The sequence below is a fragment of the Ruegeria sp. AM4 genome (assembly GCF_056540665.1).
Map to the genome: position 1 here is coordinate 1 of NZ_JBQFXD010000011.1, position 56,114 is coordinate 56,114.

The 56,114-nt window shown below is 59.7% G+C and carries 56 protein-coding genes; 28 read left to right on the plus strand and 28 right to left on the minus strand.

All coding sequences use genetic code 11. From position 1 onward, the window contains the following. Positions 1-335: 335 nt before the first annotated feature. A complete protein-coding gene (locus ACR0JA_RS17615) occupies positions 336-1,523 on the minus strand; it encodes a Zn-dependent hydrolase (RefSeq protein WP_480577844.1) in 1,188 nt (395 codons plus the stop codon). A 135-nt stretch (positions 1,524-1,658) separates the two neighbouring features. On the opposite strand from ACR0JA_RS17615, the gene ACR0JA_RS17620 reads away from it, so the two are divergent. Genes ACR0JA_RS17620 through ACR0JA_RS17635 form a run of 4 tightly spaced genes read left to right on the plus strand, consistent with a single transcriptional unit; the run spans position 1,659 to position 5,158 of the window. Further along, the gene (locus ACR0JA_RS17620) at positions 1,659-2,309 is read left to right on the plus strand and encodes a histidine phosphatase family protein (protein ID WP_480577847.1); all 651 of its coding nucleotides are present in this window, start codon (positions 1,659-1,661) and stop codon (positions 2,307-2,309) included. Between the two features lie 18 nt (positions 2,310-2,327). Next, positions 2,328-2,942, plus strand: a complete 615-nt coding sequence (locus ACR0JA_RS17625) for a glutathione S-transferase family protein (RefSeq protein ID WP_480577850.1) — start codon at positions 2,328-2,330, stop codon at positions 2,940-2,942. Between the two features lie 14 nt (positions 2,943-2,956). Next, positions 2,957-4,012 carry a saccharopine dehydrogenase gene (locus tag ACR0JA_RS17630; protein WP_480577853.1) on the plus strand — a complete coding sequence of 352 codons (1,056 nt, stop codon included), beginning with the start codon at positions 2,957-2,959 and terminating at the stop codon, positions 4,010-4,012. Between the two features lie 3 nt (positions 4,013-4,015). After that, entirely contained in the window at positions 4,016-5,158 is a 1,143-nt protein-coding gene (locus ACR0JA_RS17635; RefSeq protein ID WP_480577856.1) for a saccharopine dehydrogenase family protein, read from the plus strand. Between the two features lie 36 nt (positions 5,159-5,194). Here ACR0JA_RS17635 and ACR0JA_RS17640 read toward each other — a convergent pair whose 3' ends face one another. From ACR0JA_RS17640 to ACR0JA_RS17660, 5 genes are all read right to left on the minus strand, one after another. Further along, positions 5,195-6,319 (minus strand): tetratricopeptide repeat protein, encoded by a 1,125-nt coding sequence (locus tag ACR0JA_RS17640; RefSeq protein ID WP_480577859.1) that lies wholly within the window; start codon positions 6,317-6,319, stop codon positions 5,195-5,197. Positions 6,320-6,481: 162 nt separating this feature from the next. Further along, positions 6,482-6,682, minus strand: coding sequence for a hypothetical protein (locus ACR0JA_RS17645; RefSeq protein ID WP_480577862.1), 201 nt, complete (start codon positions 6,680-6,682; stop codon positions 6,482-6,484). Between the two features lie 46 nt (positions 6,683-6,728). Then, positions 6,729-6,956, minus strand: a complete 228-nt coding sequence (locus ACR0JA_RS17650) for a YjiS-like domain-containing protein (RefSeq protein WP_480577865.1) — start codon at positions 6,954-6,956, stop codon at positions 6,729-6,731. 122 nt (positions 6,957-7,078) lie between these two features. Continuing rightward, positions 7,079-7,396 (minus strand): DUF3775 domain-containing protein, encoded by a 318-nt coding sequence (locus ACR0JA_RS17655; RefSeq protein ID WP_480577868.1) that lies wholly within the window; start codon positions 7,394-7,396, stop codon positions 7,079-7,081. Positions 7,397-7,481: 85 nt separating this feature from the next. Continuing rightward, positions 7,482-8,255 (minus strand): DUF1365 domain-containing protein, encoded by a 774-nt coding sequence (locus ACR0JA_RS17660; protein WP_480577872.1) that lies wholly within the window; start codon positions 8,253-8,255, stop codon positions 7,482-7,484. 142 nt (positions 8,256-8,397) lie between these two features. On the opposite strand from ACR0JA_RS17660, the gene ACR0JA_RS17665 reads away from it, so the two are divergent. From ACR0JA_RS17665 to ACR0JA_RS17675, 3 genes are read left to right on the plus strand one after another with little or no spacing between them, the layout of a single operon-like run. Further along, a complete protein-coding gene (locus tag ACR0JA_RS17665) occupies positions 8,398-9,051 on the plus strand; it encodes a sigma-70 family RNA polymerase sigma factor (protein ID WP_480578270.1) in 654 nt (217 codons plus the stop codon). A 10-nt stretch (positions 9,052-9,061) separates the two neighbouring features. Beyond that, complete coding sequence (locus ACR0JA_RS17670; RefSeq protein WP_480577875.1) at positions 9,062-9,706, plus strand: ChrR family anti-sigma-E factor; 645 nt, start codon at positions 9,062-9,064, stop codon at positions 9,704-9,706. Positions 9,707-9,759: 53 nt separating this feature from the next. Further along, a complete protein-coding gene (locus ACR0JA_RS17675; RefSeq protein WP_480577878.1) occupies positions 9,760-10,164 on the plus strand; it encodes a hypothetical protein in 405 nt (134 codons plus the stop codon). A gap of 3 nt (positions 10,165-10,167) precedes the next feature. Here the strand turns inward: ACR0JA_RS17675 and ACR0JA_RS17680 are convergent, their stop codons facing one another. The 6 genes from ACR0JA_RS17680 to ACR0JA_RS17705 all read right to left on the minus strand — a co-directional run bounded on the left by ACR0JA_RS17680 (position 10,168) and on the right by ACR0JA_RS17705 (position 17,478). Continuing rightward, positions 10,168-11,397, minus strand: a complete 1,230-nt coding sequence (locus ACR0JA_RS17680; RefSeq protein WP_480577881.1) for a DNA recombination protein RmuC — start codon at positions 11,395-11,397, stop codon at positions 10,168-10,170. A gap of 52 nt (positions 11,398-11,449) precedes the next feature. After that, the gene (gene mutL / locus ACR0JA_RS17685; protein WP_480577884.1) at positions 11,450-13,300 is read right to left on the minus strand and encodes a DNA mismatch repair endonuclease MutL; all 1,851 of its coding nucleotides are present in this window, start codon (positions 13,298-13,300) and stop codon (positions 11,450-11,452) included. A 282-nt stretch (positions 13,301-13,582) separates the two neighbouring features. Continuing rightward, a complete protein-coding gene (locus ACR0JA_RS17690) occupies positions 13,583-14,512 on the minus strand; it encodes a metal ABC transporter permease (protein WP_480577887.1) in 930 nt (309 codons plus the stop codon). Further along, positions 14,509-15,714 carry a metal ABC transporter permease gene (locus tag ACR0JA_RS17695; protein ID WP_480577890.1) on the minus strand — a complete coding sequence of 402 codons (1,206 nt, stop codon included), beginning with the start codon at positions 15,712-15,714 and terminating at the stop codon, positions 14,509-14,511. The genes ACR0JA_RS17690 and ACR0JA_RS17695 overlap by 4 nt, the downstream gene beginning before the upstream one ends. Positions 15,715-15,717: 3 nt before the next feature. Beyond that, positions 15,718-16,521 carry a metal ABC transporter ATP-binding protein gene (locus tag ACR0JA_RS17700; RefSeq protein WP_480577893.1) on the minus strand — a complete coding sequence of 268 codons (804 nt, stop codon included), beginning with the start codon at positions 16,519-16,521 and terminating at the stop codon, positions 15,718-15,720. Between the two features lie 3 nt (positions 16,522-16,524). Then, positions 16,525-17,478, minus strand: coding sequence for a metal ABC transporter solute-binding protein, Zn/Mn family (locus ACR0JA_RS17705; protein WP_480577896.1), 954 nt, complete (start codon positions 17,476-17,478; stop codon positions 16,525-16,527). A gap of 201 nt (positions 17,479-17,679) precedes the next feature. On the opposite strand from ACR0JA_RS17705, the gene deoC reads away from it, so the two are divergent. From deoC to ACR0JA_RS17720, 3 genes are read left to right on the plus strand one after another with little or no spacing between them, the layout of a single operon-like run. Then, a complete protein-coding gene (gene deoC / locus ACR0JA_RS17710) occupies positions 17,680-18,678 on the plus strand; it encodes a deoxyribose-phosphate aldolase (RefSeq protein WP_480577899.1) in 999 nt (332 codons plus the stop codon). A gap of 47 nt (positions 18,679-18,725) precedes the next feature. Further along, complete coding sequence (locus ACR0JA_RS17715) at positions 18,726-21,059, plus strand: aldehyde dehydrogenase family protein (protein WP_480577902.1); 2,334 nt, start codon at positions 18,726-18,728, stop codon at positions 21,057-21,059. A 24-nt stretch (positions 21,060-21,083) separates the two neighbouring features. Then, complete coding sequence (locus ACR0JA_RS17720; protein WP_480577905.1) at positions 21,084-21,899, plus strand: SDR family oxidoreductase; 816 nt, start codon at positions 21,084-21,086, stop codon at positions 21,897-21,899. A 538-nt stretch (positions 21,900-22,437) separates the two neighbouring features. Here ACR0JA_RS17720 and ACR0JA_RS17725 read toward each other — a convergent pair. The 7 genes from ACR0JA_RS17725 to ACR0JA_RS17755 all read right to left on the minus strand — a co-directional run bounded on the left by ACR0JA_RS17725 (position 22,438) and on the right by ACR0JA_RS17755 (position 30,895). Next, a complete protein-coding gene (locus tag ACR0JA_RS17725) occupies positions 22,438-23,742 on the minus strand; it encodes a M16 family metallopeptidase (protein ID WP_480577908.1) in 1,305 nt (434 codons plus the stop codon). After that, on the minus strand, positions 23,739-25,076 hold the full coding sequence (locus ACR0JA_RS17730; protein WP_480577910.1) for a M16 family metallopeptidase: 1,338 nt from the start codon (positions 25,074-25,076) through the stop codon (positions 23,739-23,741). The genes ACR0JA_RS17725 and ACR0JA_RS17730 overlap by 4 nt, the downstream gene beginning before the upstream one ends. A gap of 80 nt (positions 25,077-25,156) precedes the next feature. After that, the gene (locus ACR0JA_RS17735) at positions 25,157-25,675 is read right to left on the minus strand and encodes a DUF3035 domain-containing protein (RefSeq protein ID WP_480577912.1); all 519 of its coding nucleotides are present in this window, start codon (positions 25,673-25,675) and stop codon (positions 25,157-25,159) included. Positions 25,676-25,725: 50 nt separating this feature from the next. Beyond that, the gene (gene lspA, locus ACR0JA_RS17740; protein ID WP_480577915.1) at positions 25,726-26,196 is read right to left on the minus strand and encodes a signal peptidase II; all 471 of its coding nucleotides are present in this window, start codon (positions 26,194-26,196) and stop codon (positions 25,726-25,728) included. Then, positions 26,196-27,785, minus strand: a complete 1,590-nt coding sequence (gene purH / locus ACR0JA_RS17745; protein ID WP_480577917.1) for a bifunctional phosphoribosylaminoimidazolecarboxamide formyltransferase/IMP cyclohydrolase — start codon at positions 27,783-27,785, stop codon at positions 26,196-26,198. Before purH ends, lspA begins: the two co-directional genes overlap by 1 nt. A gap of 22 nt (positions 27,786-27,807) precedes the next feature. Beyond that, positions 27,808-29,547, minus strand: a complete 1,740-nt coding sequence (locus ACR0JA_RS17750; protein ID WP_480577920.1) for a heparinase II/III family protein — start codon at positions 29,545-29,547, stop codon at positions 27,808-27,810. A gap of 88 nt (positions 29,548-29,635) precedes the next feature. After that, a complete protein-coding gene (locus ACR0JA_RS17755) occupies positions 29,636-30,895 on the minus strand; it encodes an RsmB/NOP family class I SAM-dependent RNA methyltransferase (protein ID WP_480577922.1) in 1,260 nt (419 codons plus the stop codon). Between the two features lie 90 nt (positions 30,896-30,985). Here ACR0JA_RS17755 and ACR0JA_RS17760 point away from each other — a divergent pair, with 90 nt between their 5' ends. Then, positions 30,986-31,168, plus strand: coding sequence for a DUF1674 domain-containing protein (locus ACR0JA_RS17760; RefSeq protein ID WP_480577925.1), 183 nt, complete (start codon positions 30,986-30,988; stop codon positions 31,166-31,168). Between the two features lie 3 nt (positions 31,169-31,171). Here the strand turns inward: ACR0JA_RS17760 and ACR0JA_RS17765 are convergent, their stop codons facing one another. Beyond that, positions 31,172-32,026 (minus strand): LysR family transcriptional regulator, encoded by an 855-nt coding sequence (locus ACR0JA_RS17765; RefSeq protein WP_480577928.1) that lies wholly within the window; start codon positions 32,024-32,026, stop codon positions 31,172-31,174. Between the two features lie 98 nt (positions 32,027-32,124). Here ACR0JA_RS17765 and tmpA point away from each other — a divergent pair, with 98 nt between their 5' ends. The 4 genes from tmpA (at position 32,125) to ACR0JA_RS17785 (ending at position 35,478) form a co-directional block, all read left to right on the plus strand. After that, entirely contained in the window at positions 32,125-33,261 is a 1,137-nt protein-coding gene (gene tmpA / locus ACR0JA_RS17770; RefSeq protein ID WP_480577931.1) for a 2-trimethylaminoethylphosphonate dioxygenase, read from the plus strand. Further along, positions 33,258-33,848 (plus strand): (R)-1-hydroxy-2-trimethylaminoethylphosphonate oxygenase, encoded by a 591-nt coding sequence (tmpB, locus tag ACR0JA_RS17775; protein ID WP_480577934.1) that lies wholly within the window; start codon positions 33,258-33,260, stop codon positions 33,846-33,848. Before tmpA ends, tmpB begins: the two co-directional genes overlap by 4 nt. Continuing rightward, positions 33,845-34,513, plus strand: a complete 669-nt coding sequence (locus ACR0JA_RS17780) for an ureidoglycolate lyase (RefSeq protein WP_480577937.1) — start codon at positions 33,845-33,847, stop codon at positions 34,511-34,513. Before tmpB ends, ACR0JA_RS17780 begins: the two co-directional genes overlap by 4 nt. A 107-nt stretch (positions 34,514-34,620) precedes the next feature. Continuing rightward, the gene (locus ACR0JA_RS17785; protein ID WP_480577940.1) at positions 34,621-35,478 is read left to right on the plus strand and encodes a hypothetical protein; all 858 of its coding nucleotides are present in this window, start codon (positions 34,621-34,623) and stop codon (positions 35,476-35,478) included. A 4-nt stretch (positions 35,479-35,482) separates the two neighbouring features. Here the strand turns inward: ACR0JA_RS17785 and dapB are convergent, their stop codons facing one another. Further along, the gene (gene dapB, locus ACR0JA_RS17790) at positions 35,483-36,292 is read right to left on the minus strand and encodes a 4-hydroxy-tetrahydrodipicolinate reductase (RefSeq protein WP_480577943.1); all 810 of its coding nucleotides are present in this window, start codon (positions 36,290-36,292) and stop codon (positions 35,483-35,485) included. A gap of 91 nt (positions 36,293-36,383) precedes the next feature. On the opposite strand from dapB, the gene rbfA reads away from it, so the two are divergent. The 6 genes from rbfA (at position 36,384) to rpsO (ending at position 40,552) form a co-directional block, all read left to right on the plus strand. Continuing rightward, positions 36,384-36,779, plus strand: a complete 396-nt coding sequence (rbfA, locus tag ACR0JA_RS17795; protein WP_480577946.1) for a 30S ribosome-binding factor RbfA — start codon at positions 36,384-36,386, stop codon at positions 36,777-36,779. After that, positions 36,776-37,519: a phosphodiester glycosidase family protein gene (locus ACR0JA_RS17800; protein ID WP_480577948.1), complete on the plus strand. Its 744-nt coding sequence runs from the start codon at positions 36,776-36,778 to the stop codon at positions 37,517-37,519. Before rbfA ends, ACR0JA_RS17800 begins: the two co-directional genes overlap by 4 nt. 54 nt (positions 37,520-37,573) lie before the next feature. Beyond that, positions 37,574-38,479, plus strand: a complete 906-nt coding sequence (truB, locus tag ACR0JA_RS17805) for a tRNA pseudouridine(55) synthase TruB (RefSeq protein ID WP_480577951.1) — start codon at positions 37,574-37,576, stop codon at positions 38,477-38,479. Positions 38,480-38,500: 21 nt separating this feature from the next. Continuing rightward, positions 38,501-39,004, plus strand: a complete 504-nt coding sequence (locus ACR0JA_RS17810) for a DUF1643 domain-containing protein (protein ID WP_480577954.1) — start codon at positions 38,501-38,503, stop codon at positions 39,002-39,004. Positions 39,005-39,099: 95 nt separating this feature from the next. Continuing rightward, positions 39,100-40,140 carry a calcium-binding protein gene (locus ACR0JA_RS17815; protein WP_480577957.1) on the plus strand — a complete coding sequence of 347 codons (1,041 nt, stop codon included), beginning with the start codon at positions 39,100-39,102 and terminating at the stop codon, positions 40,138-40,140. Positions 40,141-40,282: 142 nt separating this feature from the next. Beyond that, positions 40,283-40,552 carry a 30S ribosomal protein S15 gene (rpsO, locus tag ACR0JA_RS17820; protein ID WP_008757925.1) on the plus strand — a complete coding sequence of 90 codons (270 nt, stop codon included), beginning with the start codon at positions 40,283-40,285 and terminating at the stop codon, positions 40,550-40,552. A gap of 219 nt (positions 40,553-40,771) precedes the next feature. Here rpsO and ACR0JA_RS17825 read toward each other — a convergent pair whose 3' ends face one another. Continuing rightward, positions 40,772-41,851, minus strand: coding sequence for an NAD(P)H-dependent flavin oxidoreductase (locus tag ACR0JA_RS17825; RefSeq protein ID WP_480577960.1), 1,080 nt, complete (start codon positions 41,849-41,851; stop codon positions 40,772-40,774). A 290-nt stretch (positions 41,852-42,141) separates the two neighbouring features. Next, positions 42,142-43,743 (minus strand): BCCT family transporter, encoded by a 1,602-nt coding sequence (locus tag ACR0JA_RS17830; RefSeq protein ID WP_480577963.1) that lies wholly within the window; start codon positions 43,741-43,743, stop codon positions 42,142-42,144. A 279-nt stretch (positions 43,744-44,022) separates the two neighbouring features. Here ACR0JA_RS17830 and ACR0JA_RS17835 point away from each other — a divergent pair, with 279 nt between their 5' ends. From ACR0JA_RS17835 to pnp, 4 genes are all read left to right on the plus strand, one after another. Further along, positions 44,023-44,376, plus strand: coding sequence for an ArsR/SmtB family transcription factor (locus tag ACR0JA_RS17835; RefSeq protein ID WP_480577966.1), 354 nt, complete (start codon positions 44,023-44,025; stop codon positions 44,374-44,376). Beyond that, positions 44,357-44,779, plus strand: coding sequence for an SRPBCC family protein (locus ACR0JA_RS17840; protein WP_480577969.1), 423 nt, complete (start codon positions 44,357-44,359; stop codon positions 44,777-44,779). Before ACR0JA_RS17835 ends, ACR0JA_RS17840 begins: the two co-directional genes overlap by 20 nt. Further along, positions 44,779-45,144 carry a DUF1761 family protein gene (locus tag ACR0JA_RS17845; RefSeq protein WP_480577972.1) on the plus strand — a complete coding sequence of 122 codons (366 nt, stop codon included), beginning with the start codon at positions 44,779-44,781 and terminating at the stop codon, positions 45,142-45,144. Before ACR0JA_RS17840 ends, ACR0JA_RS17845 begins: the two co-directional genes overlap by 1 nt. 231 nt (positions 45,145-45,375) lie before the next feature. Further along, the gene (gene pnp, locus ACR0JA_RS17850; protein ID WP_480577975.1) at positions 45,376-47,526 is read left to right on the plus strand and encodes a polyribonucleotide nucleotidyltransferase; all 2,151 of its coding nucleotides are present in this window, start codon (positions 45,376-45,378) and stop codon (positions 47,524-47,526) included. Between the two features lie 81 nt (positions 47,527-47,607). Here the strand turns inward: pnp and ACR0JA_RS17855 are convergent, their stop codons facing one another. After that, entirely contained in the window at positions 47,608-49,092 is a 1,485-nt protein-coding gene (locus tag ACR0JA_RS17855) for a pyridoxal phosphate-dependent decarboxylase family protein (RefSeq protein ID WP_480577978.1), read from the minus strand. Positions 49,093-49,282: 190 nt separating this feature from the next. Continuing rightward, positions 49,283-49,933, minus strand: coding sequence for a peroxiredoxin (locus ACR0JA_RS17860; protein WP_170521286.1), 651 nt, complete (start codon positions 49,931-49,933; stop codon positions 49,283-49,285). Between the two features lie 218 nt (positions 49,934-50,151). Between ACR0JA_RS17860 and ACR0JA_RS17865 the strand changes: the two genes are divergently transcribed. Continuing rightward, positions 50,152-51,591 carry an aldehyde dehydrogenase family protein gene (locus ACR0JA_RS17865; protein ID WP_480577981.1) on the plus strand — a complete coding sequence of 480 codons (1,440 nt, stop codon included), beginning with the start codon at positions 50,152-50,154 and terminating at the stop codon, positions 51,589-51,591. A 58-nt stretch (positions 51,592-51,649) separates the two neighbouring features. On the opposite strand, the gene ACR0JA_RS17870 is transcribed toward ACR0JA_RS17865, so the two are convergent. The 3 genes from ACR0JA_RS17870 to ACR0JA_RS17880 all read right to left on the minus strand — a co-directional run bounded on the left by ACR0JA_RS17870 (position 51,650) and on the right by ACR0JA_RS17880 (position 54,225). Continuing rightward, the gene (locus ACR0JA_RS17870) at positions 51,650-52,084 is read right to left on the minus strand and encodes a glyoxalase superfamily protein (RefSeq protein ID WP_480577984.1); all 435 of its coding nucleotides are present in this window, start codon (positions 52,082-52,084) and stop codon (positions 51,650-51,652) included. Between the two features lie 177 nt (positions 52,085-52,261). Continuing rightward, entirely contained in the window at positions 52,262-53,113 is an 852-nt protein-coding gene (locus tag ACR0JA_RS17875; RefSeq protein WP_480577987.1) for a bifunctional helix-turn-helix domain-containing protein/methylated-DNA--[protein]-cysteine S-methyltransferase, read from the minus strand. Between the two features lie 68 nt (positions 53,114-53,181). Further along, positions 53,182-54,225, minus strand: coding sequence for a heme-binding protein (locus ACR0JA_RS17880; protein ID WP_480577990.1), 1,044 nt, complete (start codon positions 54,223-54,225; stop codon positions 53,182-53,184). A gap of 215 nt (positions 54,226-54,440) precedes the next feature. On the opposite strand from ACR0JA_RS17880, the gene nth reads away from it, so the two are divergent. Both nth and ACR0JA_RS17890 read left to right on the plus strand, forming a co-directional pair. Beyond that, complete coding sequence (gene nth / locus ACR0JA_RS17885) at positions 54,441-55,085, plus strand: endonuclease III (protein ID WP_480577993.1); 645 nt, start codon at positions 54,441-54,443, stop codon at positions 55,083-55,085. Continuing rightward, complete coding sequence (locus ACR0JA_RS17890) at positions 55,082-56,071, plus strand: adenosine kinase (RefSeq protein ID WP_480577995.1); 990 nt, start codon at positions 55,082-55,084, stop codon at positions 56,069-56,071. The genes nth and ACR0JA_RS17890 overlap by 4 nt, the downstream gene beginning before the upstream one ends. The last annotated feature ends 43 nt before the right edge of the window (positions 56,072-56,114 follow it).

The following is a 56,114-nucleotide window of genomic DNA, read 5'->3' on the forward strand; positions in this document are numbered from 1 at the left end:
CCAACGGATACTGAACAGGCATCTCCCAACCCGCAAAATCAACCAACTTACCCCCCAACTCAACGTGTAGCGCATAAAGAGGAGTGCGTTTTAATGTATCGGTCATGGCAAGTTCCGTTTCTTTCCAATTTGTCCGCGCTTATGCCGTCAGTCTGACGCAACCGGTTCATTTTGCAACGTTCGAATGCGTCGGCTTCAGCAGCGAGGCCGCGCCCGCATTTGAAGTTTCTTTTTGTGGCGAACGCCAGCGGCGCGCGACTGGATGTATGCGGGTGTATGCTTCAATATTTCCTTTAGGAAACTTTTTTCCGTTACGCAACACAAGATACCTGTCGTTACGCGTTCAAAGTGCGAACCGCCTGTTCCAGCACATGCAGGCCGGCGACCAGATCGCCTTCTGCAGTGTCTTCGGCGAAATCATGGCTGATCCCGTTTATTGACGGAACAAACAGCATCGCGACAGGCATCAATCGCGAGACATTGGTGGCATCGTGCAGCGCGCCGGACGGCATGTCCCGCCATTTCCCCGGCGCGACCTCTTCGGCCCCGACCTGCAAGGCGCGGCGCAGAGTGCCATCCATGGCAACAGGCTCGAGCCCGAGCATCGGGCCATAATCCAGGTTCAGGCCCAGTTCCTCTGATACCTCTTGCGCAGTGTTGCGAATGATCGCTTCCATGCGTGCGAGTCGATCCGCGTCGCCATCCCGCCATTGCATGGAAAACCGCGCTCGGCCGGGCACAATGGAAGAGGCGTTGGGGTGCAGGTCCACCCGACCGATGGTCCAGACCGTTTGCGGCGTGACCACGTTGCGGAACCGGTCGTTGATCCGGTGGTTGAACAGCGCAACGGCCTGAAACGCATCCCGACGCAGATGCATGGGCGTGGTTCCGGCATGGTTCTGCTGGCCCTCAAAGGTGATGACCATATCGCGAATGCCGACGATATCCGTCACGACGCCGATCTGTTCGTTATGGGTGTCCAAAGTTGGCCCTTGTTCGATATGCATCTCGATAAAGCCGGAAAACCGTGCGGGATCGACAAACTCGGCAGTCAAGTCAGCCATTGAGGATCGCGCATCGCCAAAGCTTGTCCCCGACGCGTCCGTCAGGGTGTCGGCCCGTTCCAGCGGCAACCCGCCGGACCAGACAGCGGACCCGGTCGTCACGCCGAACCGGCCCTCTTCGTCCTGAAAGCTCACGACCGAGATGGGCACGTCGCTGGCCCGCGCGACCTCGAGCGCTGCGATCACGCCCAGCGCGCCGTCCAGCCACCCCCCTTCCGGTTGGCTGTCGGAATGCGATCCCATCAGTAGGGACGTGCCCGGGGCCAAACCGAACAGATTGCCGACCGGATCGAAATGCGGTGTCAAACCAGCCTCGGCCATGCGTTCGGCAAGCCATTTGCGCGCGGCAATGTCCGCTTGGGAATAGGCCGGGCGAATGACGCCCTTGCCGACCCCAGACGCCCCAAAGGAACGCAGTTTGTGAAGATCAGTCAGAAAGCGCGCAGGATCGACAGCCATAGGGGTCTCCGGAATTTTGTCCGCCCAACCATAGTCATATACCTGCCCCGCGCGAGGAATTTTTATGATGCCGGTCAAACCCCTCTGGTCCCTGCCCTGAACCTGCCCTAAGACTTCGGCGCAAGAGGGACCGACATGTCGCATATCACATTGGTGCGTCACGGGCAGGCCAACACGGCGGCGCGGGACGAGATTAACTACGACAAGCTCAGCGATCTGGGCCACCAGCAGGCGCGCTGGCTGGGTACGCATCTGCGGGATACACGCTGCCACTATCCAAGGGTCTATTGCGGCACCCTGACCCGCCACGCCGAGACCGCCGCCAGCATGGGGTTGAGTGACCCGATCCGCGACGCGCGGCTGAACGAGATCGAATATTTCACCATCGCGCAATTGTTTCAGGAACAGCACGGCGTCGCCGTACCCACGGACCGCGAGGGGTTTGTCGAGCATCTACCCCGGACCTTTGCCGCATGGGCCAATGGCGAGATTGAAAACACGCCTGAGACCTTTGCCGAATTCGAAACCCGCGTCCGGGGTGCACTGCGCGACATCGGAACCGAGGGCGGGCCGGCGATCGTGGTGACCTCGGGCGGTCTGATTTCGATGGTGGTGCGACAGGCGATGGGTCTGGACATACCGAACATGGCCAGGGTGGCCCTTGCCATCATGAACACGTCAATGCATCGTCTGCACCCGATTGGCGCGCAGCTGAGCCCGGTTCTTTTCAATGCGGTTCCGCATTTGGAAGCACCGGACCGGCAATTTGCGCAGACCCATCTGTAACAGGATCGGAGACACATGATGCAGCTATACTATGCCCCCCGCACAATCTCGGTCGCAGTTGCCATCGCGTTGGAAGAGGCCGGGCTGGAATACGAGGCGATCAAGCTGGACTTTGCCTCGGGCGAGCAAACCAAACCCGCCTACAAACAGATTAATCCAAAGGGCCGGGTTCCGGCATTGGTGGTGGATGGCGGCATCCTGACAGAAACCGGCGCGTTGCTGGATTATATCGCGGCGGTTGCGCCCCAGGCCGGGCTGGTACCCGCCGATCCGATCATGGCGGCCCGGATGCGCGAGGTGATGTACTATTTGGCCTCGACCATGCATGTGAACCACGCGCACAGGCTGCGCGGGCCGCGTTGGGCGGACAAAAAGGCCAGTTGGAAAGACATGAAGGACAAGGTGCCCCAAACGATGACGGCATCCTGCGACTATGTCGTTTCGAACGGGCTGCGCGGGCCGTTTGTACTGGGCGAGGCATTTTCGCTGGCCGACGCCTATCTGTATGTGGTTTGCAGCTGGCTGGAAGGTGACGGTGTCGATGTCGGTGCCTTTCCCAAGATTCTCGCCTTTCGTGACGCGATGGAGGCGCGCCCTTCCGTTCAGGCGGTCCGAGCCGCCGGAATGCTCTGACTAAAGGAATTGAAATGACACATCTCTGGGTCCGGGCAGAACAGCGCCCGAACGAGGAACGGGTTGGCTTGACGCCTGAAGGTGCGGCCATGCTGATCGCCGCAGGCATCCGGGTGACGGTCGAGGAAAGCTCGGTGCGGGCGATCCCGACCAAGGGTTACAAGGACGTAGGTTGCGAGATTGCCGCCGAAAACTCCTGGCCCGAGGCCCCGCTGGATGCGATCATCTTTGGCCTCAAGGAATTGCCCGAGGACGGCACACCCCTGCCCCACCGCCACATCATGTTCGGCCATGCCTATAAGGGCCAGCATTCCGGTCGCGCGCTGTTGCAGCGGTTTAAGGCAGGGGGCGGCACACTTTACGATCTGGAGTATCTGGTGGACGCGGATGGCCGCCGGGTTGCCGCCTTTGGCTATTGGGCCGGATATGCAGGTGCGGCGGTCACGCTGAAGACATGGGCGGCGCAGCAACGGGGGCAGGAATGCCCGCCAGTTGGGGTCTATGCAGGCAAAGACGCTTTGAATGCGGAGCTGCTGGACGAGCTGGATGCGACCGGGGCAGACCGCCCTCGCGCCATCGTCATCGGCGCCTTGGGCCGCGTGGGAACCGGGGCGGCCGATCTGTGCGAGGCGATGGGCGTCTCCGTCACCAAATGGGACATGGCCGAAACCGCCAGCGGTGGCCCGTTCCCTGAAATTCTGGGCCACGATCTCTTCCTGAACTGCATCTTCGCACGTCCCGGCACGCCGGTATTTGTCCCGCAAGAGGCGCTGACTGCGCCACGTAAGCTGACGGCAATCGGCGATGTGGCCTGCGACCCGGACAGCGACTACAACCCGGTGCCGGTCTATGACCGCGCCACCTCATGGGATGCCCCGGCGCTGCGCGTGGCGATCGACCCGGTGATGGACGTTATGGCCATCGACAACCTGCCATCGATGCTGCCGGTCGAAAGCTCGGAAGACTATGCCGCGCAATTGCTGCCATCCCTTATGACCCTGTCCGATCTGGACAGCGGTGTCTGGGGTCGGGCAGAAGTTACCTACAAAACCCATATTGAAGGGATCTGAGCGATGACGATTCATTGGTGTGGCACCGGCCTGTCGGCCATTCCCGGCCTGCGCCGCCTGATCGAAGGCGGGCACAAGGTCACGGTCTGGAACCGGACCATCGACAAGGCCAAGGCCGAGGTCGGAGACCTGACCGACGACATCCGCGCCTTTGAAATCGAAGCGCTTGGCGCGGTGCTGGAAAAGGGCGATGTGATCGTCTCAATGCTGCCCGGCGACTGGCACGTGCCGCTGGCGGAACTGGCGATCTCAAAGCAGGCCAACTTTGTCTCATCGTCCTACATCGCACCTGAGATGCGCGCGCTGGATGACAAGGCGCGCGACGCGGGTGTTGCGCTCGTCAATGAGGTCGGACTGGACCCCGGCATCGACCACTTGATGGCGCACGCTCTGGTCGCCGATTACCGCGCCTCGGGCGCGTTTGATGCGCAAAACCACCTGAGCTTCATCTCCTACTGCGGCGGCATTCCCAAAAACCCCAACCCATTCCGCTACAAGTTCAGTTGGTCGCCGCTAGGGGTTCTCAAGGCCCTGCGTTCGCCGTCCAAGTCGATCCGCGACTACGCTCCGCTGGACGTCGCCCGCCCGTGGGACGCAATCAGCAGCTATATCGCGCCGCTGCCCAACCCCGAAAGCTTTGAAGTCTACCCCAACCGCGACTCGTTGCCCTTCATGGCCGAGTACCAGTTCGAGGATCACTGGACCGTCAAGGAATTCGTCCGCGGCACTCTGCGTCTGAACGGCTGGGCCGATGCGTGGTCGGATGTCTTCACCGAGATCGAAACACTGTCCGGCCCCGAAGGCGACGCCCGCCTGAAAGAGATGTCGGATCAGTTCTGGGCCGAGAACGCCTATGACGAGGGCGAACCCGACCGCGTGGTTCTATGCGTGGGCCTGAAGGCCGAGAAAGACGGCATCCCGGTCTGGCACAAAACCTATGTCATGGATGCCTGGGGCGACGAGCGCGGCACTGCCATGGCGCGCCTGGTGTCGATTCCGGTTTCACTGGCTGTTGAGGCTGTGCTGAACCGCGCCATTCCGGCAGGCGTCCACGCGGCCCCGAGCGATTCGAAGCTGGTGCAGGGCTGGATGGGTGAAATCGACACGCTGGCGCAGCATTTGCAGGTGGTGGATCACACGGTTTGATTTAAGGGTGCCGACCGGGTTTGGCTCGGTCTGTGCTCAATTTGCGTAAACATGGGCCAAGTCCAGCAAATTCATGCGAAACGCCATGTTATAATATTTCTCTACTTCCCGCTCCAATTCCTCTTTTTCTTCTTCCGTTTTTCCAAGATAGGCAAATTTTCCGCCAGATACACAGTCAAACAAATTGTGAGTTTGAATTAACTTTCTGGCCAGATCAGATGGAAATGTTTGATCGGCTGAGTGGTGGAGCCAACTGCTAACCGTCCCCACATATTCCCCTGAAATTCGGTGCTTGGCGAGCTGAGCGTCGGAATCCATAAGATCACGCAGCGTCTGATATTCTGTTTTCTTTAGAATGCGCTCAACTTCTACGGATCTTTCCCGTGAATAGTCTTCTACTACATCATTGCATTCGAGGTTCGGATAAGACCATCGTTTTTCAGGCAACAATGGAGGACAGCTACGGGCCAACATCATACACTGATAAGCAAATCTCCATCGAAGTTCCGGATTGTGTAGGTCATCTAATAGCTCGCCCCTCAGCTTCACGGTTAAATCTAGAAAAACTGCGTGGCTTTTGGGAAATTGAGACGGGTTCCAAGTTACTTTCTGAGGTTCGCCAGGTGGAAGCCAATCTGCATTTCCGCCATTGGCCCAATCCTCACTGACAAGTTCATCTAAATCCTCAAACTCTCCAAGCTTGGTCAGCAATTTGTATTTGGTTCGTAAGGAGTGCTTACTGTCCGGTTCGAGTGTCAGTGCCTCATCTATCGCCCGCAGAGCGGCCCGATAATCATCAAGCCCAACAAATATCTTGGCCTTCCACTGCCACGGAACAGGGCTTTCCGGATCGGCTGCAATCGCCAGATCCGCTTCGCCCAGCGCCGCCTCCCAATCCTCTTGCAACATATGAACCCGTATCTTGTGCCGATGGATCAACAACCGCGTCGATGGTTTATACGCCGTCCATTTCAACAACGTGTCGCAAGCGGCAAGTTTCTCAGCCGGGTCCGCCACACCAAAGTTGCAGGTCTCAACCAGATCTTGGTGCTCACGGCCCAAGATCATAACCGCGCCGATGGCCACCAGCACAAGACCGGTCAGCAGCCGGGCAAGTATCGATTTGCGTTTGGGCGGATCAGCAAGTGTATCTGAGTTCATTCAATCAACCAAAAGTAAATCGGCCCCCAACGCATGGGCGATTCACCCGGTTCTGTCCATGCCAATCACCGCGACCAAAACCTCAATAAACCGATGATGAAAAAAGGCCACACCGACAACTCGGAATGGCCTTCAGACTCGAGCGTAGTTGGATCCGTCCATTCAGATATACCTTCGGATCGTATCTTCGATATCGCTGCGGTTGACTCCGATCTCGGCCAGTTGTTTGTCGTTCAAACCGTCGAGTTGCTGTGCGGCGCGGACGATATCATCCTTGATCACGCGAATCCGCATTGCACGGTCAAACAGCCGCAAAGAACTGGCCATCGGGTCCTGCTCGTTCATCGGGACTTCATCAAACATCGGGCTACCTTTCGCAAAACTTCATTTCAAGACGTGCACCGACTGATCAGTGCCGGTATGGTTTCTGGTGATAGACACTGTCGTAAGCGCGCCGTTTGATTTGATCGCGGGGCACGCCGATATCTGCCAATTGCGTGTCGTTCAGGCGTTCAAGCTCGCGTACGGTATGGGCAAAGTGCTTGCGGCGGAATTGCTCGACCCGCGCCTCGGCGTAGTCGGCGAACAGCCCGGCAAACATGCCGTTTTGTGGGCGTACTGTGCTGACATTCTGCATTGCATTCTCCTCCTGGTCTGACTGGGTTTTGTCGTCACAGTTCAGATAAAGGAGCGTTGCATTAAGCTTGCCACATCCCGAAATTAACGTCTGTTAATCTTGGACGGTCGGGCGGAGAACCGCTACATCAGATCATTTTCGACATCTTCGGCCGATATTCCCAATGCATCGAGACCATTTTCCAGATGGTCAGACATGTGCGGGGTGCCGATCAGATAGTCGGCGCAGGGGGTCGAGGCTTCGGCCTTGGCGGTGGCGACGGCTTCGGCCAGGTCCTCGGCAAAGAAGCTCTCGCGGCCGATCCACATGATCGCCACCAGTTCAGCCTGTTCATCCTCGCTCATCCGGTCGACAAAGGCGCGCATTTCGCCCTCGGCCCGGTGCAGTTCACGCCCCATCATGGCAACCTGAGCAACTTTTCTTGGCGAAATCTCCAGCATATGACCAACTCCTTGCGTTCGCAGCTTTGACCTATCCAAAGCATCCCGAAACAGCGCCGTCTTTGATCTTACGCAAACCCGCTGGTCACCGCTGGTGCGAGCGAGATACCGGTTGTGGCGGAACAGGCACCGAGCGGAACGGGACAAAACGGGCCTTCTTCGCCCAGAGTTTCAGCGCCTGCCACACGATCAGGGCAAAGGCGCGGCGTGCCCCAAAAGGGCGCCGTATCAGCGCCCAAAGGATTGCACGGTTGGTCAGCCTTTGCCGCGACCCCGTCAGGGTTGCGATCAAGCCGCCCTGTTCCCGTGTGTAGTCGATCCAGACGCCCACACGGTCGGCGCGGTAATCGAAGCGGAACGTATATGTCCCTTCGATCTTCTGAAACGGTGACACATGCATCTGCTTGTCGGCAACAATGCGATCCGTGGGCTCGATTTCTGACAAGTCGGGCTTGTGGCACAGATAGCTGTGCCGCGTGCCGTATGTGTTTGTCACCTCGGCCACCACCGCATAAAGCCGGTCGGCCTTATCGAAACAGAACCAGAAACTGACAGGGTTGAACACGTGGCCCAGAACGCGCGGCTGCGTCAGCAGTGTGATGCGGGCGGGTTGCGGAAACGCAATTTCGTCAAACCTCGCACGCAACCACGCAGCGCCGGTACCTTTGCCCGGCACGCCGCCATGATCGCGATCCCGCCAATTGGTGACATTGGGTCGGTCAAAAGAGAACAGTAGCGGTGTTTCGGGCTTTGCCTCGGGGTCGAACAGAATGTAGTCCACGGAATAGCGAAAGGCGTTTTCGATCGCGCCCTTTCGCCCGTGATAGGTATGCCCTGCAATATGATCCACTGCGTTCATGCCCTGCTGCTTTGCCCGTAAACTGTTCACGAGGAATGATTTTCCTTGCAATCTTCTGACCCGCATTACGATATTTAACGAAATCTGGATTAAAACGATCCAAAAAAGTGATCCAGCCTGGGGAGAGCCACGTAATGTGGACATGTTTACCGAGACTGACAGTGCGATCCTGGACGCGCCATTGGCTGATGCCGATGCGGTGGCAGTGCGGGGTGTGCGCAAACGCGTCAGGGGCAAATCGGTGAACGGATCGAAGCACAGCGATACCCGCCAGGAATGGGTGCTGCACATAAAGCGCATTCGCGATGACAAGGATCAGGCGGCGTTTGCCGAACTCTTCCGGCATTTCGCGCCCCGCGTCAAAGCGTTCCTGATCAAGTCGGGCTCGGACGCGACAACCGCCGAGGAATGCGCGCAAGAGGTGATGGCGACCTTGTGGCACAAGGCCCATCTGTTCGATCCGACCCGGGCCACTGTGGCCACTTGGGTGTTCACTATTGCCCGCAACAAGCGCATCGACGTCCTGCGCAAGCAGCGCCGTCCCGAACCCGAAGAGCTGGGCTGGGGACCCGAGGCAGAGCCTGAACAGGCAGATGTGATCGCGTTACAACAGGAAACCGCGCAGTTGCGCGACGCCATGACGGCGTTGCCCGAAGCGCAAAGACAGCTGATCGAGAAGGCGTATTTTGGAGATCTGAGCCATCGAGAGATTGCATCTCAGACCGGATTACCGCTGGGCACGATCAAATCACGGATACGGCTGGCGCTGGACCGCCTGCGCCATGCGATGAACTGAGATGAACAATATGAGCAAGGATATAAAACATCACCTGACGGACGAGCTGCTGATGGCCTATGCCGCAGGGACTCTGCCCGAGGCGTTCGACCTGATGGTCGCCACACATCTGTCGCTCTGCGACCATTGCCGGGCGCGTGCCGAAAGCTTTGAGGCCGTGGGCGGACACGTGCTCGAAGAGCAGTCGGTCGCAATGGACGATGGCGCGTTGGCGGATACGATGGCCCTGATCGCGCAGGGTGCGCCGACACCCAAGCCCGCGCGGCCTGCCTGTTCGGTCCTGCCCACCCCGTTACAGGACTATGTCGGCGGAGACGTAAATGCGATCCGTTGGAAACCCATCGGCATGGGCGTGAAACAAGCGATCCTGCCGACCACGCGCGAGGCCACCGCGCGGCTGCTGTTCATTCCTGCAGGTACAGCGGTTCCGGATCACAGCCACAAGGGCATCGAACTGACCATGGTCCTGAAAGGTGCCTTTTCGGACGAGGTCGACCATTTTGCCCGGGGCGATGTCGAGATCGCGGATGAGAGCCTGCACCACACACCGACCGCCGATATCACCGAAGACTGCATCTGTCTTGCGGTCACGGATGCGCGGCTGAAATTCGGTAAGCTGATGCCCCGCCTGTTCCAGCCCTTCCTGCGCATCTGATAGTCGGATCTGCCATTTCCTGCGGCCCGGATAAGAAGAAAAGGAACGCCACGATGACTAAAGCAATTGCGCTTTCCTTGACACTGTTAGGGTCGGCGTCGGTCGCGTCGGCGCAAATGACGGCCGATGTTAAGTTCCAGCCAGGCAATTTCGGAACGATGGTAAACGGGGCCGTTACAGGCAACGAATACTTCGACTACATACTGGGTGCGAAAGCTGGGCAGGAGATGTTTGCAGAGCTCAAGGTCAGCGATACCAACGGCAACGGTGTGATCTATTTCAACATTCTACCACCCGGCAGCGACGGTGCTGCGATCTACAACGGCTCAATGGACGGAAACACTGCGCGGATCGATCTGCCCGAGGACGGAGATTATACGATCCGCGTCTACCTGATGGGCAATGACCGCGATACCGGTAAGACAGTTGGCTACAATCTGGACCTCTCGATCCAGTAGGGCCTAGCCTTCGGACTTGCCCAATGGAACCACATTGGTGTGATCATCGGGGGCCAGTTCTTCGAAATCGAAATTGTCCAGCCGCTGCGCGCGGCGACCGGCCTTTTCGGCGCTGATCTTGATCTCGGAAATGTCCTTGGCCGCCTGCCCGAAATGGCGGTCCAGATTGGTCACCCGGTCGCCCAGCCGCTCCACATCCTTGTGCAGCATCCCCAATTCCTTACGGATTGCACCCGCCTGTTCCCGCATCCGTGCGTCCTTGAGGATTGCGCGCATCGTGTTCAGCGTCGCCATGCAGGTGGTGGGCGAGACGATCCAGACGCGCTTGCCGAAACTTTCCTGCACCAGTTCGGGGAACTTGGCGTGCAGTTCCGCATAGACTGCCTCGGACGGCAGGAACATCAGCGCACCATCTGCGGTCTCACCGTCCAGAATGTACTTCTCGGAAATATCTGTGATGTGCTTGCGCACGGTGCTGCGGAACATCTGCACCGCCGCTTTCAGTTCGGTATCATTGGTCGAGGCGATCAACGCCTCGTATGCTTCCAAAGGGAACTTGCTGTCGATCACGATGGGCCCAGGAGGGTTCGGCAAGTTGATCAGACAATCCGCCCGACGCCCATTCGACAGCGTTGCCTGTAGCTGAAAGCTGTCCGAGGGCAGAGCTTTGGACACGATATCGTTCAGTTGAATCTCACCAAACGCCCCGCGCGTCTGCTTGTTCGACAGGATATCCTGCAAGGACAGCACGTCGCCGGACAGCTTGGTAATATTGTCTTGCGCCTTGTCGATGGCCGCCAGACGTTCCTGCAATTGCGTCAGCGAGGTCGCGGTCTGTTTCGACGAGCCGTGCAGCGATTCCTTCATCCGTTCCTGCATCTCGGCCAGCGCACGTGCCGATTTCATCGCGTTGTCCGCCAGCCGGTCATTCATCTGCTGCTGGACCGAGGACAGGCGGGATTCAACCGTCTGGATCACTTGCACCTGCGCATTGGCCTGCGTGTCCGAGACGTGTTGCAATCCGCCGCGCAGCTGTTCCTGGCCCTGCCCCAATTGCTGTACGTGCTGGCCAAGATGCGCCATCTGACGGGCCAACGGCTCGGCCATCCGGGCAGATCGCTGGGCCGCGCGCAGGGACAGAAACAGCAGCAACAGGATCAACGCGACCACGCCGCCGACGGTCAAAACCACAGGGTCATTCAGCGCAACTTGGGTGCCAGCAATCTCGATCATGTCGCCTCGGATGTTCTTGTTTTATTCTTCATAGCGCCTGCGCGCAAGGGGATCAACTCCGCCCGAACAGACGTTCAATATCGGCCAGTTTCAGTTCCACATATGTCGGGCGCCCGTGGTTGCATTGCCCGGAATGAGGCGTCGCCTCCATCTCACGCAACAGGGCGTTCATTTCCTCGGCCCGCATCCGGCGGCCAGACCGCACCGAACCATGGCAGGCCACCCGGCTGAGGATCGCTTCGATCCGTGCCTGTACGGTCTGGCTATCGCCCTGATCGGCCAGTTCGTCGAGAATATCGAGGATCAGGGCCCGCGCGTCGACCTCGCCCAGAATGGCCGGGGTTTCGCGCACGGCGATGGCCCCGCCGCCAAAGGGTTCCAGCGTTAGACCAAGGCGCGACAGGTCGTCCGCCACCGCCAGCAGGCGCGCACAATCGCTTTCGGACAATTCGATGATCTCGGGGATCAGCAAGGCCTGCGCGGCGACTCCGTTTTCGGCCATCTGGGTTTTCAGCTTTTCATAAACCAACCGCTCATGCGCTGCATGCTGATCCACGATCACCATACCATCGGCGGTTTGGGCGATGATGTAATTCTCATGCACTTGCCCCCGCGCAGTCCCCAAGGGTAAATCCTGCACCGGAGGTTCGTCGGCAACAGCAGCGGCGGTTTCCACAATGCGACCGCTGTAATCCTGCGACAGTTCCGCAAATCCCGGGGACTGTGCCTGATAGGCTGCCTGTCGCGCAGCAGGTGAGGGCCGGTCCATTTGGTAGACCCGCGCCGGGGCAGGTTGTGCAGGCTCGGGCCGCATCGCGCCCAGCGTCGCGTTTGCCACGGTTGAAGACGCCCGATGACCAGCCTCGGCCAGCGCGTGCCGAAGCGCCGAGACGATCAATCCACGCGCCACCCCGGGGTCGCGGAACCGGACCTCGGATTTTGCCGGATGCACATTCACATCCACAAGCGTCGGATCGCAATCGACAAACAGCGCCGCCGCCGGATGCCGGTCGCGGCTGAGGAAATCGAAATAGGCAACGCGCAGCGCGCCCGTCAGCATCTTGTCCCGCACCGGGCGGCCATTGACGAACAGGTACTGCGCCACCGCCGCACCGCGAGAATAGGTTGGCAGGGCGGCATAGCCATACAGCCTGATCCCGTCGCGCGTGGCATCGATCTGCAAGGCATTCTCGGCAAACTCGCGCCCAATCACGCGGGCCAGCCGCGCGTGCAGCGCATCGAACAGATCGCCGTTCTCGCGATCGGCGCGGAAGGTCACGCGCCCCTCGCCCCCGCCCGAGACATCGCGCAGGGTAAAGGTTACCGCAGGCTCGGCCATCGCCAGCCGCTTGACCGTGTCGGAGATTGCCTGCGCCTCGGCCCGGTCTGTGCGCATGAATTTCAGCCGCGCAGGTGTGGCAAAGAACAGGTCGCGCAGCTCGACCACTGTGCCGGCGCGCAGGGCTGCGGGTTTCACCGCCTCCAACTTGCCGCCGGACACGTGAATCTGTGCAGCCTCGGCCCCCGGGACCCGGCTGGTGATCGTCAATCGTCCAACCGCGCCCAGCGATGGCAGCGCCTCACCCCGAAACCCGAAGGTGTGAATGTTCAACAGGTCCGAGCCGTCGATTTTCGACGTGGCGTGACGCGACAGGGCCAGTGGCAAATCCGGTGCCGCGATGCCACAACCATTGTCGGTGACACGAATCAGCGTCTTGCCCCCGTCGGCGATTTCAATCGCGATCCGGTCTGCACCGGCATCAATGGCGTTTTCCACCAATTCTTTGATGGCAGAGGCTGGGCGTTCAACCACTTCACCGGCGGCGATGCGATTGATCGCAGAATCGTCCAGCTGCCGAATTACGGGGCGAATATCGCTGATATTGGGGTTTGCCTGCGCCATACCCCCATACCTAGCATAGCCCAGTCCGATTCTGCCACCAAATAGAGAGTAGCTTGCCCTCAAGAATCGAGATGTCCGGCCGCTGGGCTCATGTCGACAAGGGGGAAGCGATCATGAGCATAAGCGGCCGGACAATCCAAGGTGAGTGGTGGTCATCCTGTTAACAATTGAATGACGGTTAACACGTGTTTGCGCATAAATCTTATTAAGAATGCATGATTGTTTCCGTTTGGCGAAGATCAGCCGAAACCCTGCGGAACCCATTGGCGTGAATACGCCAAATCAAGCGGTCGCCGGGGCGCCTCCACGGGTTCGGCAAGGACCGAACCTGGCCGTCAGCGCAAGAATCAGGCCCGACATCGTGGCGATCATCCCTGCGGCGCTGACTGCAGCGGCACCACCCAGCCAGATTGGCCCGTACCCGGCCAGAACATAACCGGACACTGCCGAAGTAGTGGCGAAAACAACGCTCCACGCGATCTGGGTTTCCAACCGGTTCGTCATCATCCGCGCCGCAGCGGGCGGGCAAATGAACATCGCGATCACGATGATAGAACCCACTGCGTCAAACGCCGCGACGGCGGCGATAGCAGCTGTCATCACCAGCCCCAAACCCAGCACGCCGGTGCGGATTCCGATGGTGCGCGCAAACCCTTCGTCAAAGGTGGAAATCTTGAGTGGCCGCCAGAACAGCCATGTGAACAGAGATACGCCGAGCAGAGTCAGGGCGATGCGCGGTAGTTCGGGCGGCAGTCCCGCCAGCGCCTGTGCATCCAGCACCGATGACCAGCCGGTGGCATCCAGCCAGATCAGACTTTCCAAATTTCCGTACAGCGCGTGTTCCACGTCAAGATGCACGGTCGACGTATCGGTCTGTTCAAGCAGCAAGACGCCCGCCGCAAACATCGTGGTGAACACCACCCCCATCGCAGCGCCCGGTTCGATCCGACCCAGACGCCGGATCGCCTCGATCATCGCTACGGCGACAATGGCAGCCCCGGCGGCCCCCAGCATCATCGGCGAGGTCGAGATCGTGCCGGTCAGCAGAAACGCAACGACGATGCCGGGCAAAACCACATGGCTGATGGCGTCCCCGATCAGCGCCTGTTTGCGCAGAACCAGAAAATTGCCGGGCAAGGCGCAGGCGATGGCTGCAAAGGTACCGATCAGCAGCGGCGTCAGGGACAGCGGGACAAACTCGGCTCCGCTCATGGGCGCACCTCCTGCGGGCCACCGATGCGGCGGTCGATCTCGTCGATCTGATCCTGGGTAAGAACGGTTTCGATGTCACGCAAACCGTCATAGAGCGCGGCTGTCGCCTCATGCGTCTGATCGGCGCGCACGATCGCCCATCGTTTTTCGTCGCGCAGGGCCTTGGCCGCGCGTGCCCGGCCCGCGTCGGTCGGCACACCGTCAGCGCGCAGCAGGCCTGCGCGGCGCAGCAGGCGTAGGGTTAGGGGCTCGTATATCGTCTGATCCTGTGCCAGTGCCAGAAGCCCCTGGCGGATATGCACCCGGCGCTGGAACCTCAGATGGCGCAATATGGCGGCCAACACACCCCGCACCGGGGCCAAAAGCAGCGACAGGGCAAAAAATCCGAAACTGACCAGCACGATAATCGGCCCCGTCGGCAGGTTCGGGGCTGAAGCAGAGACGGCAGCGCCAAGATACCCAGCCAGCCCTCCGGCCAGTCCCGCCAGCAGGACCACCCGGTCCGATCGTTCGGACCAGAACCGCGCGGTCACCGGTGGAATAATGAGCAGCGCAACGATCAGGATCAGACCAACGATTTTCAGGCCAACCACCGTGACTGCCATCACCAACCCCATCATCGCCAGATCGACGCGGTGTACCTGCACGCCCTGGGCGGCGGCATATTCAGGGTCGAACGCCACCATCAACATCGGACGGCGGATCACCAGAACCAGCAACAGCGTGGCCGCGCCACCCAGCGCGATGATCAGAGCATCTGCCCAGAGCATGCCTGCGGTCGAGCCCAGCAGGAACCCCTCCAACCCGGCCTGACGGCCAACGCCCATGGTCTGAATGACAGTCAGCAGCACGATACCGAACCCGAAGAAGACCGACAGCACTGCGCCAATTGCGGCGTCCTCGGCCAGCCTTGTGTGCCGGGTCAGCCAGGTCATGCACAGCAAACCGGCCCAGGCAGACAGGGCCGAACCCAGAAGCAACCCGATCAGGTTACGTCCGTCGCCTCCCAACGCCACCAAAACCATGAAGGCAAGGCAGACGCCGGGCAAAGTGGCGTGGCTGATCGCATCGCTGACCAAAGCGCGCTTTCGCAGGAACAGAAACGTCCCTGTGACCCCCGCCGAAACACCCAGCAGGGTCGCCCCAATGGCAACCAGCGTGGCGTTATATCCAAGCTGAAGGGCAAGCGCGTCCCAAAGCATGGGTTACCCCAGCGCGCGCGAGATCTGGTCGATCTGAGCCGTGGCCAGACGGCCTCCGTAAGCCAATTGCAGGGTTTCTGCGGTAAAGGCCGTGGCGACCGGGCCTTCGGCCACTTTGCGGGTGTTGATCAGAAACACATTGTCGAAATAGTCGGCGACGGTGGCCAGATCGTGATGCACAACGACAACGGTCTTGCCTGCCTGTTTCAACCCTTTCAAAACCGCGATAATCGCCTTTTCGGTGGCGGCGTCGACACCGGCAAAGGGCTCGTCCAGTAAATAGAGGTCGGCATCCTGCGCCAACGCGCGGGCCAGAAAGACCCTCTGTTGCTGTCCGCCGGACAATTGCCCGATCTGACGGTCGGAGAAATCGCGCATGCCGACCCTGTTCAGGCAATCCATGGCGCGCGACATATGCCGAGCGCGAATTCGACCTAAAAGCCCAAGTTGACGTGACAGGCCCATCAGCACCACATCAATCACCCGGGTCGGGAAATCCCAATCGACGCTTGCGCGTTGTGGCACATAGGCGATACGGGCCCGTTGATCTTCAAGCGGTTGGCCAAAAACGCTCACCTGCCCTGACAGGGGTTTCACGATCCCCAATGCCGCCTTGAGCAGCGTTGACTTGCCAGCCCCGTTCGGCCCGATGATCGCGGTCATGGCCCCGGGCTGTACCGTCATGTCGACCGAAAACACTGCCGGTTTCTGGCCATAGGAAACGGTCAGCCCGCGCACGGCCAGCGGGCTATTGTCCGGTTGGGGTTCGTGAACGGTTACGCCCTGATCACTGACCAGATCCAGCATGGTCTAAAACCCCGCCGAAAGCTTGCCGTCCATGCCGCGTCCGGGCACATCTCCGCCCAGTGCACCGGCGATAACGGTGATGTTGTGATCGAGCATGCCGACATATGTGCCCTCATACGTGCCCGGTTCGCCCATCGCATCCGAGAACAGCTCGCCCCCGACCCTAACCTCGTGACCCTTGGCCGCAGCACCCTCGATCAGCGCTCGCATCGAGCGGTCGGAGACCGAACTTTCAACAAAAACAGCCGAGATCTGACGATCGACCAGCAGGTCAACCAGCTCGCCGATTCGGTTCAGACCGGCCTCGGACTGGGTCGAGATGCCCTGAATGCCCAAGACTTCGAACCCGAAGCTTTCACCGAAATAGCCAAATGCGTCATGGGCGGTAAGCAACACTTTGTTGTGGTCTGGAATGCTGGCCATCGCGCTTTGCGCATAGGCCGTCAGGCGATCCAGATCGGCCAGATGCGCCTGCGCGTTGGTGGCAAAGATGCTGGCGGCATCCGGTCGGACATCAGTCAGAGCTGCCTGAACCTCGTGCACCACATCGCGCCACAACGTCGGCGCCATCCAGACATGCGGGTCGTATTTTTCGGCATAATCGTCATGAGCACGCAGCTTGGACGGATCGATCCCCTCGGCTACGGCCACAACGGTCCGCTTGCGGCCCAGATCGTGGAAGAAATCCTCCATCTGCGCCTCAAGATACAGGCCGTGCCACAGCACCAGGTCGGCGCGGGTCATCGCCACGATGTCGCTGCGGGTCTGGCGATAAGCATGCGGGTCGACACCGGGGCCCATGAGGCCCGTAACCTCGACCTGATCACCGCCGACCTGTCGAACTGCATCGGCGATCATCCCGGTGGTGGCGACGACCTTCAGCGGTGCCTCGGCCCAGCCCGCCAACGGCAAGGTGGCAGCAAAAGCAAGAGCAGCAAGAAAGCTTCGGCGAATCATCTACGGCCTCGGATTAAGGGTCCTGTTGCAAATGAATATGCGAACCATTCGCAACTAAGTCAATGCTATTGAGAATTATTCGCAGAAAAGAACAAATATTTGTCCAAATGGTCAAATTTTTGTACTTTCAGCCATCGCCAAGCCTTCCATTTGTCCGCAACCCATGCGATTTTGGCGCAAACCTCCCTAAAGGACGTGATGATGAAACCGCAGAGCTCAGAAAGCCCCGTGCGCACCGCGCATCTGCCGCAAGTGACCGAGCCCAGGAACCCCGGAATGGATCTGGATCTGGACTGGGTGCGCGCGGTGCAGGTCAATACCTCGGCCATCGAGCGCCGCGCCGCGACCCTGCCCGGTCGGCGCTCGGTCAAGAAAGAGTACCAGGCCGCGTGGCTGCTGAAGGCGGTCACCATGATCGACCTGACCACGTTGTCGGGCGACGACACGGTCGGACGTGTACGTCGCTTGTGCGCCAAGGCGCGCCAGCCCGTGGCCCGTTCGGTCTTGCAAGCGTTGGACATGCCTGCGATCACCACGGGCGCGGTCTGCGTCTATCACGACATGATCGAAACCGCAGTAAAGGCGTTGGAAGGTACCGGCATCCCGGTTGCCGCCGTGTCCACCGGCTTTCCGGCTGGTCTATCGCCGTTTCACCTGCGCGTGGCCGAGATCGAGGAAAGCGTGAAGGCCGGAGCCGAGGAAATCGACATCGTGATCTCACGCCGCCATGTGCTGTCGGGCGACTGGCAGGCCTTGTACGATGAGATGAAGGCCTTCCGCGTGGCCTGTGGCGATGCGCATGTGAAAGCCATTCTTGCCACCGGGGAACTGGGCAGCCTGCGCAACGTCGCGCGCGCCTCATTGGTGTGCATGATTGCCGGTGCGGATTTCATCAAGACCTCGACTGGCAAGGAAAGCGTCAACGCCACCCTGCCCGTTTCGCTGGTGATGATCCGCGCAATCCGCGATTACTATGACCGCACTGGGTATCGGGTGGGCTATAAGCCTGCGGGCGGTATCTCGAAAGCCAAGGATGCGCTGGTCTATCTGTCGCTGATCAAGGACGAGTTGGGCGACCGCTGGTTGCAACCTGACCTGTACCGCTTTGGCGCGTCATCGCTGCTTGGTGATATTGAGCGGCAGTTGGAACACTATGTGACCGGGGCTTACTCGGCTGGTTACAGGCATTCGATGGGCTGAGCCTGTGGCAACGTCTGGACGGTGAGTATTTGGGAAAAGATGAAGTCATGACAGTCAAAGAGATTTTCGAAACCATGGACTACGGACCCGCCCCCGAAAGCGCTGCCGAGGCTCTGGCCTGGCTGGTCGATCAGGGCGATAAGTTCGGTCACTACATCGATGGTACGTTCACCAAGCCCGGCAAAGGCTTCGAAAGCCGAAATCCCGCGACCGGAGAGGTTCTGGCCAAACTGACACAGGCGAAGCAGGCCGATGTGGATGCCGCCGCTGCGGCCGCGCGCAAGGCGCAACCCAAATGGGCGAAGCTGGGCGGCGCGGGTCGTGCGCGGTACCTTTATGCCATCGCGCGGCTGTTGCAGAAGCACTCGCGCCTGTTTGCGGTGCTGGAAAGCATGGACAACGGCAAACCGATCCGCGAGTCTCGCGACATCGATATCCCACTGGTGCAGCGGCATTTCTATTATCACGCGGGCATGGCGCAGCTGATGGAAAGTGAGTTGCCCGATGCCGAGGCACTGGGCGTTTGCGGGCAGATCATTCCGTGGAACTTCCCCTTGCTGATGCTGGCGTGGAAGATCGCGCCTGCGATTGCGATGGGCAATACAGTGGTTCTGAAGCCGGCCGAGTATACCTCGCTGACCGCGCTGCTGTTCGCCGACATCTGCTCGCAGGCTGGATTGCCGAAGGGCGTCGTTAACATCGTGACCGGCGACGGTGCTGTGGGCGAGATGATCGTGAACGCGGATGTGGACAAGGTTGCCTTTACCGGCTCGACCGTGGTTGGTCGCCGTATCCGCGAAGCAACCGCTGGATCAGGTAAGGAACTGACCTTGGAGTTGGGTGGAAAGTCCGCCTACGTCGTGTTCGACGACGCCGACATCGATTCGGCTATTGAAGGTCTGGTCGACGCGATCTGGTTCAATCAAGGTCAGGTCTGCTGTGCCGGCTCGCGCTTGCTGGTGCAAGAGGGCATCGCTGATCGCTTCCACGACAAGTTGCGCGCCCGCATGGATAAGCTGCGCGTCGGCGATCCGCTGGATAAATGCATCGATGTGGGCGCGGTTGTTGACCCGGTCCAGCTGCAAACCATCAAGGGAATGGTCGAAAGCAACACGGTTGGCCGCGTACATCAGGCCGCCTGTGATCTGCCCGCCAATGGCTGCTATTACCCGCCGACGCTGATCTCGGGGCTCGAGACGTCGGACCCATTGATGCAGGAGGAGATCTTTGGCCCGGTGCTTGTTTCGTCCACTTTCCGCACACCGGAAGAGGCGGTCGAGCTGGCCAACAACACCCGCTACGGTCTGGCCGCGACGGTCTGGACCGAGAATGTGAACCTCGCGCTGGATATCGCACCCAAGCTGGTTGCGGGCGTGGTTTGGGTCAATGCCACCAATCTGTTCGATGCTGCCGCCGGGTTTGGCGGCGTGCGCGAAAGCGGATTTGGTCGTGAAGGCGGTTGGGAAGGTCTGGCGGCCTATACCAAGCCCAAGGGCAAGGGCAAATCGCTGGCGAAAGTTGAGGCGGTGATGGGCGAAGGTGCCCCGGTCGATCCTATCGATCGCACCGCCAAGATGTATGTCGGCGGAAAGCAGGCACGGCCTGATGGCGGCTATTCCCAACCCGTCTGGGGCAAGTCCGGCCTGCTGGGGCATGTGGGCGTTGCCAACCGCAAGGACGTCCGTAACGCCGTCGAGGCAGCGGCAGGGGCCAAGGGATGGTCCAAGACCACCGGCCATCTGCGGGCGCAGATCCTTTACTACATTGGCGAAAACCTCTCGGCTCGTGCCGGAGAGTTCGCTGAACGTATCGACGCAATGACCGGCAAAAAGGACGGCGCGAAAGAGGTCGAGACCGCGATCCAGCGCCTTTTCACTGCCGCCGCCTGGGCCGACAAATATGACGGTCAGGTGCACGGCGTTCCGATCAGGGGCGTGGCGATTGCCATGAAGGAACCGGTTGGAGTCATCGGCGCGCTGTGTGCGGATGAGGCCCCTTTGCTGGGTCTGGTCTCGGCCATGGCTCCGGCAATTGCGATGGGCAACCGGACGGTTCTGGTGGCGTCAGAGCCATATCCGCTGGCGGCAACCGATTTCTACCAGATACTCGAAACCTCGGACGTGCCTGCTGGCGTGGTCAACATCCTGACCGGCAGCCACGCGGAACTGGCGAAACCACTGGCCTCGCATCTGAATGTCGATGCGGTCTGGTCGTTCTCGTCCACTGACCTGTCGAAAGAGATCGAGGCTGTGTCAGCCGGGAACCTGAAACGGACCTGGGCGAATAACGCGACGGCATTTGACTGGAGCATGGACCATTCCCGCCGCTTCCTTCAGGCTGCGACCGAAGTGAAAAATATCTGGGTGCCCTACGGCGAGTAGGGCTCCCGCATCAGGGAGGCCTACATGGATTTTTCTGGAAAAACCGTCATCGTCATTGGCGGCACCAGCGGTATCAATCGCGGCATTGCCGAGGCTTTTGCGGCCTCGGGTGCCAAGCTGGCGGTCGCCAGCCGATCTCAGGAAAAGGTCGATGACACCGTTGCGGCGCTGAAAGAGGCGGGTGCAAAGGACGCCATTGGTGCGGCCTTTGATGTGCGCGACCCCGAGGCGGTCGCAGCAGGTTTGAAACAGTTCCACGACGTATACGGCGAATTTGACGTGCTGGTCTCGGGCGCGGCGGGAAACTTCCCAGCGCTGATGTCCGAGATGTCCGTGAACGCGTTCAAGACGGTGGTGGACATCGACCTGATGGGTACGGTTCACGTGCTGAAAGGCGCCTATCCCTATCTTAAACGCCCGGGCGGTAGCATCATCAACATCTCGGCACCGCAGGCATTCCTGCCTTATGAAGGTCAGGCCCATGTTTGCGCCGCAAAGGCCGGAATCGATCAGATCACCCGTGCACTTTCGATGGAATGGGGGATCGAGGGCATTCGTGTGAACTCGGTCGTGCCGGGGTTCATCGAAGGCACCGAAGGGGCCAGACGTCTGGCCCCCACGGAAAATACACATGAAGAGATCCGGTCCGATGTCCCGCTGGGGCGCTGGGGGCAACCGCAGGATGTGGCAAATGCCTGTCTGTTTCTCAGTTCTGATCTGGCCAGCTATATCAGCGGCACGGTGCTGTCCGTGGATGGGGCGCTGTATCAGCGAGGCTCGGGCAAGTTCAGTCAGATGATGGGACAGATGTTGCGCGCAGCTAAAAAGGACAAATCTTAGGTGAGGGCGCAGGGATTGGCCTAGAGGCTGAACTTGTCAGTCGCTGGGCTTATTTCCGGCTCACGTAACCTAGGAATTTCTGAAATAGAGGCCTGCCGCAACCAAAAGCGACGTCAGCATGCCCGCTGCCACATAAAGTGTAAACGCGCTGAGCAGGGATTGACCGAGGATCAACGCTGCAGAAAAGGTTAACAACCCTGCAAGTGTTCCCAATCCCATTATCGCAACTATCATGGCGCCACTATCCGTCCCAAGCCTTGTCACAAGAGAAGTTGATCTGCTGAATCCTGCCTTCTCTTCCGACTAACACATATTTCTCGACATTTCTGGCCAAAGTATGGCCAAGACGAGTTAACAGTTACTTAAGGCGGAGAATCGCCGATCCTGTGTCTGGTGCCGCGCCTTTCAAACGGTGCGAAAGGGGTCGCGTACTTATTGCGCCCGCCAGCGGACCGCATCACTCATTGGCGTTAAATCCAAGAAAAATCACTCGAAAAAAGAACGAACAAGCCTGTCTGGTGGGCGTAGACGGACGACGTCAGCCGTCCAGCCCTTCCGGTTTGCCGACGATTGTGAAATGAAGCCCCTCAGGGTCCAGCAACTCACCCGCTACCCGGTTCACATCTTCCAGCGTCACCGCGTTCACCTTGTCGTTGCGGGTGGCGATGTAGTCGATCGGCAGACCCTGCATCTGCATCCCCACCATGATTCCTGCAATCTGGCCGTTGCCGTCAAAGCGCAGCGGGTAGGCACCGGTCAGATAGGTCTTTGCGTCATCCAGTTCTTTCTGGGTCACGCCGTCTTGGGCAGCGCGAGCCCATTCGGCACGGATCACCTCGACCGCTTCGGCAATGCGATCATTGGCGGACGAGACCGAACCGAGATAGACCGAGGCCAGATCCTTGGGCACCAGATAGGTTGCCACACCGTAGGTCAGGCCGCGCTTCTCGCGCACTTCCTGCATCAGGCGGCTTTCGAACCCGCCTCCGCCCAGAATGTGGTTCAGCAGAAAAGCCGGAAAGAAATCTTCGTCGTCGCGATCAATACCTGCATGGCCAAACAAGGCGACCGATTGCGGGGTATCGAATTCGACCACGCTGACGCCGCCGGGGATGGTCACATCTGCACGCCCCGGGATGGGCTTGCCGGTTTCCGGCAGATCGGCCAGAAGCGTGTCCAGCAATGCGCCAAGCTCTTCGGCCGTGATATCACCCACAGCGCCGACGTAGAGCCGATCCTTGGCGAAAACACTGTCGTAAGCGGCAACCACGTCATCCCGAGTCAGCGCGCTGACACTTTCAATCGTGCCTTTGCCTTCGCTTCCATAGGGGTGATCGCCATACGCCATCAGCGCAAAACTGCGCCCGGCGATGTCGTTGGGATCGGTCTGATCGGACCGCAGTCCAGACAGAACCTGCGCCCTGACACGGTCGACTGCGTCCTGATCGAACCGGGGCTCATGCAGGGTCGTCCGCAGCAGGTCGATCACCTGATCCCGATTTTCGGTCAGGAACTGCGCCGAGACCGACACCGAGTCATCCGATGCATTGTAGCGGAACGAGGCCGCCAGAGATTCGAGTTCACGCGCATAGGTGCGGGCGTCCAAATCACCTGCGCCTTCTTCGATCAGACCGCTCATCAGGTAGACAGCCCCGCGTTTATCCGGGTCATCAAGCGATGTGCCGCCGCGAAAGCGCAGCTCTAGCGCGGTGAACGGGATCGAGTGATCCTCGACCAGCCACGCGGTGATGCCACCGGGTGAGGTGACCTCTTCGATCTCGATCTCAGCCCAGGCTGGCAGGGCGATGACAAAGGCGATTAGAGTCGCGAAAATCCGTTTCATTGCGTCACCTCATCGTCACGCATCAGCCAGCCGGTGACCGATGCCTCGGGCCGCAACACTTCGCGGGCGGCGGCGATGATTTCCTCACCGGTGACGGCCTGCAGAATATCGGGCCAGGCTTGCACATCTTCCACTGTCAGGCCGCTGGTCAGGGCGCGGCCATAGCGGTTGCCGATCCCGTCCACATTGTCGCGCGCGTAAGTCTGCGCGGCACGCAACTGCATCTTGATCCGGTCCAGATCTTCTGCGTTCACACCTTCGGCGATGAACTCGGCAACCACCTGATCCATCGCGTGCTCGGCCTCTTGCAGCGACACACCTTCGGCGGGCACCACGATCAAATCAAAGGTTGTGTCATCCAGCGACACGCCGCGATAGAACGCCCCGGTATAAACCACCATCTGCTGTTCGAATTGCAGCTTTTCGTTCAAATACGAGGTTGTGCTGCCGCCCAGCAACTCGGCCAGCAGATACAGCGCGGCCGCCTTTTCCTGCGCGCCCGCGTCGCGTTCCGGAGCCAGATAGCTGCGTTGCACATAAGGCTGCGACACGCGCGGGTCCTTGTAGGTCAGGCGGCGTTCCGCCGTTTGCGGAGGCTCTTGCGAACGCACCCGTTCGGGCAGGTCGGGGTTTGCAGGGATGACGCCATAATATTGCTCGGCCAGCGCCTTGACAGCATCCGGCTCGACATCGCCGGTGACCACCAGAATGGCATTATTGGGCGCATAGTGGGTCTGGTAGAAGGACAGCGCGTCGTCCATATCCAGCTCTTCCATTTCGTGCTTCCAGCCGATGATCGGTACGCCGTAGCGGTGATTGAGATATTGCGCCGCACTCATCTGCTCGCCAAACAGCGCGCGGGGATTGTTTTCGGTGCGCTGGTTACGTTCTTCGAGGATCACGTCACGCTCGGTCGCAATGTCAGTCTCGCTCAACCGGATGTTGCGCATCCGATCCGCTTCCATCCGCATCATCAATTCAAGCCGGTCCGCAGCAACGCGCTGGAAATAGGCCGTGTAGTCATACGAGGTGAAGGCGTTGTCGTTGCCGCCATTGGCCGCGACCGTGGCCGAGAACTCGCCCGGTGCCAGCGTATCCGTGCCCTTGAACAACAGATGCTCCAGAAAATGCGCCACGCCGGATGATCCGATGGGTTCGTCCGCCGAGCCCGCGCGATACCAGACCATATGCTGCACGACCGGCGCGCGGTGATCTTCGATCACCACGACGTCCATCCCGTTGTCCAGAGTGAAGGTTGTGACGGCTTCGTGGCCTTCGCTGGCCATCAGCGGGGTCGCAAACAGGGCAGCCGACAATGCAAGAGCCCGAACCATGGGGCGTCCTCCGTTTCGTTTCAGGTCTCAAACTACGGTGGAACGGCCCGTGTTCAAGGGCGATGACGGAAAGTTAAGAATTATTCACTTGGCGGAGACGACGGTGTTTCCAAGCCCCGCTGTCGGGCCGCGTCGGTCGCAGCATATGGGTCGATCGACTGACGTTCGTAAACCTGCGCGTAACGGTCAACCGGGAACAGTCGCAGGCTTGTCCAGCGACCGCGCCGCTTGCGGAAATCGGCATCGTCCTGTTCCACCACCTGCCGCGTATTGGCCGGAACACCATAACGGCTTGAGGCCGTGACCAGCGCTGCATCCGTGGACGGGATTGCCGTGTTCGGATTCAGTGCCGTCTCGCTGCCACCCAAGGCCACAACCGCGTCCGCCTTTGGCGTCGGATCGGTCAGATTGCCTCCGCCCGGTGTTGGCGCAGGCAAAAAGGCATAGTCCTTGGGCTGCGTCAGCGGTTTGACCGGCAACACCGAAAACTCATCCGGACCCTGTCCCGGCGGCTGCAAATCCCGCAGGCTACGCTTGGAACAGCCCGCAACCGCAACGGCTGCAAGTGTCAGGACAAGGATGGCGTGCGGCATGCGCATGGGTATCTCCGGCCAGTTTCAGGCGCTTTTATCGCATATAAACGAGCAGGTCACGAGGGCTTTTTACCGTCAAACAGCACCAGCCCGATAGCTCCTGCAAATATGAACACATCGGCCAGGTTGAAAACAAACGGATTGTTGATGCCACAGCAGGACATGTTCAGGAAATCCAGAACATAGCCGTAAAGTACCCGATCGACGACGTTTCCAAGCGCACCGCCGATCAGTAACCCACCGCAGATCTGCATGAACCTGGTCGGCGTATTCCGGCCAAGCCAGATCAGAACGCCGACGCAGATGGCCAGAGATATACCGATCAGCACCCAGCGCGTGGTCTCGGTGTTGCCCTGGAACAGGCCGAAGTTGATGCCGCGATTCTCGCCGTATTTGAACACCACGAGTGGCGGCAGAACGTCGATATTGCCCTCGGCCACCCGCATCACGTGAACGACCAGATATTTGCAGATCTGGTCGATCAGAAACGCGGCCAGCCCGGCCCAGAGTAACAGAGGAGACCGCATCAGTGCCGGAAATGCCGCATGCCGGTGAAGACCATCGCCAAACCGGCCTCATCCGCCGCCGCGATCACCTCATCATCCCGCATCGAACCGCCCGGCTGGATGACACAGGTGGCCCCGGCTTGCGCCGCCTCCATCAATCCGTCCGGGAACGGGAAGAACGCATCGGATGCCACAGCCGATCCGATCGTCAGCGGCTGCGGCAGGCCCAGCACATCAGCCATGCGCTCGGCCTTCTTGGCCGCGATCAGGGCTGAATCCACGCGGCTCATCTGGCCCGCGCCGACACCAACGGTTGCGCCGTCCTTGACATAGACGATGGCGTTGGACTTGACATGTTTGGCGACTTTCCAGGCAAACAGCAGGTCGCGCATCTGGTCTTCGGTCGGGGCCTTCTTGGTCACGACTTTCAAGTCATCCATGCCGACAAAGCCATTGTCCTTGTCCTGAACCAGAAGACCGCCCGCCACTTGCCGGACGGTTTTACCACCCGCAGTCACATCCGGCAGGCCATCGGTTGTCAGCAGACGCAGATTTTTCTTGGCAGCAAAGATCGCCTTGGCCTCATCCGACGCACCCGGCGCGATGACAACCTCGGTAAAGATACCGGTGATCTCCTGCGCGGTTTCTGCATCCAGAGGCTGATTCAACGCCACGATCCCGCCAAAGGCCGAGGTCCTGTCGCAGTCGAACGCAGCCTTGTAAGCCTCTAGCAGAGTCGCCCCCTTTGCCACACCGCAGGGATTGGCGTGTTTGATGATGGCGCAGGCGGCGCCATCTGTCGGGTCGAACTCCGCCGCCAGTTCAAATGCTGCGTCGGTGTCGTTGATGTTGTTGTAGCTCAGTTCCTTGCCCTGATGCTGCACGGCGGTCGCCACACCGGGGCGGCCAGTGCCATCGGTATAGAATGCCGCGTGCTGGTGGCTGTTCTCGCCATAGCGCAGGGTTTGTTTCAACTCTCCGGCAAACGCCCGGCGGCGCGGGGCTTCGGTTGCCAGCGCATCAGCCATCCAGTTCGACACGGCTGCGTCATAGGCCGCCGTACGCGCATAGGCTGTCTGAGCCAAACGCTGACGGAACGCGTAAGAGGTCTGACCGTCATTGGCCGCCAGTTCAGCCAGCAACGCTTCATAATCCTGTACGTCCACGACAACGTTCACAAAAGCATGGTTCTTGGACGCTGCGCGGATCATCGCGGGGCCGCCGATATCGATGTTCTCGATGCAAGTGTCGTAGTCAGCGCCTTTGGCAACGGTCGCCTCGAACGGGTAAAGGTTCACCACCAGCAGATCGATCGCGCCAATGCCATGTTCGTTCATCGCAGCCGCGTGGCTTTCGTTGTCGCGCAGGGCCAGCAACCCGCCATGCACCATCGGGTGCAGGGTCTTGACCCGGCCATCCATCATCTCGGGGAAGCCGGTGATCTCGCTGACGTCCTTGACCTCAAGCCCCGCGTCGCGCAGCGCCTTCGCGGTGCCGCCGGTCGACAACAACTCGACCCCGCGCTCGGCCAGCGCCTTTCCCAGCTCGGTCAATCCGGTCTTGTCGGAAACGGAAAGCAACGCGCGGCGCACGGGGTGAAGATCGGTCATGGGTCCAAAGGTCCTTTTGGCGTCAGTCGAATTCTGGCTCGTCCCGGTGCAGATCGCGCACGGCATAGGCTGTGTCCTGAGCCTTGCTGAGCGTCCACCGGATGCGCGTCGCATACTCTATTGCGCGGCCAGATAGAACGATCTGTTTTGTCGCGCGGGGCTTCAGACGGCCTTTTTCCAGGTAAACGCTTGGTTCAACTGACAACTTTCCGATGTTGTCATGGCGGAAAACCCAGATCTCGCCACTTTTGAGCGCCATCGACACCGCCGCGCCCCCCAGATCCAGTGCTGCATCGACGTCAGGATGCAGGTGAAATCGGATATCGAAACCGATACCCTTCAGTCCCGAGGCGTCCATCGCCTTGTCAAACTGCCGCTTCGCCTTATCGGTCGATGTCAGCAGAATATCCTCTCCTATCAGTTCGCGCCCGTCAAAGCGCAGCTCAAGCGTACGGGCATGGGTCAGGCCAAAAACCTTGGTATATCCGTCATGCCCCACCATGAACCGCCGCCCCTCAAAGGCTTCCTCGCTGTCGGTGGGAACACTCTGGGGGCCGTCGATCAGGGCTTGCCGCGTGGCCCCGCGTGAAGGCTCGGACAGCCGGGCGCTGGAATAGCCTTCAACACTCAGGGTCGAATGTGACGGAGTGGCCCGTCCGGCGCGGCGCCAATCCGCGCCGAAACTGTCGCCAGATCCGCAGTTGACGACCAACGGGCGTCGCCCGGAAGTCAGTTCGAACGCCGCGGTCGAGGCGTGTGCGTTATAAGAGGCTGCGCCCGACGGTGGGGTGCTGGCATCGACGATCACGGTGCTGCGCGCGGCGGTCAGGCGGGCGAACCCCATCGACAGGCCCGAAACCGGCTGCGGTTTCACCCCGCTTTGGGCCAGCGCCTGGTCCAGCCGCCCGTCGACGCCACGCCCGCCACCGTGAAATCGCGCAAGCGCTCCATCCGCATGACGCAGATTGCGCAGGGTCGGGGCCATGCGCTTGATCGCCTCGGTCTGAGCGGCTGGGGTACCCCGACCAACCTCGCTGAGCGCGGCAGAGGTCCAGCACAACAGCGTGAAGACCTCGAGCAGTTCTTCGGGGTTTCGGGTTGGAATGCCACCCTCAGCACTCACCTGTTTGTCGCATTCGCGGGCTATGGCGCGTAGCGCCGGGTCGGCCATCTGTTCGAGCCCCTCAAGCGCCAGACCGGCCTGCACCAGCCCGGCCAGAGCTTCGAACCGGGGCAGGCCTGGTGTGGCGGCAGACCAGCGTTTTGACAGGAACCACGTTTGTTGCGACAGCGACCGGAAGAACAGCTTGCTCTGCGCCTCATCGACACCGCGCAGCAGAAACAGGGCATGGTTGATCCAGCGCATGACGCGCCGACCGGTCAAATCCGGAGCCCAGCCCGGGCCGCGACCAGAGCCATGCGCCTCGATCCAGCCCCAGACCCAACGCTGCGCCTTTTCCCGCGCACGCATGTCGCCAACAGCGGCCAGATCGTCCAGCCAGGCAAAGCCGTGGCGCTCGTCATCAAACTCGGCACTGGGGGCGGCGACATCCCACAGATCGGTATCTTCAGCCTCGACCAGATAGCCAGCGAACAGAAGGTTGCCTGCAACCAGTTGCCGTCCGCGCGCAAACGCGCCTACCGTGCGCGGTTCGGGTTGTCCGACAAACCCGGACACCGCCCGACGCCGCTGGCTGAGCCGCGCATAAAGCCGGTTCTGAAACCGGGCCCACCGGTGTGCCATGGTGTCTGACTGTGACATGCCGCTTGTTACTCTGCCCCTGACGCTCTGCTGGCGTTTGAACCAACGATAGACGGGTCCGAAGGTCAAGTCATCGAAAAGCGTGCGCTCAGGCCGATTTGTTGAGACGGGCGATATAGAAGCCGTCCATACCGCCAGTGTCGGGCCAATAGTCCGGGCGCAGGCGCAAACCGCCCTCTTCGCTGATCCACGCAGGATCGACGCCGTCGATTTCCAAAGCCGCGCGATCCACGCGCATGTCAGGATGCTGCTCCAGCGCGTCTTCTATCTGAACCTCGCCCTCATCCGGCAACAGAGAACAGGTGCAATAGACCAGACGCCCGCCAGGTTTCAGAAGGGTCCAGGCATGGGCCAGCATGCGCGCCTGCAAGTCGATCAATCCGCCGAACTCGGATCCGTCTTTGGCAAAGGGCAAATCCGGGTGGCGACGGATGGTGCCCGTGGCCGAACAGGGCGCGTCCAGCAGTATGGCGTCGTATTGGCCCTGATGTTCCAAAGCGTCGCCAGCGACCACGTCTGCCGTCAAACCCGTTCGCGCTAGGTTCTCGCGGACCCGTTCCAGTCGGTTTTCCGAGATGTCCAATGCAGTGGTCTCGGCCCCGGCGGCGGCCAGTTGCAGGGTCTTGCCACCGGGGGCCGCGCATAGGTCCAGCACCTTCTCGCCCGACTTCGGCGCAAGCACGCGCACCGGCAAGGCAGCAGCGGCGTCCTGAACCCACCAATCGCCGGTGTCAAAGCCCGGCAAGGCCGAAACCTGCCCCGCATCCGTCAACCTGATGGACCCGGTCGGCAAGGTCTGCCCCCCGGGGGATTGGCCACCCGATTTGACTGTCACATCCAGTGGTGCGCCCGCAAAATGCGCGCGTTCCATACCGGACACAGGCTCGGCCCCCCAGGCCATCACCAACGGATCACGCAGCCATTCGGGCAGGCGTGGCACCCGCATCTTGGGCCAGGCGTCCGGTCCTTCGGCCGCGACCTTGCGCAGTACAGCGTTCACCAGCCCCTTGAGCCGACCATGTTTGCGCGAGCGTCCAACGATATCCACCATCGAATTGACCACACCATGCGCGGCTTCGCCCTGACATAGTTCGACCGCGCCAACACGCAGCGCATTGTGAACAGTCAGCGCAGGTGTGCGGTTCAGATGATTGTCCAGCAGGCGATCCGCACGCTCGAGCCCGCGCAGGGTTTCCAGCGTCAGGCGCTGCGCCCGCGCGCGATCCTCGCGGTCAAGCCGGTCCAAAGCACCAGCGGACAGGCATTCGGACAGCAACCGCCCCTCGCCCAGAATCTGATCCAGCAGATAAATCGCGCTGCGACGGGCCGCTATTGCGCTGTCGGACATGAGCTTCGCCTTTCCTGTGACTTTGGCCCGCATTGCCAAAGGCGGACGCGGGCGTATATCAAGCCCGTGCCCGGAAAGGAACCCGATGTCATGAGCGACGACCGCAAAGACCTGCCTCCTGCTGCCCAACGTGCACTTGCCGAAGCTGACGAACGTCGCCGCAAGGCCGAGGCTGAGGCAAAAGCCCGCCCAAAAGAGCTGGGTGGGCGCGATGGTCCCGATCCCGCACGCTATGGCGATTGGGAGAAAAAGGGCATCGCAATCGATTTCTGACAGTCAGCCCTGTAACGCCGCCAGAAAATCATCGATCAGCGCACGCTGCTTTTTTGACTGGGCGCGATCTTCAGGCCAGGTCAGCCAATAGCCATCCTTGGTCTGCAATTCCGGCAGGTTCAGCCTGCGCAACCGTCCCGCTGACAATTCACCCGCAGCCAGAGGCATCGACCCCAGTGCCACGCCCAATCCCAGCCGGGCTGCAGAAATAGCATGTTCCATCGAATCGAAACTGACCCGAGACGGCGGCAAGTCCGCCGTAGCTGATTTCCCGGCCCATTCGCTCCATCCCGGTCGCTCGCCGCGTAGATCGATCAGCGGTTCGCCCCAGACCACTCCGGGCGCGGCCATCGGAACCAGCACTTCCCGCGCAATCAACGCAGCATCCCGACCTGGCCAGACACCACGCCCATAGCGGATTTGCAGCCAGGTGCGTTCTTCATCCAATGACGAACGCCGCGCCACCGAATCTGTCATCACGCGCACCTTGGGCCGCATCTGCTGGAACCGCGCCAAACCCGGCAGGACCAGCGCGTGGATGTTCGACGACAGCCCGGCAACGCGCAATTCACGCGGGGACTTGCCGAACAGGTCCTCAGTGTTGCGCTCCAGCGCCTGAAGACTGTCCTGCACCAGCGGCAAATAGCTTTCCCCCTCGACCGTCAGCGACACGCCCCGTGCCTCTCGCACGAACAATGTTCGGCCCAGCCATGCTTCGAGATTGCCAATTCTTTGACTGACCGCCGCCTGGGTAAGCCCAAACTCGCGTGCTGCCGCCGAAAAACCGCCGAGCCGGCCGGCGGCTTCGAACACGCGAAGCCAGTCTAATGGTGGCAATCCGATCTTTTTCTTAGCCATTAGTTTTTCCAGCCCTAAGCAGAAAGAAGGATTAATTGTGATAATGCCACGTGACGCGTATGTCCTCAAGCACAGCCCGCGCTGAACAGGAGATCCCCATGCTGCGCAAAGCCACCTTTGATCCTTCGGTTGTCACGGTCGAGTTTGCTGACGGATCAACCTGCCGATTTCACGCCATCTGGCTGCGAGACAACGCGTTGGACCCCGAGACGCGCGCTCCGGGAAATGGTCAACGCCTGATTACCATCGGCGACATTCCAGTAGAAATAACAGTTAGTGCCGCCGACCTGATCAACGGTGATCTGAGCGTTACGTTCCAACCGGAAGGTAAAACAGTCACCTTCCCTTCCGACTGGTTGGCCAACCATGCCTATGATCAGAACAAGACGCAGGAAACAGGGCGCATCGCTGCTGGCATCACCACCTGGGAACGTGGAATCGACGCGCCCTGCGGCGATTGGGGTGCGGTCCACACCAACGCCGCCGCCAAACTCGATTGGCTGGCCGCGGTGGCCGAGTTCGGCTTTGCCAAATTGACGGGTGGCCCCACCGAACCGGAATCGCTGCTGAAGGTGGCTGATCTGTTCGGCTATATCCGCGAAACCAACTACGGCCCCTATTTCGAAGTCCGGACCGAGGTGAACCCGACCAACCTCGCCTTTACCGGGCTCGGATTGCAGGCCCATACCGACAATCCCTATCGCGACCCTGTGCCGACGCTGCAAATCCTCTACTGCCTGGAAAACAGTGCCGAAGGCGGCGATTCGATCGTGGTTGACGGCTTTCGCGCCGCCGAAAAGCTGCGCGATCAGAACCCCGAAGGCTTTGCCCTGCTTGCAGGCTACCCAGCGCGGTTCGAATACAAGGGATCCGATGGGGTCTGCCTGCGCGCACGCCGCCCGATGATCGAACTGTCGCCGGATGGTGAGCTGATTGGCATCCGCTTCAACAACCGCTCGACTGCGCCGCTAGTCGATATCCCGTTCGACAAGATGCAGGCCTACTACGCGGCCTACCGCCAACTGGCTGAGATCATCGATGACCCGGCAATGGGCGTATCGTTCAAGCTGGAACCGGGCGAGAGCTTTATCGTCGACAACACCCGCGTTCTGCATGCGCGCCTGGGATATTCGGGCGCGGGTTCACGTTGGTTGCAAGGCTGTTACGCCGACAAGGATGGTTTGCTGTCGACACTGGCGGCGATGGAAATGGCACAGCCGGAGGCCGCCGAATGAAACCCGATTTTTCGACCCTGAATCGGGATAATATCGTGGCCTTCATCGGCGACATATTCGACCGTCGCGGCGGAGAGGAATATCTGGGCGAACCTGTCACCATGGCCGAACATATGCTGCAAGGTGCCACTATCGCCGAGCAGAACGGCCAGCCTGAAGAGATCATCGTCGGCGCGTTGCTGCATGATATCGGTCACTTTACCTCTGAGTTCGGCACCTACCATCCAGACGACACCGAAGACCGCCATCACGAGGATGCGGGCGCAGAGGTGCTGGAACAGTTCTTCCCCTCGGTCATCACCGATTGCTGCCGCTATCACGTTGCGGCCAAGCGCTATCTCTGCGCCACCAAGCCGGAGTATTTCAATCGCCTGTCCGCTGCCTCGGTGCATACGCTGGAGTTGCAGGGCGGTCCGATGAGTGCCGAGGAAGTGGCCGAGTTTGAAGCCAATCCGAACCTGAAAGAGATCATTCAGGTGCGTTATCTGGACGAGGCCGGCAAGCGCGCCGATATGGAAACGCCCGACTTTACCCATTTCGCCCCGATGGTGCAGCGTATGGTCGACAGACATCTGGGGGCGTCATGACCGCGCCGGAATATATCTTCGAGGCCCGTTCGAAACCGTCACTGCCCTGGCATGAGGTTCCTCTGATCCGTGCGACCGACGAGTCGATCAAAGGCTATGGCTGTCTGGTCGATGACCCCGACAGTTTTGAGATCGAGATTACCCGCTGGCCGCAACAGGGCTGGCGACCGATTGATGAGGGCACCGGTGACGAAGGCGGCTGGGTTGAGGGTACATTCAAATGCGACTGGCAAGGCGATGTGCTCTACGGTGAGAACGAGGCGGTCAAAGGCCACTATGTCCTCGGCTGGTCCGTAGATCCGCAGCAGGCACAGACCGACCGCAAAACCGCGCCCCGCGATCAGGTGCTGCTGTGGCACATGAACTATCACCCTGATGGCGGTCAGATGTTCTGGCCGCTGGACAAAAAGCCCTTCATCGTCCCTGTTGCCCTGCCCGGAGACAATCTGACACCCGATAAGGTCGTTGCGTTCTGGTGCGATGGCTCGCGCGGTCTCTATATCCATCCCGGCATCTGGCACGAGGGGATCTTTCCGGTTGAAGACAACCAGCGTTTTCTTGACCGTCAGGGAAAGGTTCATGCCCGCGTCAGTGCCGACATAGGCCAGGAATTCGGTGTCTACCTCGCCTGTCCGCTGCGGGCGGACAAGATCAAGGATCTATAAACACGCGCGCCGCCATTCCGAACGGCGTGTCTTCAGAAAGCCTTAACCCTTATCTGAGGCATCTGTGTTAATCTCGGACCGAGTCCAATGGGTACGGGAGACCTCAGATGGGATTGAACAGGCGTAGAGTCGTGCAATTGGGGACGGCAGCGACGGTCGGATCGATGCTGCCGCGATTGACAATTGCTGCGACAGGCCAGAACGAGTCGTTCGAACAAGCCCTGGCCGAGACACTTGCCCGCCTCAGAACAACGTTTGCCGAGCTTGGGTTCGCCGAAGCCCAACCACTATCAATTGTGTCCGGTAACGAAGACTATAATGGCGGGTTGCGGCACGATTTCGACCAATCAGCCCTGGGCTCGAACGCCTTTGTGATCCAACCGTTGGCAAGGGTTGCTGACGTCGGCGAGAAATCACGCGCAGATGTGTTGCCCTTGTTCCATGAAGTCGGATGCCATCCGGCGGAAGCTGACGGTCAGACCACGACCCGTCTGATGCTGCGCCTGCTGACCGAAGGGTTCGGCCTCGACCCGTCCCGCATCGCCTTTGTCAGCGTGCCACAATCCGAAGGTATGCGACCGGTTCTGGATGATATGGGCCTGCCCTTCGTCGAAAAGGTTTTGTTGCGCGATGAGGCCGAGGCGCTGGCCGCCCGCGACGCCTCGGGCTTTTTCTTTCCCGATCCGTTCGGCTACGACTACATCGTGACCATGGGCGTCTATTATCGCATTGGGGACACGGATGAACCTGCGCCCAAGGCCTATCCTCCGTCCCCTAACTGGACCGAGATCGGTGAAATCGTGATCGGCGGCGAGGCAGCACCGTTGGGGATCTCCATCGGGGCGGAACGCCTGACCTATGCGCTTACTGGCCAGTTCCCGACATGGGATCAGCGACTTGGGCTACTCTTTGCCACTGCGGAACAGGAAGGATCTGAACCACCCGGATTGGCCGCGTTCCGCTAAGTGCCTAAAGCCCCAGCACGTCGACCATGTCATACTGGCCGGGGGCCTTGCCCTGCCCCCACAGCGCCGCTTTCAGCGCGCCGCGGGCAAAGATGGCGCGGTCGGTGGCCAGATGGCGCAGGACAATGCGCTCGCCGGGCGCGGCGAACAGGACGTCATGTTCGCCAACGATGTCGCCACCGCGAATGGCGTGGAACCCAATGTCTCCCCGTTTGCGCGCGCCGGTGATGCCGTCGCGGGCGCGGTCGGACACGTCTGCCAGATTGACTCCGCGCCCTTCGGCGGCTGCTTCACCCAGCATCAGCGCGGTTCCCGATGGGGCATCGACCTTGTGGTGGTGGTGACCCTCGATCACTTCGATGTCGAAATCCTCATCCAGCGCGGCGGCGACCTTTTTGGTCAGTTGCACCAACAGGTTGACCCCAAGGCTCATGTTGCCCGCCCGTACGATCACCGCATGGCGCGCGGCCGGTTCCAGCGCAGCGATCTGTTCGTCACTCATGCCGGTGGTACCGATCACATGCACACAGCGCGCTTGAGCAGCCAGTGCGGCGAACTCCAGCGTTGCCTCGGGCGCGGTGAAATCGATCACCGCCTGTGCCTGTGCGAAGGCTTCCAGCGGATCATCGGTCACGGTCACACCCAGTGACTGACCGCCCATCGCTTCGCCCACGTCCTGCCCGATCCAGTCGTGACCCTTACGTTCAACCACACCAACCAGACGCGCCTGATCGCTGTCGGTCACGGTCTTGATCAGCATCTGCCCCATACGGCCCGAAGCCCCTGTGATGACGATCCCCGGAATATGGGTCATGGTGGTGTTCCCTTGCTGCAAACTGCTCAAAGCCTCCTACCCGGTTCGCGCCCGCTTGGCAAAGCCCCGCTTTGCGCTTAGATCGGGGTTTATGGCAAAGAACAAATTCCACGATGGCCCCGGCCCATCCCAACGACAGCTGCGCGTCGGCGAACTGATCCGCCGCAGCCTGTCCGAGGTACTGGCGCGCGGAGATGTCCACGACCCCGACCTTAACCGCATGTCGATCACCGTGGGTGAGGTGCGCACCTCACCCGATCTGAAGATCGCCACAGCCTATGTGCTGCCTCTGGGCGGCAAAGGGCAGGAGGACGTGATCGAGTTGCTCGCCCGCAATAAGGGTGAGTTGCGGCGCATGGTCGGCAAGAAGGTCGGCCTGAAATTCTCGCCCGATCTGCGGTTCCGACTGGATGACACGTTTGATCGACTGGACGATACCCGCCGCATGTTCGAACAGGACGCGGTGCGCCGCGATCTGGACGAGTGATCCGCACCCTGACCAAGTTGGGCGCGGTTCTCTGGGCGGCGCAAGCCGGAGCAGTCACGTGCGAAAAGCTAACCCATGAGGACAAGCGGTTCACCATCTGCGAGGTGGACGCCGCATCCGAAGACCTGCGCCTGTTCCTCAACGACGAAGATGGCGATCTGCTGGGGCATTTCTCGTCGGTGAATGAGGCGCTGGAACCCGGAGGCAAGCGGCTGGCCTTTGCGATGAACGCGGGCATGTATCACGACGACCGCTCGCCTGTCGGCCATTACGTCGAGAACGGCACGGAACAAATGCGCGTCATTCCCAACGCCGGCCCCGGCAATTTTGGCCTGCTGCCCAACGGCGTGTTCTGCATCCGCGAGGACCGTGCCGATGTGTATGAAACGCTGGATTATATCGATCAGGCACCTGAATGCCGTTTCGCCACCCAATCCGGCCCCATGCTGGTGATCGATGGCGAGTTGCACCCGCGTTTCCTGCCCGATTCGACCTCGCTTTATGTACGCAACGGGGTTGGCACCAGCGCCGATGGGACCCGCGCGGTGTTCGCCATTTCCGAGGACTATGTCACCTTCCACGAATTCGGCAGCCTGTTCCGCGACGTGCTGGAAACCCCGAATGCACTGTTCCTGGATGGCAATATATCTCGTATGTATGACCGGGCGAACAACCGGTCCGATGTCGGGTTTTCGTTGGGGCCGATCGTAGGCGTGGTCGAAGACCTGCCCGCAAATTGACAGGGGCGGGGTGATCCGCTAACCCGCGCGCCTCAGCAAAGGGCAAGGTGCAATATGGGACGCAAACGCAAGGGTCGCGACATTTCCGGTTGGCTGGCGGTGGACAAGCCCGCGGGCATGACCTCGACCGCTGTCGTCAACAAGGTGCGTTGGGCGATGGACGCAAAAAAGGCAGGCCATGCGGGCACGCTGGACCCCGAGGCAACCGGCGTTCTGGCCGTGGCCTTGGGTGAGGCGACCAAGACGGTTCCCTACATCACCGATGCTTTGAAAGCCTATACTTTCACGGTGCGGCTGGGACAGGCCACCAATACCGATGATGCCGAAGGCGAAGTAATTGCCGAAAGCAATGCGCGCCCTTCGGATGACGATATCAAACAGGCGCTCAACCCGTTTCTGGGCGAGATCATGCAGGTGCCGCCCAAGTTCTCGGCCGTGAAGATCGACGGCCAGCGCGCCTATAAACTCGCTCGCGACGGCGAGGATGTGGAGCTGTCCGCCCGACCTTTGTGGGTCGAGGAACTGATCCTGGTTGATCGCCCGGACGATGACCATGTGATGCTGGAAATGACCTGTGGCAAAGGCGGTTATGTCCGGTCCATCGCACGCGATCTGGGTGCGGCCTTGGGATGCCACGGCCACGTAAAGGAATTGCGGCGCATCTGGTCCGGTCCGTTCGAAGCAGAAGACGGTCTGACTATCGAACAGATCGACAAGATGGCCAAGACCACGGCGCTGGACGAACACCTGCACCCGCTTGAAACCGGCCTCGCCGATCTGCCCGAGTTGAAATGCACCCCCGAAGGTGCCACCCGCTTGCGCAACGGCAATCCCGGCATGGTGCTGGCGTCGGATGTGGAATATGGCGACGAGGCCTGGGCGTCGCTGGATGGCAAAGCCGTGGCCGTGGGTATCTACAAATCCGGCGAATTGCATCCCAGCAGGGTGTTCGTCACCTGAGCCACGTGTTAGGCGAAATGCATGATCACCCGCACCCATACCAAGGGCGATGCGCCCTCGACCGCCGTCTACTCCGATTGCGAGAAATACCGCTATAGCCTGACCCGCATCTGGGACGCGGGCGGACGCAAGGCTCTGTTTGTGATGCTAAATCCCTCTACCGCGACCGAGGTTCAGAATGACCCGACAGTGGAACGTTGCGAACGCCGGGCGCGTGCGCTGGGGTTCGGGGCGTTTCAAGTCACCAATATTTTCGCCTGGCGCGACACCGATCCACGCAAAATGCGCGCCGCGGCAGATCCCGTCGGACCCGGCAACGATGCAGCCATTCTGGACGGCGTCGCTTGGGCTGATCAGGTGATCGCGGCCTGGGGCACCCATGGCGCCCATATGGAACGAGGACCGGTAGTGGAGCAACTGCTACGCGGCACTGGGCAGCCGCTGCACCATCTGGGACTGACCAAGGACGGTCACCCAAAGCACCCGCTTTACATCGCCTACACTCAACAACCCGAGCCTTGGTGACAAAGGGTTAACCACGGACTCAGGTTGGCTTTGACCAACCGATTGACATTATGGGACGTTTCACACTCGGAGCGGTATGCTTGCGGAGGGTTCCCATGTTTCTGATTGGCCTGTTCAGCCTTGCAGCGGTCGGAGGTGCGGCCTACGCGATCAGCGATGTTTTCACCGTCGAAGAGCCGGACGAGGATGACGAGGACCGCATCGAAGAAGCCGAGGCCGAGGACATCCCCACAGGAAACCTGTTGGAGGACGGCGAAAACGTCGACGAACCCGCCGAGGCCGACTTTGACGACCCGAAGGACGAAGAGCCGTCTGAGGGTGAGGTCGACTCGAACCTCGACGGGGATCTGGTAATCGAAAGTTCTAACGAACCAGCCGGGATGGGCGGAGAGGACCTGATCAACCCGTTCGATGGGGACGATCTGATTGACGGCGGGTCGGGCAACGACATCCTGTATGGGGGCGGCGGTGCCGACGTGATGTCCGGCGGCGAAGGTCACGACATTCTGCACGGTGAAGACGATGACGATATGCTGGCGGGGGATGCCGGGGATGATGCCCTTTTCGGGCATCTCGGCGATGACGATCTGCATGGTAGCGAAGGCGACGACCGGCTTTATGGTGGTCAGGGCGACGATTCCTTGCAGGGCGGTGACGGCGACGACGCCTTGCAGGGCGGCGATGGAAATGACCATCTGTCAGGAGGGGCGGGTGAGGACACGCTCTTTGGCGGCGATGGCGACGATGTTCTGACCGGTGCCGACGATTCCGGCGATTTCGCTGCGGATTTCCTGAACGGCGGCGCCGGGGACGACTTTATCCTCACAGGCGCTGGGGACAGCGTTACTGGTGGCGAAGGGGAAGACAATATTGCGCTGGATACAGCAGCCGAAGACGATCCGGACCCCGTGACGATCATGGATTTTCAGGTCGGTCAGGACAAACTGCTGGTCACGTGGGATCAACCCGATGCGCCCGACATCAAGATCGAAGCCGGGGACGCGACGGACTCGGTGACACGGGTCATGATAGACGGTCAGGAAATCGCGCGCCTGCTGGGTGCCGAAGGTCTGAGCCCAGCCGACATCCAACTGGTGACCGAGGCGCAACTGGCGCAATTCGCCGCCACCGGCTGAGGGGAAGAATCCCTTTGCCATTCCATAGAAAAGCGCTTATACGCGCCCATCCGCATCGGAATCGGTGCGGTTTTCTCCATGGGCCTGTGCTGGACGACATCCCGGCCTGCGCCATCAACTCTAACCTTCAAAGGAGACCCCGATGTCGATTACTGCCGCTGAAAAAGCACGCGTCATGAAAGAATTCGCAACCAAGGACGGCGACACTGGTTCGCCTGAAGTCCAGGTTGCCATCCTGACCTCGCGCATCACCACCCTGACCGAGCACTTCAAGACCCACAAGAAAGACAACCACGGTCGTCGCGGTCTGCTGAAAATGGTCGCCCAGCGCCGCAAACTGCTGGACTACCTGAAGGGCAAAGAAGAGGCGCGCTACCAGGACCTGATCAAAAAGCTGGGCATCCGCCGCTAAGCGCACCTTGGGCGCTTTCCATGGGCTTCAAAGCTCAGCTTATCTCAAGCTAACGCCTGCCATCATGGCAGGCGTTTTTCGTTTAGATGGCCACCAAGCGGACCCTAGCTGCGTTTGTTGTGCTGGCCATCCGTGGTGGCGACTTTGCGGATTAAGTGTGAATTCGCCGCAGTTGCGTATATGGCGGGCTTTCGGACTCAAGAATTTGACCGGCCGGCCCTAGATTGACAATGTTCCAGCCAAGTCCTGCGCTTCCTTCATCAGGCCCTCGATAAGCTGCTCTGCGGTCCCTTCCTTATTCAAAGCCGCAGCTTGCCCATACAGCAAAAACTGATGCTCCAGATCATCTTCGGCAATGCCATGGCGTTTGATTGGGCCGCTATAGTTATACATCAGCGGAAAGGCCGGCAGCTTAGGTCGACCTTGCGCCAGTTGAGTGGAATACGGCGTCTTTCGCGCTCTGCAGGGCCGTCCCGAGAAAGCGCGGGACAGATGGGTATCTTCATCACTGGCATTCATCAGCGCGTTGTGGTGTAGGTCAGTTGTCGGAGCTTCCGCGCAGGTGAGGAAGGCCGTACCCATCCATACGGCGTCTGCACCCAGGGCACGGCAGGCGAGAATTCCACGCCCGTCTGCAATTCCTCCCGCTGCGACGACCAGACAATCCACCGCATCGCGGATTTGAGGCACAAGAGCCAGCGTACCGATGCCAACATCTTCGTAGTCTGCGACAAAGGAGCCTCGGTGACCCCCCGCTTCCCAGCCTTGTGCAACGACAACGTCAATGCCCGCTTGTTCCAACGCAAGTGCTTCGTTGACAGTTGTTGCAGTCGCCGCAGTCACAATATCCGCGCCCTGAAGTTTGGAGATGATGGAAGGGTCCGGGCAACCGAAGTGAAAACTGACCATCGCAGGCGCTTCTTCGATCAGTAGGTTGAGTTTGTCCGTATCAAACGTCTCTGCTTCTGTCTCCGAGGCGTCGGCAGGGAGGTCCAATCCTAAATCCCGATAGAATGGGGCGACAAGTGCGCGAGCTTGTTCGTCCAAATCAGGATCAAACTCTGGTTGTTTGTGAAGAAAAAAGTTCAGATTGAAAGGTTTGTCCGTCAACTGCTTCATTTCTGCGATACGCTGGCCCAGCTCGTCTACCGACATCTCGGAGCATCCGAGCGAACCCAGGCCTCCGGCGTTGCATACTGCGGATGCAAGCGGAACGAGCGGTTTCTGCAGAATCATCGGCGCTTGTACGATTGGATGCTTCAGCCCTAGCCGCTCGCTGAATTTTGAAGAATTCCACATATCACTTACCTTTTAACTGCCCGGAGTTTCGCCCGATTTCTCTACATGCTCACATCCGTAAGCAACCCCGAGAAAGGTTTTGAGAATAAGCGGACCCCTCTGCTGCCGAAGTTTCTGTGAAAATAATCGTTCGTTCAAGTTGCAGCACTCGGTACATTGGGCTCTGACCTGTCAAATGCGCTCGTCGCGTTGCGCCCGACGGCTTAAGACAATTCGGTACAAAAAAATTTTCGCTGCAGAGAAAAACGCCCGCCGTCCGGCGGGCGCTTCCATTAGCTAGGGAGCTTTCCCTACATCTTCGACTGTTCCGATTTCAGCGCCAGCCACAGGCAGTAGCACATGATCAAAACCACCAGCGTGAAGGGGATGCCGGTTGATACCGCAGCCCCTTGCAGCGCTGAAAGGCCTCCGCCCAATAGCAAGGCAATGGCGACCAGGCCTTCAAGCGTGCACCAGAACACGCGCTGGATCACCGGGGCGTCCATCTTGCCGCCCGCAGTAATCGTGTCGATCACCAGTGATCCCGAGTCGGACGAGGTGACAAAGAAGACAACGATCAGGACCAACGCGATCGGAGCGATCAGGCCGTAGAGCGGAAGCTCTTGCAGGAAGCCGAACAGCGCACCCTCGGGGGCATAGCTGTCGATCACCGTGGCGCGGACACCTTCGGCTCCGCCTGCGTTCAGCATGTCGATGGCCGCACCGCCAAAGGTCGACATCCAAAGGGCGCAGACAGCCGTGGGGGCCAGCAAGGCGCAGATCACGAACTCACGTACCGTGCGACCTTTGGAGATGCGGGCGATGAACATGCCTACAAACGGCGACCACGCGATCCACCACGCCCAATAGAAGGTCGTCCAGCCGTGGAAATAGCTCGTGTCCTCTCGCCCGAACGGGTTGGACAGCGCCGGAAGGTGCAGCACGTAGTCCACCATCACGTTGAAATACCGTGCGATGGCTGTGCCGATGCCGGTGACGAGGATGACAAAGATGAACAGGCCAACCGCCATGATCATGTTGATCTCGCTCAACCGTTTGACGCCAGCATCCATGCCCATAAGGACCGAGCCCATCGCAATCATCGTGATGCCGATGATCAAAAGAACGGTTACGGTCGGGCTTGGTTCGATCCCGAAGACCGCATTCAACCCCGAAGCAACCTGTTGCGCCCCCAGACCCAGCGAGGTCGTCAGGCCGAACAGCGTGGCAAACACCGCCAGCGTGTCGATGATATGACCCCACCAGCCCCACACGCGCTCGCCGAGGATCGGATAGAATGCCGAGCGCAAAGTCAGCGGCAGATCAAGGTTGTAGGCAAAAATCGCAAGACTGAGGCCAACCGCAGCATAGACCGCCCAACCTTCCAGACCCCAATGGTGAATGGTGCCGACGATGCCTGCGTATTCATTGCCCGGAACCGCGATATCGATACCCAAAGGCACCGCATTGCCGTCTTCGGCAAAGTTATAATAGACCGGCTCCATCACGCCGAAGAACAGCAGACCGATGCCGATGCCGGCCGCGAACATCATCGCGATCCATCCGGCGTAGGAATAGTCTGGTTTTGCGTCCTTGCCGCCGATCCTGACCTTACCAACAGGCAGAATGATCAGCGCCAGACAGAACAAGGTAATCGCATCGACTGAAAGTACCAGAAACCAGTCAAACGTGCTTGTCAGCCACGGCCGAAGCCAGCCAAAGAAGGTTGCAGCTGCTTCCTGATTGGCCAATGAGATCAGCACGAAGGCAAAGATCAGGATGCTCGAGATAAGAAAGACCGGGTTGTGAATATCCAGACCAAACGGTCTGACATTGTCCTGCCCCAGTTCGTACTCCGTTTCAAAGTCATAGATCCGCGGATCCGGATCCAGCATTTTCTTTGTTTCCGCCATTCGTCTGCCCTTCTGTTCGCTAAGTGCAAACGCCAAGGTTTTTGACCTGCGGACGGAGACGAGTGTGTTTTCCCTTGGCGTATTTCCGTCGTATCGACCGCGGGCTTCGTGGTAACAGCCTACACGCGCACCAGAATTTTACCAAACGCATTCCATGCGCAGAATGTTAGCGCCGCTTCTTGCTGCACGACCTCGTCCGAACGACTGGCCAATCTGGCAGAACTCATGTTATTCACCCAGATGGTTGACTGAAGCAGTATAAGGATGTAATTCATCCAAATGGTTGAACGAGAGAGTCAGCATGACCTCAATGCAATATTGAAAGCCGCATCCGATCCGACGCGCCGTGAGATACTGACAATGCTTGCGCAGCAAGGTCCCTTGCGGGTGACGGATATCGCGCGGCAATTCGATATGAGCCTCAACTCGGTGTCCAAGCACATCAAGGTGCTGGAAAACGCCGAACTGGTGCAGCGCAGGACCGAATGGCGCGAACACCTGATTGAGGTGCAGATGGCCCCCTTGTCAGCCGTGGACGACTGGTTTGCCGGGCTGCGTTCGATTTGGGCGCTTCGGCTGGACGCCCTGGAAACTGCTTTGGAGGACCCAGATGATGACGGAACTGTCACTTGAAATCACACGTGCCATCCCGCACCCGCCTGAAAAGGTGTTCGATGCGTGGCTGAACCCGGAAATGTTGGCCAAGTTCATGCTGCCCGGACCAGGAATGACCGTGCCAGAGGCGCAGTCCGACGCAAAAGTTGGGGGCCGGTTCAAGATCATCATGCGCGCGCCCGAGGCGGGCGATCTGCCGCATGAGGGCGAATACAAGGTCATCGACCGACCCAACCGGCTGCAATTCACCTGGAACTCTCCCTACAGTCAGGATGATTCCACAGTCACCCTGGACTTTACGCCAACCGATGCCGGGACCGAACTGCGCCTACATCACATTCGCTTCCCGTCACAGGAAAGCCGCGACAATCACGAAGGCGGCTGGACTGCGATCCTTGTGGCACTGGAGGGGGCATTGTAATGAACTGGTTGGCATTGGGAACTGGGGTGATCGCAGCATTCCTGCTGGGATGGCTGGTTTATGGACCGATTGGTTTTCAGAAACGCTGGGCCGAAGGAACTCGGATTGACCCGACACCGCCGGTCTCACCGCCTCTGGCGCAGATGGCCACACAGATCGTGTTTCTGGTTCTGCTGGCCACCATCATAGCCGTTACCGAAACCACCAACAGTTTGGGCGTTGCCCTGCTGGCGATCCTCGCGGTTGCGGCGCAGGCAGCATCGGTCGGCGCCTGGGCACAAAAAAGTGGCTTTGCGATCATGGTCGATACCGGCTACGCGCTGGGATGTGGCGTCGTGATGATCCTCGCGCACGCGATCCTCTGAGCAAAACTGGCCAGGTTCACATCAGACCGGGCAAACGCTGGGCGGTCTTCGTCCGGCCCTGTGCGGTTCCCCTTTCCTTTGGGTCCATTCTCATGTATGCGCGCGATATCTGAGACGTTGTGCCCTGACCTCGGCACTCGAATGGAAGATAAAGTGGGGTCGGCGGCAATGGGGCCGCCATGCAAACCGGAGACCCGCAGGGGCGGGAGTGCTCCGTTCTAGGATACGCATATGTTTGATGTAACAAAGAAATCAATGCAGTGGGGCGAAGAGACGCTGACACTGGAAACCGGCAAGGTTGCCCGTCAGGCTGACGGCAGCGTGATCGCCACGCTGGGCGAAACCAGCGTCATGGCGAACGTGACCTTTGCGCGGGCGCAAAAACCCGGTCAGGACTTTTTCCCGCTGACCGTCCACTACCAAGAGAAATACTATGCCGCCGGTAAGGTTCCGGGTGGCTTCTTCAAGCGCGAGGCGCGCCCGACCGAGAAAGAGACGCTGACCGCGCGTCTGATCGACCGTCCGATCCGCCCGCTGTTCGTTGACGGCTTCAAGAACGAAGTTCTGGTGATGTGCACCGTGCTGTCCCACGATCTGGTCAACGACCCCGATATCGTCGCGATGATCGCTGCTTCTGCCGCGCTGACCATCTCGGGCGCGCCGTTCATGGGCCCGATCGCCGGTGCCCGCGTTGGTTTCGAGGATGGCGAATACGTCCTGAACCCGACCGTCGATGACATGCAGGACCTGCGCCTGAACCCTGAACAGCGTCTGGATCTGGTTGTTGCCGGTACCAAAGACGCCGTGATGATGGTGGAATCGGAAGCCTACGAGCTGTCCGAGGCCGAAATGCTGGGTGCGGTCAACTTTGCGCATGAGCAGATTCAGCCGGTCATCGACCTGATCATCTCGCTCGCCGAAGAAGCCGCGAAAGAGCCGTTTGACTTCCAGGCACCGGATTACTCGGAGCTGTATGCTGCCGTTAAGGCCGCCGGTGAAGAGCAGATGCGCGCCGCCTTCGCAATCACCGACAAGCAAGAGCGCACCGCCGCTGTTGCCGCTGCCCGTGAAGCGATCAAGGAAGCACTGACCGAGGAACAGCTGGAAGACGGCAACCTGGGTTCCGCGATGAAAAAGCTGGAAGCAGGCATTCTGCGCGGCGACGTCGTCAAAGGCGGCAAGCGGATCGACGGTCGTTCGACCACCGATATCCGTTCGATCGTTGCAGAAACCTCGATGCTGCCGCGTACGCACGGTTCCGCGCTGTTCACCCGTGGTGAAACACAGGCGCTGGCCGTGACCACGCTGGGCACCGGTGATGATGAGCAGTTCATCGACGCGCTGCATGGCAACTTCAAATCGAACTTCCTGCTGCATTACAACTTCCCCCCCTATTCGGTTGGTGAAGTTGGCCGCGTCGGTGGCCCCGGCCGTCGTGAGATCGGCCACGGCAAGCTGGCATGGCGCGCCCTGCAGGCAGTTCTGCCTGCGGCGACCGACTTCCCCTACACGATCCGCATCGTGTCGGAGATCACCGAATCCAACGGATCGTCCTCGATGGCGTCGGTCTGCGGCGGTTCGCTGTCGATGATGGATGCAGGCGTTCCGCTGAAAGCACCGGTTGCCGGTGTGGCCATGGGTCTGATCCTGGAAGATGACGGCGAATACGCCATCCTGTCGGACATTCTGGGTGATGAAGACCACCTGGGCGACATGGACTTCAAGGTTGCGGGTACCGAAAACGGCATCACCTCGCTGCAGATGGACATCAAGGTCGCGGGCATCACGCCCGAAATCATGGAGAAAGCCTTGGCGCAGGCCAAGGACGGCCGGATGCACATTCTGGGTGAGATGGGCAAAGCCCTGTCCGAGACCAACGAATTCTCGGTCCACGCCCCGCGCATCGAGACCATGAACATCCCGACCGACAAGATCCGCGAAGTGATCGGCTCGGGCGGTAAGGTCATCCGCGAGATCGTCGAGGTTTCGGGTGCCAAGGTCGACATCAACGACGACGGCGTGATCAAGATCGCCTCGCCCGACGGTGAATCGATCAAGAAAGCCTATGAGATGATCCACTCGATCGTTGCTGAGCCGGAAGAAGGTCAGATCTATACCGGTAAGGTCGTCAAGATCGTCGACTTCGGTGCCTTCGTGAACTTCTTTGGCAAGCGCGACGGTCTGGTGCACGTGTCCCAGATCGAAAACCGCCGCCTGAACCATCCGTCGGATGTTCTGAAGGAAGGTCAGGAAGTAAAGGTCAAGCTGCTGGGCTTTGACGATCGCGGCAAGGTCCGCCTGTCGATGAAAGTTGTCGATCAGGAAACCGGCGAAGAGATCGTGCCTGAGAAGAAAGAAAAGAAAGAGGAAAGCGCAGAGTAATCTGACCTTTCATCGCAAACACGAAAGACCCCGGGTTTTCCGGGGTCTTTTTTTGCACTCCAAACAAAAATGCCAAACTGATCAGGCGAGCCCTTCGGGCTGGACACCAGCGTGGCGCTCGCTCTCGACCTCAGCCCCGACGCGCAGTACCCCCTCAATAAACAGGTCCAGATCCTGCCGCTGGGTACGGTGATTGTTAACCGCGACGCGCAGACAGTGTTTTCCATCCAACGTCGTGTCCGAGGGGATCGCAAGACCGGATTCCTGAACGCGCAGCATGATTTCAGTGTTCATCTCTTTCAAGCGATCTTCGTCCGTCTCACCGTTGGCATATCTGAAACACACGATGTTCAGATCCACTGGTGCAATCAGCTCAAGCTTGGGGTTGGCGTCGATCAGTTGCTCCAAATGCCGCGCCTGATCAATGTTCTGGTCAATCAGGCGACCCAGCTTCTCGACCCCGTTTTCTTTCAAAGACATCCATATCTTGAGCGCCTTGAAACCCCGGCTGAGTTCAAAACTGTAATCGGCCAGAAACTTGCCCGCTATCAGCCCGCGTTCCTGCATTTGCAGGTAATCGCCATGCATCTCCAAAGTGTTGAAATGCAACCGTTCGTCCCGGATCAGAACGCAACCTGCTTCGAACGGGGTGTGCAACCATTTGTGCGGGTCCAATGCAATGGAATCCGCCAATTCGATGCCATCGACCAGCCCCCTATGGCGGGAAGACAAGCGCAGAAATGCACCGATACATCCATCAACATGGAACCACATGCCCTCGCGGCGACAGATTTCGGCAATCGAAATCAAGTCGTCCAAGGCGCCGGTATTCGTCGTGCCCGCCGTTCCGATGACACAGGCCGGTTTGATGCCGTTGGCCCGATCCTCTGCAATAGCCGCCTCGAGCGCTGGAATGCTCATCCGGTTATGGTCGTCGCTTTCAATTTCCCTAAGTGCCTTCGCGCCGTGACCCATGGTCTCAAGCGCCTTCTGATGACAACTATGGACCTGATCTGATGCATAGAACCTCAGCGGCTGCGGCATCCCCAGAATCCCTTCGACGCGAACATCCACACCGGCAAGCGCGTTGCGCGCGACATTCAGCGCAACCATATTGGCCATCGAACCACCGCTGGTGAGGGTGCCACTGGCATCCTCGGGAAAACCCATCAGTTCCTTGAACCAGTCGACAACCTGAGTGTCCATCATTGCGGCAGCGGTCGTGCCCCCACCTAAGTTTGACCCGTCAACGGCCGCAAGAAAATCGCCCAAAGCGCCGGTGAAATTGGATGACCCCATGTACCAACCCCAAAACCGAGGATGAATATTGCCCATGGAATACGGCAAAAGATTTGTCTGAAGTTCGGCGTAGACGGCATCCAGCGGTTGAGGTGCCATCGGAGCAGGCGATTTGAAGAAGTTGCGCACTGTATCTGGCATCTCTTGCCAGACATGGCGGTCTCGGACTTCGGTCAAATGTTCGATCGCGTCGTCAACCATTCGATGTGCAACGTCGCGCGACAGGGTCCAGTCTTCCGGATCCAGAGATTCTTCGAAATTACTCATGACAACGCCCCCAAGACTAAAGGTTCAAAGTCTGTAGGGTGTCGAATGCTGTGTCAATCGGATGCAAGCCGAAGCGGTGCCGCAAAAGTCTGGACGTGCCTATACGTTCGCTGTCGGTGCGCATTGCAAGTGATGCGGATCACCGGAAATGTTGGGAAGGCGTGACGCCTCCCCAAATAGTCATACCGGCTTACGACGGCGCTTTGGTTTTGCGCAGATACGGGAAGATCGTTTCGAACTCGCCGAACTTCTCCTTGGCGTCTTCGTTCGACACGGCTGGCGGGATGATCACATCTTCTCCGGGCACCCAGTTGGCCGGGGTGGCAACACCTTTGGCGGACATCTGCAGCCCGTCGAGCGCGCGCAGGATCTCGGCAAAGTTGCGGCCCACGGTCATCGGGTAGGTCATCGACAGTTTCAACTGCTTGTCGGGGCCAATGATAAAGACCGAACGCACGGTGGCACTGTCAGCCGGTGTGCGACCGTCGGGCAGATAGGCCTCGGCGGGCAGCATGTCGAAGGCTTTCGACACCGCCAGACCGTCATCGGCGATGATCGGGAAACCGGGATTGGCATTGCCGTAGGCCTCGATATCCTTCTTCCACTTTTTGTGGTCTTCCACCCCATCGACCGACACTCCGATCACTTTGGTGTTCCGCGCTGCCCATTCATCGTTCAACTGGGCGACTGCCGAAAACTCGGTGGTGCAGACAGGCGTGAAATCCTTGGGGTGCGAGAACAGAATGGCCCAGCTGTCGCCAATCCAATCATGGAACTGGACAGTGCCCTGATCCGTTTCTGCGGTAAAATTCGGGACGGTGTCGTTGATACGCAAACCCATAAGGATTCTCCTTTTCGTAATGCAGGCGACTCGGATGCAGCAAACTTAATCACTTTACGGCTGCGATAAACCTTTCAGATGCGTCTAATCCAGGAAAATCCGAATTCGCGCGATTTGCAGCTGCCTTCGGGAATCGACTTGCCCAGGCGTTTGACGAATGACAGAGTGCCACAAAACCGACCGCATGGTCGGCATAACGTGGGTCAGGAGGAGCTGCCATGATCGAAAAGCGCAATTTCTACATCAACGGCGAATGGGTGGCCCCATCCGCGACACATGATTTTCAGGTCATCAACCCGTCGACCGAAGAAGCCTGCGCGGTAATTTCGCTTGGGTCCCAGGCAGATACCAACGCCGCCGTGGCCGCCGCCAAAGCCGCCCTGCCCGGCTGGATGGCCACCCCGGTCGAGGACCGCATCGCATTGGTTGAAAAGCTGGTCGAGATCTACCAGACCCGGTCCGAAGATCTTGCCCAAGCGATGTCGCTTGAAATGGGTGCCCCGATCGACATGGCCCGCACGCAGCAATCCGGGGCCGGGATCTGGCACCTGAAGAACTTTGTTCGCGCCGCCAAGGCGTTTCCGTTCGAACGCCCGCTGGGCGAGCACGCCCCGAATGATCGGATCATCCACGAGGCGGTCGGAGTTGCCGCCCTGATCACACCCTGGAACTGGCCGATGAACCAGATCACCCTCAAGGTGGGCGCAGCGGCAATCGCCGGGTGCACGATGGTCCTGAAACCGTCCGAGCAAAGCCCTCTGAACGCGATGATCTTTGCCGAGATGATGGACGAGGCCGGGTTCCCTGCGGGCGTGTTCAACCTTGTGAATGGCGACGGGGTGGGCGTCGGCTCGCAACTGTCAAGCCATCCGGATGTGGACATGGTCAGCTTTACCGGCTCGACGCGCGCGGGCACCGCGATTTCTAAGGCCGCCGCTGAGACGTTGAAGAAAGTGCATCTGGAACTGGGCGGCAAGGGTGCAAATGTCATCTTTGCGGATGCAGACGAAAAGGCGGTCAAACGCGGCGTGCTGCACATGATGAACAACACCGGCCAAAGCTGTAACGCCCCGAGCCGTATGCTGGTGCAGCGCCCGATTTACGATCAGGCCGTGGAAACCGCAGCCGAAGTGGCCGGCAAGGTCAGCGTTGGCAGCGCACAAGACGAAGGTCGCCATATCGGTCCGGTTGTGAACGAGGTGCAGTGGACCAAAATTCAGGACCTGATCCAGAAGGGCATTGATGAGGGTGCGCGTCTGGTTGCGGGTGGTACCGGGCGGCCGGAGGGCCTGAACAAGGGTTACTATGTGCGCCCGACGGTATTTGCCGATGCCAACAATCAGATGACCATCGCGCGCGAGGAAATCTTTGGTCCGGTTCTGACCATGATCCCGTTTGATTCCGAGGAAGAAGCCATCGAGATCGCCAATGACACGCCCTATGGCCTGACAAACTATGTTCAGACCCAGGACGGCGCGCGCGCCAATCGGATGGCGCGGCAACTGCGTTCGGGCATGGTCGAAATGAACGGCCAGTCGCGCAGCGCGGGCTCGCCTTTTGGGGGCATGAAGCAATCCGGCAACGGGCGCGAAGGCGGTGTCTGGGGGTTGGAAGATTTCCTTGAGGTCAAAGCCGTCGGAGGCTGGGCGGCAGAATAACCCCTCCACCTTGCGTAATCCAGTTGTGAGGCACCCATTCGGGTGCCTCGCTTTGTATTCAGGCTGGACGGACCAAAAGCTGGGGTTCCCCGTCCGAGGTTTTGTGCGACGAGCGGCCATCCCAGCCGATCACTCCGCTGACGCGCTGTCGGAAAGATGAGAAGCTTTCGAAGCGCACGACATCCACTGGCGTGTCGAAGTGCAGCGTTAATCGGCGATATGCTCCGTCGCCCAGTTTCGACAGGCTGCGAATTTCCGCTGTGAAAGGCTGACCCAGGTATCTGCCTTTAACTCGGCCACCAACGCGCAAATGGACCCGATTGCCCGCCTGCGCGCTGAGCGTGTTCCAATCGCGCAGGCCGTGCTGATGCGCCAACCTCTCAAGCGTTTCGCTGTGCGACAGGTGAACACCCATTGCGCGTAGTCTTTCGCGCAGACGTTTCGCCTGCGCCTTCAGCTCCCTTATCGGAGCGATTTCGTTTGATGCAGTCATGGATTGCCTCGTTTCCTAAAGGGGGCGCGAGATCAGGATGGGGTTCGCATTGCCATCCGCGCGCCTGGAAAGGGCAACAGATGTTGAGTCATCGGGTTTCACCAAAGCCAAAGGGCCGCGAACGGCAGGGGACCCGAACCTGCCGCGCCTTTTGGCAGCCTCGGGCCGTTCTGTCAATCAGACGTCAGCCTGCGCGGCCTCATAGGCCAGCATGGCGCGTTTCACGGGCAGGCCCCAATGATAACCACCCAGACCGCCGGATTTGCGCAAAGCACGGTGACACGGGATCAGCCAGCTGACCGGGTTGCGGCCAACAGCAGTGCCCACGGCGCGAACCGCCTGGGGTGATCCGACCCGCTGTGCGATCTCGGAATAGGTTGTGACCTGACCCGACGGGATGTGCATCAGTGCTTCCCACACCTTGATCTGCAAGGGTGAGCCGATCAGGTATAGCGGCGTTGGTTCTACCCGGTTGCTGGCCGCACCAAATGCGCTCAGCACCCAGGGGCGCAGGCGCATGGGATCCTCGACAAAAACCGCCTGCGGCCAGCGCGAGAGCATATCATCCATCGCGTCTTCCTCGCCGGTTTCGGCCCCAAACGCGATGCCGCAGATGCCCTTGTCGGTGCCCATCACCAGCGCCGGACCAAAGGGGCTTTCGAACCAGCCCCAATAGATGGTCAGACCCGCGCCCTTGCGGGCGTATTCACCGGGACTCATGGATTCCCACTTCAGGAAGAGATCGTGCAGGCGACCACTGCCGGACAGGCCGACATTATGTGCGGTCTCAAGCGTCGTGAAGCGTTCGCGCAGCAATGCCTTGGCATGGCCCAGCGTAAGATATTGCTGGTACCGTTTCGGCGACACGCCGGTCCAGCGTGAGAACAGCCGCTGAAAATGCGCTGGGCTCATGTCCATCTGGCGGGCCAGCTCGTCCAGGCTGAGACCCTCGCCGCCCTGGTCGATCAGGTCGATCGCCCGGCGCATGACATTGTAGTGATAGCCGCTTTCGGGGGTCTGAACGTTCATGGTCGCACTCCTTCTACGGGATCAGCATGGCGCGATCCGATGCGAAGTGCGACCCGTTTCTTGCGCTATCAGACTCCGGGCTTGTAGGGATAGCGTTCAGCTTCTTCCGGTGGCGCCACTTTCTCCATCGTGTTGATGCTGACATGCGGCCAACGGATCAGACCGGGCTGCTGACCAAATTTCGGGAAGAAATCCAGCCCCACATTTTGCAGATACATCATCATCAGCTTTGGCTCTTTCCCGACGCCAGGCTCATCCAGTTCCATGATCCAGAAAATCGAATCCATAACCGCCGCATCCGCCTGTTTTTCGATGAAGGGGATGTTGACGATACCGGCTTTCTCAAGCTCGGTATTGAAGGGCAGCACCGTAGTTCTCACCACATTGTTGGGAACGCCCAGTTCCAACAGCTGATGCGGATGAACCGGGTTGAAGCCCTCGAATTGTGGGTGCGTGATGTTGCCCTTGAACGGGTTGTCGTTGAAATGTTTGTAGGGCGTCAGATAGCCGCTGTTGAGGTCCTTGGTTGCACCCTCTGGCAAACCATCCACCGCTGGTATCGTCGGCGGGCCGTTGATGACTTGCGCCTGTCCCAATCCCAGCAGAGAGTTGCCGTGCGGGATTGTCCCAAGCCGCGCCACATCCAGTTCGCTGGTGGTGAAATTCGTCATATGCAGGAACAGGCCGGGCTCGTGGTGGATCGGCAGATCTGCCGGACCTGCCTTTCCGCTGACGGGGTTGTCCTCGGCCGCGAGCTGCGCGATCGATTGCTGATAGTCCAGCGTAACAACGAACTGATCGGTGTCGAAGGACGGGTTGCCCGTCGATGGATCCGGGCGTTCGATCCCCCGGTTCGGCACCGCCTTGTCGACTGTGGTGAATTGCAGCGTTTCTTCGTACTGGTTGACCAGAAGGCGGTAGTTGATCCGACTGCCCGGCTCGGTCGCAAAGGGCAACGCAATCATGTTCCAGCCACGCCCGCGCGTGCCTTCTGCGTTCTTCCATACGCCCGGCAAAAGCTTGAGTGGGCCGAGGTCATCGTCACCTTGATGTGCCAGTTCAACAGACCGGTGAAGGGACTGCATCTTTGCGGCAAGATCTGGGTTCGCCATGAGTAAACCTTTCAATAGGAAATAAGAAAACAACCCGCCGTCGCGGGCAACTAAGCGCTGAAATACAAACTGATACGCGCCTCAGGATTGTAACACAGAATTGCCTTACCCTACGTAAAGCGCTAAAGGCTGCGTCCCGTTGAGCAGAATCCCGCTGGTTAAATACCGCACGCCAACTGCTTGCCCTGCGCGACAATACATGCATACGTCCCCGCATGGCCAAACAGCTAGGATATCACCAGATCCGCGAGATCTTTGCACGGTTTCATGACGCCGACCCCGAACCGAAGGGCGAGTTGGAGCATGTGAACGTCTACACTCTGGTCGTGGCGGTGGCACTGTCTGCGCAAGCGACCGATGCAGGCGTAAACAAAGCGACGCGGGCATTGTTCAAGATCGCCGACACGCCGCAAAAGATGCTTGATCTGGGCGAAGAGGGGCTGACCGAACATATCAAAACCATCGGGCTGTTCCGGCAAAAGGCCAAGAACGTGATAAAACTCAGCCGCATTCTGGTCGATGATTATGGCGGCGAAGTGCCCAATTCCCGCGCCGCCCTGCAATCGCTGCCCGGTGTCGGGCGCAAGACCGCCAATGTGGTTCTGAACATGTGGTGGCGGTATCCGGCGCAGGCCGTTGATACCCATATCTTTCGCGTCGGCAACCGGACCGGCATTTGCCCCGGCAAGAACGTGGACGCTGTCGAACGCGCCATCGAAGACAACATCCCGACCGACTATCAGCTGCATGCACATCACTGGCTGATCCTGCATGGCCGTTATCACTGCAAGGCACGCAAACCGCAGTGCCCGACCTGTATCATCCGCGATCTCTGCGAATTTGAGGATAAGACTCTATGAAAACCTACCAATTGACTGGCATCGGTAATGCCGTTGTGGACGTGATCTCCCAGGCCGATGACAGTTTCCTGGAATTGATGGGCATCGAAAAAGGCATCATGCAGCTGATCGAACGCGATCGCGGCGAGGTCCTTTACGGTGCGATGGAAGGACGGGTGCAGACGCCGGGCGGGTCGGTTGCAAACACGATCGCAGGGGCCGGAGCGCTGGGTCTGGACGCGGCGTTCATCGGACGTGTGCACGATGACGCTTTGGGCCGGTTCTACGCGGATGCGATGAACGAGGATGGCGTCGATTTCGTCAATCCCCCGGTGCCCGGGGGTGAATTGCCGACATCGCGGTCGATGATCTTTGTCTCACCCGATGGTGAGCGGTCGATGAACACCTATCTGGGCATCTCGTCCGAGCTTTCGTCGCAGGACGTATCGGCCGATGTGGCTGGCAATAGCCAGATCATGTTCCTCGAGGGCTATTTGTTCGACAAGGAAAAAGGCAAGGCGGCTTTTCTTGAGGCGGCGCGCAACTGCCACAAGGGCGGCGGCAAGGCCGGTATCGCCATTTCCGACCCGTTCTGCGTCGAGCGTCACCGGGTCGATTTCCTGCTGCTGATCGAAAACGAACTGGATTTTTTGATCGGCAACGAAGCTGAGATCAAGTCGCTGTTCGAAACCGACGATCTGGAAGAGGCATTGGCAAAAACCGCCGCGATTTGCCCTCTGGTCGTGTGCACCCGCTCTGGCGACGGCGTCACCGTTCTGAACGACGGCCAGCGCACGGATGTTGCCGTGGAAAAGGTGGTGCCGGTGGATGCGACCGGCGCAGGCGACCAGTTCGCCGCAGGGTTCCTGTTTGGCATGGCCACAGGCCGCGACTTTGAAACCTGTGCCCGCATCGGCAATGTCTGTGCCCGCGAAGTCATCAGCCATATTGGCCCAAGGCCGGAGGCGAACATGCGCGAGCTTCTGCGCGCCGAAGGACTGCTTTGAGGCCAATGTGTCAAATGCTGCTCAATGGATAAATGTCGGCTTT

Coding starts and splice junctions, on each gene's coding strand:
- ACR0JA_RS17615 (WP_480577844.1), bottom strand. CDS start 1,523: ATGGCTGTCGATCCTGCGCGCTTTCTGACTGATCTTCACAAACTGCGT.
- ACR0JA_RS17620 (WP_480577847.1), top strand. CDS start 1,659: ATGTCGCATATCACATTGGTGCGTCACGGGCAGGCCAACACGGCGGCG.
- ACR0JA_RS17625 (WP_480577850.1), top strand. CDS start 2,328: ATGCAGCTATACTATGCCCCCCGCACAATCTCGGTCGCAGTTGCCATC.
- ACR0JA_RS17630 (WP_480577853.1), top strand. CDS start 2,957: ATGACACATCTCTGGGTCCGGGCAGAACAGCGCCCGAACGAGGAACGG.
- ACR0JA_RS17635 (WP_480577856.1), top strand. CDS start 4,016: ATGACGATTCATTGGTGTGGCACCGGCCTGTCGGCCATTCCCGGCCTG.
- ACR0JA_RS17640 (WP_480577859.1), bottom strand. CDS start 6,319: ATGAACTCAGATACACTTGCTGATCCGCCCAAACGCAAATCGATACTT.
- ACR0JA_RS17645 (WP_480577862.1), bottom strand. CDS start 6,682: ATGTTTGATGAAGTCCCGATGAACGAGCAGGACCCGATGGCCAGTTCT.
- ACR0JA_RS17650 (WP_480577865.1), bottom strand. CDS start 6,956: ATGCAGAATGTCAGCACAGTACGCCCACAAAACGGCATGTTTGCCGGG.
- ACR0JA_RS17655 (WP_480577868.1), bottom strand. CDS start 7,396: ATGCTGGAGATTTCGCCAAGAAAAGTTGCTCAGGTTGCCATGATGGGG.
- ACR0JA_RS17660 (WP_480577872.1), bottom strand. CDS start 8,255: ATGAACGCAGTGGATCATATTGCAGGGCATACCTATCACGGGCGAAAG.
- ACR0JA_RS17665 (WP_480578270.1), top strand. CDS start 8,398: ATGTTTACCGAGACTGACAGTGCGATCCTGGACGCGCCATTGGCTGAT.
- ACR0JA_RS17670 (WP_480577875.1), top strand. CDS start 9,062: ATGAGCAAGGATATAAAACATCACCTGACGGACGAGCTGCTGATGGCC.
- ACR0JA_RS17675 (WP_480577878.1), top strand. CDS start 9,760: ATGACTAAAGCAATTGCGCTTTCCTTGACACTGTTAGGGTCGGCGTCG.
- ACR0JA_RS17680 (WP_480577881.1), bottom strand. CDS start 11,397: ATGATCGAGATTGCTGGCACCCAAGTTGCGCTGAATGACCCTGTGGTT.
- mutL (WP_480577884.1), bottom strand. CDS start 13,300: ATGGCGCAGGCAAACCCCAATATCAGCGATATTCGCCCCGTAATTCGG.
- ACR0JA_RS17690 (WP_480577887.1), bottom strand. CDS start 14,512: ATGAGCGGAGCCGAGTTTGTCCCGCTGTCCCTGACGCCGCTGCTGATC.
- ACR0JA_RS17695 (WP_480577890.1), bottom strand. CDS start 15,714: ATGCTTTGGGACGCGCTTGCCCTTCAGCTTGGATATAACGCCACGCTG.
- ACR0JA_RS17700 (WP_480577893.1), bottom strand. CDS start 16,521: ATGCTGGATCTGGTCAGTGATCAGGGCGTAACCGTTCACGAACCCCAA.
- ACR0JA_RS17705 (WP_480577896.1), bottom strand. CDS start 17,478: ATGATTCGCCGAAGCTTTCTTGCTGCTCTTGCTTTTGCTGCCACCTTG.
- deoC (WP_480577899.1), top strand. CDS start 17,680: ATGAAACCGCAGAGCTCAGAAAGCCCCGTGCGCACCGCGCATCTGCCG.
- ACR0JA_RS17715 (WP_480577902.1), top strand. CDS start 18,726: ATGACAGTCAAAGAGATTTTCGAAACCATGGACTACGGACCCGCCCCC.
- ACR0JA_RS17720 (WP_480577905.1), top strand. CDS start 21,084: ATGGATTTTTCTGGAAAAACCGTCATCGTCATTGGCGGCACCAGCGGT.
- ACR0JA_RS17725 (WP_480577908.1), bottom strand. CDS start 23,742: ATGAAACGGATTTTCGCGACTCTAATCGCCTTTGTCATCGCCCTGCCA.
- ACR0JA_RS17730 (WP_480577910.1), bottom strand. CDS start 25,076: ATGGTTCGGGCTCTTGCATTGTCGGCTGCCCTGTTTGCGACCCCGCTG.
- ACR0JA_RS17735 (WP_480577912.1), bottom strand. CDS start 25,675: ATGCGCATGCCGCACGCCATCCTTGTCCTGACACTTGCAGCCGTTGCG.
- lspA (WP_480577915.1), bottom strand. CDS start 26,196: ATGCGGTCTCCTCTGTTACTCTGGGCCGGGCTGGCCGCGTTTCTGATC.
- purH (WP_480577917.1), bottom strand. CDS start 27,785: ATGACCGATCTTCACCCCGTGCGCCGCGCGTTGCTTTCCGTTTCCGAC.
- ACR0JA_RS17750 (WP_480577920.1), bottom strand. CDS start 29,547: ATGTCACAGTCAGACACCATGGCACACCGGTGGGCCCGGTTTCAGAAC.
- ACR0JA_RS17755 (WP_480577922.1), bottom strand. CDS start 30,895: ATGTCCGACAGCGCAATAGCGGCCCGTCGCAGCGCGATTTATCTGCTG.
- ACR0JA_RS17760 (WP_480577925.1), top strand. CDS start 30,986: ATGAGCGACGACCGCAAAGACCTGCCTCCTGCTGCCCAACGTGCACTT.
- ACR0JA_RS17765 (WP_480577928.1), bottom strand. CDS start 32,026: ATGGCTAAGAAAAAGATCGGATTGCCACCATTAGACTGGCTTCGCGTG.
- tmpA (WP_480577931.1), top strand. CDS start 32,125: ATGCTGCGCAAAGCCACCTTTGATCCTTCGGTTGTCACGGTCGAGTTT.
- tmpB (WP_480577934.1), top strand. CDS start 33,258: ATGAAACCCGATTTTTCGACCCTGAATCGGGATAATATCGTGGCCTTC.
- ACR0JA_RS17780 (WP_480577937.1), top strand. CDS start 33,845: ATGACCGCGCCGGAATATATCTTCGAGGCCCGTTCGAAACCGTCACTG.
- ACR0JA_RS17785 (WP_480577940.1), top strand. CDS start 34,621: ATGGGATTGAACAGGCGTAGAGTCGTGCAATTGGGGACGGCAGCGACG.
- dapB (WP_480577943.1), bottom strand. CDS start 36,292: ATGACCCATATTCCGGGGATCGTCATCACAGGGGCTTCGGGCCGTATG.
- rbfA (WP_480577946.1), top strand. CDS start 36,384: ATGGCAAAGAACAAATTCCACGATGGCCCCGGCCCATCCCAACGACAG.
- truB (WP_480577951.1), top strand. CDS start 37,574: ATGGGACGCAAACGCAAGGGTCGCGACATTTCCGGTTGGCTGGCGGTG.
- ACR0JA_RS17810 (WP_480577954.1), top strand. CDS start 38,501: ATGATCACCCGCACCCATACCAAGGGCGATGCGCCCTCGACCGCCGTC.
- ACR0JA_RS17815 (WP_480577957.1), top strand. CDS start 39,100: ATGTTTCTGATTGGCCTGTTCAGCCTTGCAGCGGTCGGAGGTGCGGCC.
- rpsO (WP_008757925.1), top strand. CDS start 40,283: ATGTCGATTACTGCCGCTGAAAAAGCACGCGTCATGAAAGAATTCGCA.
- ACR0JA_RS17825 (WP_480577960.1), bottom strand. CDS start 41,851: ATGTGGAATTCTTCAAAATTCAGCGAGCGGCTAGGGCTGAAGCATCCA.
- ACR0JA_RS17830 (WP_480577963.1), bottom strand. CDS start 43,743: ATGGCGGAAACAAAGAAAATGCTGGATCCGGATCCGCGGATCTATGAC.
- ACR0JA_RS17835 (WP_480577966.1), top strand. CDS start 44,023: ATGGTTGAACGAGAGAGTCAGCATGACCTCAATGCAATATTGAAAGCC.
- ACR0JA_RS17840 (WP_480577969.1), top strand. CDS start 44,357: ATGACGGAACTGTCACTTGAAATCACACGTGCCATCCCGCACCCGCCT.
- ACR0JA_RS17845 (WP_480577972.1), top strand. CDS start 44,779: ATGAACTGGTTGGCATTGGGAACTGGGGTGATCGCAGCATTCCTGCTG.
- pnp (WP_480577975.1), top strand. CDS start 45,376: ATGTTTGATGTAACAAAGAAATCAATGCAGTGGGGCGAAGAGACGCTG.
- ACR0JA_RS17855 (WP_480577978.1), bottom strand. CDS start 49,092: ATGAGTAATTTCGAAGAATCTCTGGATCCGGAAGACTGGACCCTGTCG.
- ACR0JA_RS17860 (WP_170521286.1), bottom strand. CDS start 49,933: ATGGGTTTGCGTATCAACGACACCGTCCCGAATTTTACCGCAGAAACG.
- ACR0JA_RS17865 (WP_480577981.1), top strand. CDS start 50,152: ATGATCGAAAAGCGCAATTTCTACATCAACGGCGAATGGGTGGCCCCA.
- ACR0JA_RS17870 (WP_480577984.1), bottom strand. CDS start 52,084: ATGACTGCATCAAACGAAATCGCTCCGATAAGGGAGCTGAAGGCGCAG.
- ACR0JA_RS17875 (WP_480577987.1), bottom strand. CDS start 53,113: ATGAACGTTCAGACCCCCGAAAGCGGCTATCACTACAATGTCATGCGC.
- ACR0JA_RS17880 (WP_480577990.1), bottom strand. CDS start 54,225: ATGGCGAACCCAGATCTTGCCGCAAAGATGCAGTCCCTTCACCGGTCT.
- nth (WP_480577993.1), top strand. CDS start 54,441: ATGGCCAAACAGCTAGGATATCACCAGATCCGCGAGATCTTTGCACGG.
- ACR0JA_RS17890 (WP_480577995.1), top strand. CDS start 55,082: ATGAAAACCTACCAATTGACTGGCATCGGTAATGCCGTTGTGGACGTG.